The organism is Pseudomonas sp. S1(2024) (assembly GCF_046557535.1).
This window is the reverse complement of the sequence record NZ_JBKGFP010000047.1, coordinates 1-57,299: the sequence shown is the minus strand read 5'-3', so window position 1 is coordinate 57,299 and position 57,299 is coordinate 1. Positions and strand designations below refer to the sequence as shown.

Sequence of the window (57,299 nt, the reverse complement as noted above, 5' to 3'; positions counted from 1 at the left end):
GAAGATGGTCTCGATCAGCAGCAGGTCGGCGCCGCCCTCGATCAGGCCGCGGGTGGCCTCGATGTAGTTCGTTACCAGCTCATCGAAAGTGACGTTGCGGTAGCCTGGGTCGTTGACGTCCGGGGAAATCGAGCAGGTGCGGCTGGTAGGGCCGAGCACGCCAGCGACGAAGCGCGGCTTGTGCGGGGTTTCCAGGGTCTTGGCATCGGCCACTTGGCGGGCGATGCGCGCGCCCTCGACGTTCAGCTCGTAGACCAGCGATTCCATGCCGTAGTCGGCCTGGGAAATCTGCGTGGCGTTGAAGGTGTTGGTTTCGAGGATATCGGCGCCGGCATCCAGGTAGGCCTTTTCGATGGCGGCGATCACATCCGGGCGGCTGAGCAGCAACAGGTCGTTGTTACCTTTGACATCGCTTGGCCAATCGGCGAAACGCGTGCCACGATAGTCGTGTTCCTCGAGCCGGTAGCTTTGGATCATAGTACCCATGCCGCCGTCGAGGATCAGGATGCGCTCCTTGAGTGCGTTCTGGAGTGCTTGGAGACGAGCGCTGCGGTCGGACATAGGAACTACCTGGTCGGGCGAATTTCAGAAGGTGCAGAATCATAACAAAGCTGCGCGGTTTTTAGGCGCATCGCCCATTTGCATGAAAATGGCTCATGTTGGGCGGGCGTCGGCGAAGCAGAGCACCCAAGGACGACCAGGCAACAAATCGTGATGGCTTTCAATACCCAGGACTTTCCGCACATGGTGCATCGTATTCTTGCCGGCGTTTTCGCCCTGCTCATCAGCAGTGTGGCGTTCGGGCAAGCCCCCCAGTCGAGCCCGGCTATTTCCTACACCCGGGACATTCAACCGATCTTCACCGAGAAATGCGTGGCCTGCCACGCCTGCAACGACGCCGCCTGCCAGCTGAAGCTGGAAAGCCCCGAAGGCGCGGTGCGCGGCGCCACCAAGGTGCCGGTGTATCAGGGCGAGCGCAGCAAGGCAGTGCCCACCACGCGGCTGTTCTACGACGCCCACAGCGAGGGCGAGTGGCGCAAGAAGGGCTTTTACTCGGTGCTCGACAACCAGGGCAGCCAGGCCGCGCTGATGGCGCGCATGCTCGAGCTCGGGCACAAGACCCCGCTCACGCCCAATGCCAAGCTGCCCGAAGAAATCGTCCTGGGCCTGAACCGCAACAACATGTGCCCGTTGCCGCAGGAGTTCGATGCCTATGCCGGCGCCCACCCCAAGGAAGGGATGCCACTGGCGGTGACCGGCCTGACCGACAAGGAATACGACACCATGCGCCGCTGGCTGGCCGCCGGTGCGCCGGTCGAGTACCAGCCGATCAAGCCAAGCGCGGCCGAAGCCAAGCAGATTGCCGACTGGGAAGAGCTGCTCAACCGCCCGGGTTCCACCGAGGCGCTGGTCGGCCGCTGGCTGTACGAGCACCTGTTCCTGGCGCACATCTACTTCGTCGGTGGCGAGCAGGGCCACTTCTTCCAGTGGGTACGTTCGCGTACACCGAGCGGCCAGCCGGTCGACCTGATCGCCACGCGCCGCCCCAATGACCCGCCGGGCACCGATTTCTACTACCGGTTGATCCCGGTGCAGGGCGTGATCGTGCACAAGACGCACATCACCTACCCGATGGGGCCGCAGAAGCTCAAGCGGGTCAAGCAACTGTTCTATGCCGGCGACTGGCATGCCGCCGCACTGCCAGGCTACGGCCCGCGCCACCGGGCCAACCCGTTCGAAACCTTCGAAGCGATACCGGCAGTGGCGCGCTACCAGTTCATGCTGGATAACGCCGAATACTTCGTGCGCACCTTCATCCGCGGCCCGGTATGCCGTGGGCAGATTGCCACCGACGTGATCCGCGACAACTTCTGGGCGTTGTTCCAGGAGCCGGCCCACGACCGCTACATCACCGATGCCAAGTACCGTGGCGAGGCCACGCCGCTGCTGGCCATGCCTGGGCAGATCGATGACGTGGGCAGCGTGCTGAGCCTGTGGCACGCCTACCGTGACAAGCGCAACGAGTACGAAAAACTGCGCCGCGAAGCCTATGCCGACATGCCGGCCCCGGGCTGGGCGACGCTATGGGCCGGTAACGACAACGCGTTGCTGAGCATTTTCCGCCACTTCGACAGCGCCTCGGTGACCAAGGGCCTGATCGGTGATGTGCCGCTGACCGTGTGGCTGTTCGACTACCCATTGTTCGAGCGCACCTATTACCAGCTGGCGGTCAACTTCGATGTGTTCGGCAACGTCTCGCACCAGTTGCAGACGCGCCTGTACTTCGACCTGATCCGCAACGGCGCCGAGGTCAACTTCCTGCGCCTGATGCCGGCCGACCAGCGCAAGACGATCCTCGGCGACTGGTACCAGAACAGCGGCAAGGTAAAGATGTGGATGGATTATGAAGAAATCGACACCGACACTCCGAGCGGCATCCAGCTCGACCCGCGCAACCCCAAGCGCGACTTCGGCCAGAAGCTTCTGCAGCGTACCGGCAGCCTGAATGCCGCGCCTGACCCCATCAACCGCTGCCAGGGCGCGTTCTGTTCACGGCCGCAGGTCAGCGAAGAGTTCCGCAATGCCGAGCAGTCACTCAGCCGCCTGGTATCGCGCCCGGCTGCCGGGTTGAAGGTGATCAACCAGCTGCCCGAGGCAACCATGCTGCGCATCGAAGGGCAGGGCGGCCAGCGCCAGGTGTACAGCCTGCTGCGCAACCGCGCGCACAGCAACGTGGCGTTCCTGCTGGGCGAGGCGTACCGCTACCAGCCGGGGCTGGATACCCTGACCCTGTACCCGGGCGTGCTCAGCAGCTACCCCAACTTCATCTTCAACATCCCGACCAAGGATGTGCCCGAGTTCGTCGAGGACATGGAGTATGCGAAAGATGACCCGGCCAGGTTCGAGCGCATCGTCATGCGCTGGGGTGTGCGTCGCAGTCACCCAGAGTTCTGGCGCTACTTCCATGACCTGAACAGCTTCATCAAGGAGACCGAACCGGTCGAGGCGGGCGTGCTGGACATGAACCGCTACGAGAACCTCTGATCGGTTGGGCTGACCTTTCCGATTACCCTGCGGTCGGAATGGGTGGGTGGTCCGGGGGCTGCTGTGCAGCCCCATTCGCGGGCTTGCCCGCTCCCACAAGGGACGGTGTTGTTTCCGGTCTGGCCTTAACCCCGTTGGGACGGGGAAACCCTCGGCCATTTGGGGGTTTCCCCCCTCAAGAGGGGGGTGGGGTGTTTTAGGGACAGGCTGGGCCCCTGGGGGAGCGGGCAAGCCCGCGAACGAGCGCGGTGCGCTCGCCGGGCCTCAATGCACCGGCAATTGCAGGGTTCTCCATGCTGTATTCGCTTCAGGCACTGCGGGCGTTCGCCGCCTGGGTGGTGGTCTGCCACCATTTCATGCAGATCTTCTTCGACTTCCAAGCCTCCGGCCCCATCGGGCAACTGCTCACCGACCGCGGCGCCGCAGGCGTCGACATCTTCTTCGTCATAAGCGGGCTGGTCATCTACCTGTCGACCTGCGACAAGGCCATCGAGCCCCGCCAGTTCCTGCTCAACCGGGCGCTGCGTATCGTTCCGGCCTACTGGTTCTACACGGCGCTGATGGCAACCCTGCTGTTGGCCTTCAGCCAATGGATGCCGCACCAGGCATTCACCTGGCACCACCTGCTGCTGTCGCTGCTGTTCATCCCGGCGGAAAACCCCGGTGGCTACGGCTTGTACCCGACCCTGAACGTGGGCTGGACGCTGAACTTCGAGATGTTCTTCTACCTGCTGTTCGGCCTGGCCTTCCTGGTGCGCCAGCGTCATCACCAGTTGCTGGTCACCGCCGCGCTGCTGCTGGCCAGCGAGATACTGGGCGGGCTGGGCGTGCTCAGTCGCTTCTATAGCAACGACATCATCTACGAATTCCTGCTAGGCATCGGCCTGGGCGTGCTGCACCGTCGCGGGCTGATTCACCAGGGCCGCTGGCTGCCGTTGGCGTTGCTGGCGGTGGCAGGCCTTGCCATCTACCACCTGGACGCTTCCCGGCGCTTGCTGCACTGGGGCGTGCCGAGCGCAATGATCGTGCTGGCCTTCGTCGCCCTGGAGCCGGTGTTCCGCGGCAACCGGGTGCTCAAGGCGCTGGGCGACTGTTCGTATTCGGTGTACCTGGTCCATGTGCTGGTGCTGTACGCCGGCTGGTTCGCCAGCCAGCGCCTGCAGTTGAACCCGTACCTGGTGTTCGCCCTGTGCGTGCCGTCCATTGGACTAATGTCGTGGTTCAGCTACCAGTGGCTGGAGCGCGGCCTGTACCGGCGCATGCAGGCCTGGCTGGCGGCGCCACGGGGGCAGGCCCCTGAATATGCGCTTTCCCGAGTCAAATACTAGGACTTTGTTCGAAGGCCGGGTTGGCGTACACTTGGCCGCAAGTCTGTGAGGAACCTACATGAGCGCTATAACCATTACCGACGCCGCCCATGACTACCTGGCCGATCTGCTCTCCAAGCAGAACACGCCTGGCATCGGCATTCGCATTTTCATCACCCAGCCGGGCACCCAGTACGCCGAAACCTGCATCGCCTACTGCAAGCCGGGCGAAGAGAAGCCTGACGACACCGCCGTGGGTCTGAAGAGCTTCACCGCTTACCTGGATGCGGTCAGCGTGCCGTTCCTGGAAGACGCACTGGTCGACTATGCCACCGACCGCATGGGTGGCCAGCTGACCATCAAGGCGCCGAATGCCAAGGTGCCGATGGTCAACGAAGACAGCCCGATCAACGAGCGCATCAACTATTACCTGCAGACCGAGATCAACCCCGGCCTGGCCAGCCACGGCGGCCAGGTGAGCCTGGTGGATGTTGTCGACGACGGTATTGCCGTGCTGCAGTTCGGTGGTGGTTGCCAAGGTTGTGGCCAGGCCGATGTAACCCTGAAGGAAGGCATCGAGCGCACCCTGCTCGAGCGTATTCCCGAGCTCAAGGGCGTGCGTGACGTGACTGACCACAGTCAGAAAGAGAACGCCTACTACTGAGGTTGACGCGCTCCTACAGGGATCGCGTTGAACCCTCTTCCTTAGCAACAAAGTGTTACTGTTTCAACCCCTGCGACAACAGGCCGCAGCCCGTATTCAAAGGGCTGCAGCCGATCCTTGCCTTCGTCGGGTAGAACCCCTCGGGGTGTCGTGCCAGAATGCCCCGGTTTTTCGACCGGCCCGTCCCGAGGGCCGGCACCTTCCCTGTAAAGGATGGTTTCATGAATGATCTATATACCCGGCGCGCAGTTGTCGCCGGGATGGGCGTTCTCGGGCTTGGCCTGCTCGCAGGCTGCAGCCCGGCCCGGGGGCTCGAGTTCAAGTACGGCAAGAACATGAGCAACGAAATCCTTGGGCGCAAGTTCAGCCTCAAGGACACCCAAGGCAATGTGCGCACCCTGTCGAGTTTCTACGGCAGCATGCCGATGATCTTCTTCGGCTTCACCCAGTGCCCGGCCGTGTGCCCGACCACCCTGGCGCGCGCGGCGCAAATCCGCAAGCTGCTGCGCGGCCGCGATCGCGACCTGTTCCAGGTGGTGTTGATTACCCTGGACCCGGAACGTGACACCCCCGAAGTGCTTGATGCCTACGTGAAGGCGTTCGACCCGTCGTTCACCGCGCTGACCGGCACCCCCGAGGAAATCGCCGCGGTGGCCAAGGAATTCAAGGTGTTCTACGAGAAAGTCCCGGCCGGTGATACCTATACCGTCTCTCACTCGTCCACCAGCTACGTCTACGATACGCGTGGCACCCTGCGCCTGAGCCTGGGCCATTCCCTGACCGCCCAGGAATGCGCCGAAGACCTGGTCACCCTTATGGAGATCTGCTGAATGTCGATGCAACCGATCAAGCACGGCCTGGCTGCCCTGGTCATGATGGGCCTGGCGCTGCCGGCCCTGGCCCAGACCACCGTGAACGACGCCTGGGTGCGTGCGACTGTGCCGCACCAGCAGTCCACCGGTGCCTTCATGACCCTGACCGCCAGCAGCGACAGCAAGCTGGTGGGCGTGGCTTCGCCTGTGGCCAAGACCGTGCAGGTGCACGAGATGACCATGAACGGCGATGTGATGGGCATGCGTGAGGTCAAGGCGGTCGAGTTGCCGGCCGGCAAGGCGGTGACCCTCGACCCGAATAGCCTGCATGTGATGCTGATGGGCCTGAACAACCAGGTGAAGGAAGGCGAGAAAGTGCCGCTGACCCTGACCATCGAAGGTGCCAAGGGGGCCAAGGAAACCCTGGACGTGCAGGCCGAAGTGCGTGCGCTCAACGCCGAGGCGGGCGGCGGGCATGATCACATGCACATGAAGCACTGATCAGGCTGAACCTTTGGGGGCGCTTTGCGCCCCATCGCGACACAAGGCCGCTCCCACAGGAGAACGCGTATCCCCTGTGGGAGCGGCCTTGTGTCGCGATGGGCTGCCAGGCAGCCCCCGGTTCAATCAGCTGCGAAACTTGGGCAGCGGCCTGTCCAGGGTCAGCGAGGTCAGGGTCTTGCGGACCTGGGCCTCATCAGCCTCCAGAGCCTTGAGGCTTGCGCGGATCTTGCCGGCGGCGGGCACGTCGCCCTGCCGGTCGATCCAGTCGGCTATCTCCTTGCAGGCACTGCTCAGGCAGGCCTGGCGCTGGTTCATCAGCGACAGGAGGGTGGTGAGCTCTCTTTCGGACATGGCAGGATCCTCCATTCAGCCTTGTCAGTGTAGCAGAGGGTTAGCGCCGCACTGCTGCCTTTGCAGCAGGCGCAGATGCAGCGGCAAATGGCGGCTTCTGAGGCGCTGCAATAACTCGTTACTTATAAACAATGTGTTTAAAGCAGGTGTCGTTGCGATCTGTGCGGTATGCCAGTCGTAATTTTGAAGCGATGTACTGAAGTGCTCTGTTTCGCAGGGTTGCCCATTCGGCAATGTCCCGCCTCCATGAAGTGTATTTGTAGGAATGTTCCTGGGTCTTGGTTCGAGCCACTCACAGGCTGTGGCGCTGTTACAACTTGGATGTTGAGTGTGATACTGGATTAGCCTTAGGTTTTAGTTGCCCAAGCGATGCAAGGGTAATTCCAAAAACCTGAAAGGAGTTCACACATGAAATCTGCAATCGAGCTGTTCAAGACCGATGTAACCGGTGTCACCACCAAAGGTGTGTGCATGTGGTGAGCAAGGGGGCGGCTTTGTGCCGCCCCTTTATTTTCCTTGAGCAGGAGCACGCTTTATGGATGATCGTGGCTACCACACCATTTGGGATATCACGGGTGCTAGTGCAAAGTTGCTGAGCAATGATAGAAAATTGCATCGCTTTTTTCTGACTGCGTTGCAGGCGTCAGGGTTTAACATCATAAGCGATATGATTCACAAATTTTCCTCCGGGGGCGAGGGTGTCACCGGGATTTTTCTGTTATCGGAGTCTCACCTCTCTTACCATACTTATCCTGAGCGCGAATACATCAGTATCGATGTATACACGTGTGGAAAAAATAATGATTTGATCAATGATCGGATTTTGGGGTTTTTTGGTGCGGACGTACAGGTCAACAAAAGAACCTTGCTGCGCGGCAGTGCAGTAGCTGACCGGCTGGGAGGGGAACATGCAGTTGCTCGATAGAGGGGTGTTGAAGTTTGATTATCAGTTTCCGCTGTACAATTTTTTCTTTCCGACGCAAGCATGCAATGTCTACCAGCCGGCCCCGTATCAGTTCGCTGAGATGATGTCCGCAGCCAATCAGGCTTCGCGTTCACGCGCCTTGTACTTTCACATCCCTTTTTGTGAGGCCATTTGTTCGTTCTGCCCGTTTACCCGGGGTCTGTACAAGAGTGCCAGTGACATAGACCGCTATACACAGGCACTGATTAGCGAAATCGAGTACAAGGCGCAAGCAATGGACTTTAGGGCGGTCCCGGTCAGGGCCATATTTTTTGGCGGTGGGACACCGTCACTGCTGTCGCCGCGAAACATCCACGATATTGGCGAGGTGCTGCATCGTCATTTTGATATGTGCGATGTGCAGGAGTTTTCATTCGAGTTCAGTGTTACAAGTGTCACCGAGGAGCGCGCTCGTGCACTGGCTGCCATTGGTGTGACCCATGCGCGGTTTGGCTTGCAAACGACGGATCGCGAATGGCGACAGCTGTTCAACCTTGACCCGGACATAGGCAAAATCGAACGCACGGCCGAGCTGTTGAATAGCCAATTTGAGCATGTGCTCTGTGACATCCTTTATGGCATGAACGGCAGTAACGAGCAGCAGACGCTTGCCGACATTGACAAGGCAGTGGCGATAGGAGTCAGCAATATCGACATCTATCCCATCAACAACGCTGCAACATCCGTCAAATTGCACAGGCAGATCAAATCCCGCTTTGCAGACGTAATGCCAGCCATGCGCAAGCTCAATATGAAGTTCATGCTCGATGAGCACCTGCGCCAATATGGCTATATTCCCTACAACGGTCACGGCTATGTGCGCAGGCCCAGGGCTGGCAGTGCGCTGTTTGCCGAAGATTACTCCTTCATCTATCACGAGCATGTCTACGGCTATGCCGATCATGACCTGCTGGGCTTCGGTGTGGGGGCTATCTCGTCGGTGGCGGAGCATGTCATTACCAATATTTCATCTCGCGAAAAATACACCCGAGGCATGGCGCAAGGGGAGCACTTGTGCCAAGTGAGCAGGCATGACCCGATGCTGGATGTGGTTAAGCCGCTGGTAGTTCGCCTGGCGTATCACGGTTCAGTCGACAAACGCCTGGTTGAACTGGGCCGCATGCCCGAAGCGCTGATGCGGCGGCTTGATGAATTGATACAGGCAGGCCTGGTGCTTGAGGACTCACGGTTCTATCGGCTGACGCGGCTCGGTTGGCTCTGGTACAGCAACATCATGTTCTACCTGATGCCAGCAAGTGAGCAGGACATTCTCAGGAAGCTGGTTTTCGAGCGGCTTGATGTGCCTGGGCGAGACATCACCGAGCACGAGTTGATCTATACCGCTGGCTGAGGAAAACATAAGGTATGCACGCGCTGAATCTTAACTACGGAACGCGATCGCTGGCGTTTGGCTATGGATTTTCCAAATGTGGTGAGTTTGCTTTCGAAGCCGCGTTTGCCGTGGCCATTGTGTCCCTCACCGATGCTGATCTGCTGTTGATAGGCATCGTCTATTTTTTTCGTTACTTGCCAAGCGTCGTATTTTCCCCATTGGGTGGCTGGTTGGCAGATAACGCCGAAAAAAAGAAAACACTGTTGGCAGTCGAGGTTGCCAAAGGCCTTTTGGCGCTTGCCTTCTTTGCCTTGTTCGGCCTGTTCACCCCGGTATTACCTGTATTGGTTGGTCTTGCAATGGTCATGACGGCGCTCGAGTGCCTCTATGTGCCGACATTTCGCGCGTATTTTCCGGACATTGTCGCAACGGACCAGTTGGCCTCGGTCAACAGCGGTGTCCAGGTGATCGAGGATGCTGCCTCGATTATCGGCCCGCTGGTTTTTTCGGTCTGCGTAATAGTGCTTTCTCGCGAAGCAACGTTCTTGTTTTTTGCGACATGTCTGGTGCTGTCGGCTATCTCCATCGCCACATTGGGGCCAGGTAGGCAAAGTGCCAGGCAAGCCTTCGATGGGCGTGCCATCGTCCGCGATGCTGCACGCAGTGTATGTCAGCTAAGGGGCAGCAATGCACCGTTGTTTGCCGTTATTGGTTGCACCACGCTCTGCGCGATGTTTGCCACGTCGGTGATTCGCTTCATCCTTCCGGCTTCGGTGCTGGAGCATTTCGCTTCCGAGGCAGCGGTAGGTTACGTACTTTCATTGCTTGCAGCGGGTACTGTTCTGGGGGGCGTGCTCTACACACGTTTCAATCCGCGCACAACCGCACGAATGGTGTTGCGTTATTGGCTGCTATACGGCGCATTGTTTTTGGCTGCAGCAGTGGCGCTGCAGATCAACAGCTGGCTGTTTCTGTCGGTCTTGTTCCTGGTCGGCTTGATCGGTGCATTTGTCGATATCGCTATCGTGACCAACATCCAGTGCTTGTCGAATGAGCATGAGGTGGGCAGGAATTTTTCCCTTTATTACTTCACGGCCGTCATTGGTGATGCCGTTTCAGGCCTGGTTGCCAGTTTGGTGTTTGTGCTTGCGGGGCCGGCAACCTTCATCTGGATGACGCTGATGCTGTTCATCGCGCCTGTGCACTGGAACCTGAAAGGAAATGCCGATGACACCGACAATCGTATATAGCGTGGCGCTCGATGTTGACGCATGGGACGGTGTGCTGACTGCGCCCTTTCATACGTCAGCTAATCTCGCACTCGCTTCTGCCTTGTTCTTGACGCCGGAGTATGCGCTGCAAGCGATTGTACTTGAGGCGGTTACGCGCTGGCGTTTACCACTTTTCATTGCCTCGGAAGGTGTGAATGGCCTGGCAGACGGCGATGAGCGAAGGCTGAGCGTGCCGCTATCGGAGCCTGACAGGGCCCGGCTAATGGCGGCTGCACTCACCTTTGAACACCAGGTACTGCCTCCCTTCACACGTGCGGTTGCGTCTTTTGTCGACATGCGTCGGCCAACCTTTGCCTGCCCAGGTCACCAGGGAGGAGCCTGTTTGCAGCAGCATCCCGCTGGAGCCCGTTTCAGGCAGTTGCTGGGGCCTGAAGTGTTCCACGTGGATGTACCCCATGCAGCGCCTGAACTGGGTGATGTATTAGGCCACGAAGGCCCGGTCCAAGAGGCCGAGCAATTGGCTGCAAGGGTTTTTGGTGCTGACGATACCTGGTTCGTGCTCAATGGCACGTCCACTGCCAACAAGGTCGTTGCCAGTGCGCTGTTGGCAGCTGGCGACCTGGTGCTGATGGATCGCAACAACCACAAGTCGGTGTTTCTCGGTGCCTTGGTCCAGTGCGGCGCTTTGCCGGTGTACCTGGATAATGTGCGAGATGAGCGGGGGCTGCTGGGTGGCTACCGAGTAGGTGCCCTGGATGAGGGCCACTTGCGCAGCCGGGTGGGGCAGATCTGTGAGCGCCGGGCGGGAGAACCCAGGCCCTTTCGTCTGGCGGTAATCCAGCAGGCGACTTGTGATGGGGTGGTGGTCGATGCTGCGGCAATATTGGCGCGAATTGGGCATCTATGTGAATACGTACTGTTCGATGGCGCCTGGGCTGGGTATGAACCTTTCGTTCCCGCACTGGCCGATTTATCGCCGCTGGGCGTGCAATTGACTGACAGCTCTCCCGGCATTGTTGTGACGCAATCGGTGCACAAGCAGATGTCAGGGCTTTCCCAGACTTCACAGATTCACAAGAAAGACCAGCATATCAGCCACCTGCGCCGTTATTGCACACGGCCAATGTTCAACGCAGCATTCATGCAGCACGCTTCGACCAGCCCGTCGTATCCCTTGTTCATGTCGCTGGAAGTGAATGCAGCCATACTCGCCGACGGTGAGGGCGAGCGCCACTGGCGGCAAGCGCTGGCCACTGCGCAGGCGTTGCGCGATCAGGTCGTACACCGTTGTCGGTTGATCCGGCCACTGATGCCGCCTGTATTGCAGACTTCGCTTGAATACCAGGCGCAGGGTGTGTTGGCCATAGAGCCTGGCTTGCACTATGTCGACCCATGCAAAGCCATCTTCACCACCCGAGGGCAGTCAGAGATTCCGGCATGCATTGTTGCCCAGTATCTGCGAGATTGCGGTTTTACTCCGGAGAAAACAGACTTCTTCACGTTTACCCTGCTGATGACACCGTCCAGCGACAGTGCCACCTTGAACAGGTTGGTGGGCGCTTTGGAGGATTTCGAAGCGCATTGGCTCAATGGCACTGCGGTGCTGCAAATGCTGCCGTCGCTACGTGCGGCTTCGGCACCCTATCAGGGCCTGTCCATCGCTGAGCTAGGGGAGCGCATCAGAGCGCTCTATCGCATACATCAGGTTGAGCTGCGGCAGAGTGAGATTTTCAGTGCCATGGGCGCTGCGCAGGAAAATTGCTCCCCTTACCAGGCCAACCAACGGTTCGTGCGTGGAGAGGCCAGCTTGCAGAGGATCTCGGAGGTTGCAGGCAGGGTTGCGGCCGAAGGCGTTATTCCCTACCCACCCGGGATCATGTGCATCGCTCCCGGTGAGTGCTGGACAGCTACGTTGGTTGGCTATCTGCAAGCAGTGGAGGATTTGTCTGCGCAGTACCCCGAATTCGCGCCGCACATTCAGGGTGTGCACAGGATTGGCGATGCCGATGGTTCGGTCTTGTTCGGAGTGTTCGTGCTTGACTGAACGCTCTCAACCGCTGGGTGGCGCACTCACGCAACCGCAAGGTCAAGGACGTAAGTTCATTCACGTCGACATGGACTCCTACTTCGTCGCCGTCGAACTGCTGGATGCCCCATGGCTGCGTGGGCGGCCGGTCGCTGTCGGTGGCAAGGCGATAGACAGGGGAGTGATCAGTACATCCAACTATGTTGCCAGGCGGTTTGGTGTCAGAAGTGGAATGGCAACTGCCACTGCGCAACGTCTATGTCCTGATTTGGTGCTATTGCCTGTGCGCTTCGAGCGGTATGAGGCAGTGACTCGCAGGCTGGAGGACATTTTTCGGCGCTATACCCCAGGCGTCGAGTTTTTCTCGCTGGATGAGGCCACGCTGGATGTGACAGGGCAGATGCACTGCAACGGTTCGGCAACGCATATGGCAAGCCGCATCCGGGCTACGATCGAGCAGGAACTGCAGTTGACAGCCTCCGCGGGTGTCGCGCCTTTGAAGTATCTGGCGAAAATGGCTTCGGAAGTGAACAAACCCAATGGCCAGTTCGTCATTGCACCCGATCAGGTGCAGGCTTTTCTCGCCAATGTGGATATTCGCAAGATCCCTGGGGTGGGGCCCAGGACATGGGGCGTGTTGCAGGCTTTAGGATGTCTGAAATGTACTGATGTTACTGACGACATGATACCGGCTCTGTTGCGGCACCTTGGTGCGCACGGTTTCTATGTGTGGGAGCGTTGCCGAGGCTTGGAGGGCTATGAAGGGAAGCCCGGAGGTGTCCAGTCCTTGGGAGTCGAACATACGTTGCCCAGCGACTGTGATGACTTTGCCAGTTGTGCCAGAGAGCTGGATGGATTGCTGGCGGCCTTAACCATCCGCCTGGAAGCGCTTGGCCCTACGCCGCCCATTGTCAGGAATCTGGTCAAACTCAAGTTCTCCGATTTCTCCATTGCCAGTGCCGAGGCGCCCGCCCTGACTTTACAGCCGCAGGTCATACAGGGGCTATGTCGCATGCTTTGGGATACCAAACGGCAAGGGCGAGCGGTGCGTCTGGTAGGTGTTGCCGTCAGGATTCGAAGGAGTCTGCCGGACCCCTTGCAGCTCGAGCTGGCGTTTTGAGTCGCTCGGTTGGCACGATCGAATGAACACATGCTTGCCGATAGGCCCCCGGCGACACCCCGTAAGCCTGCTTGAACTGCCGGCTCAAATGGCTCTGGTCGGCAAAGCCCAGGTCGAACGCCACGTCCGATGCAGCCCAGCCACGCTTGAGCATTTCCCGCGCACGGGCCAGGCGCCGCTGTTTCAACCAGGCATGTGGCGGCAGGCCGGTGGCCTGGCGGAACACCCGGGCGAAGTGGAACGGTGACAGGTTGACAGCCGCCGCCAGAGCTTCGAGCGAGGGTGGGTCGGCCAGTTGGCTTTCCAGCAGCTCACGGGCGCGGGCCACTGCCAGCGGTTCGTGGCCAGGGGCGGCAGGTTCGGCGCATTGCCCGTGCCGTTGCACCAGGGCCAGCACCGCCTGGCGCCAGGCGGTCTGCTGCTGCAGGGCACTGGCGCCGGCTTCGGACAGCTGGTGCAACTGGCTGAAGGCAAGCGCCAGAGCCGAGTCGTGGATCACGCTGTCCTTGAAGCTGGGCATGCCGTGGCGGCCCAGTTCCAGTTCGTCGAGCACCCCGGTTACCCGTTCATGTTCAGGGTAGAACCCTCGGTAGCGCCAGCCCGCTTCGTGGGCGGTGGCACCGGTGTGCAGCTCGTCGGGGTTGATCAGCACCATGCTGCCGACCGGCGCCAGGTGCTCGCTGCCGCGATGCCAGAAGCGCTGGGCGCCCGACTCGATCACGGTGAACACATAGCCTTCATGCACATGCGGTGCGAAGCGCTGCTGGAAATAGCGCGCGTGCAGCATCTCGACGTCGCCCAGTGCCGGCGCCTGCCAGAGGTGTGTCTGTTCGCGCAGGGGCGTGCTCATGCCAGCCAGCTGCGCAAGAGGAAGAAGATCAACATGCTCACCAGCATGCTCAGCAACACGCTGCGGGTCAACAGCACCAAGGCGATGGCCACCAGCGAACCCAGCAGGTAAGGGTTGAGCAGGCTCAGGTCCAGCTGGTGCTCGGGCATGAAGATGATCGGGCCGCATATCGCGGTGAGCATGCCTGGCACGGCAAAGCCGAGGAACTGCCTGGCGTTGGAGCTCAGGCGCAAGGGCAGGCGCGGCTCCAGGAACGCATAGCGGTTGAGGAACACGATGGCGCCCATGGCAAGAATCAGGACCCAGGTCATGCGCGGGCTCCGGCGAATTTCTGGCAGACGAAACCGGCGCTCATGCCCAGCAGGCCTGCGGCCACCAGGGCGGTTTCCCAGTGCCAGTAGCTGAACAGCACCGAACAGAACAGCGACACTGCCACGCATACAAGTGTGGCCAGGTTGCGCACCAGCGGCGCGATCAGGGCGACGAAGGTGGCGACGATGGAAAAGTCCAGGCCGAGCTGGTCCAGGTGCGGAATGTTCTGCCCCAGCAGGATGCCGGCCAGGGTGAACAGGTTCCAGGCGACGTAGAAGGTCAGGCCCACGCCCAGGGCGTACCAGCGGTTGAACTGCTGCTGGTCGTACTGGCTGGTCAGGGCGAAGAACTCGTCGGTGAGCAGGAAGCCCAGGCCCAGGCGCCAGCGCAGCGGCTGGCTGGACAGCACCGGGCGCATCGTCAGGCCATACAGCAGGTGCTGCGAGGTCAGCAGCAGGGTAGTCAACAGGATCGACGCCAGGTTGGCGCCGCCCTTGAGCATGCCAATCGCCACCAGTTGCGCGGCACCGGCGAAGACGATGGCCGAAAGCCCTTGCCCCTCCCAGGCGCTGAGGTTGGCCTCGATGGCCATGGAGCCGGCCAGCAGGCCCCAGGGGGCGACGGCCAGGGACAACGGGAGAATGGCGATGGCGCCGTGGAGAAAGGCTTGGCGGGCGATGTGGGGCATGGTGGCTGCAGTGCGTGTACGTGGCAGGCCAGCATGCCAGACGGGGCGGGGGATGGCTTGAACGATCTTGCTATGCCTGGCACGGTCCCTTGTAGGAGCGCCCTTGTGTCGCGATGGGGCGCGCAGCGGCCCCAGGATTTCAGCTTCGCCGCAGATATTGCCGGGGCCGAGATCGGAAGCTGCGCGCCCCATCGCGACACAAGGCCGCTCCTACACAGAAACCGTGTCCGTGTTACGGACGGCTGGTCAGGTGCTGCTGCGCCGTCACGCAGCCGTTGGTGTCCACGGCCTTCTGCAGCAGGCTCTGGCGGTGCTGCGGGTCCAGGTCGCCGAGAAGGCGGTATACCTCGGCCTGGTAGTCACGCTGGCGTCCCCACTGCATTTCCAGGCCTTGTGGCCGGTTGCGGTTGCAGGCCAGGTGCGTGGCCGGTTGCGGGTAGTAGGGCGCATACACGGTGGCCATGTTGGGGATGGCCTCCAGCGCAGTACGGTACTCGCTGCTGGCGTTGTAGGGAGGGCACCAGGTGGCGATGGCCGGCGCCGGTGCGGCAAAGCCCTGCCTGAGGCTGGCTTCGAGCAACGGGCAGGCGGCATCCGGGATTTGCGCGGCGGGCAGGTAGGTCATGTAGTACAGCGCCAGGCGGTACTGTGCGACCGGGTGGCCCAGCTCCACGGACTTTTTCAGCAAGGCGACCGCGGTGGGCAGGGTATGGGCCATGGCCTGGCCCTGGCGGCTGAGCTCCGGGTCGCCGCCGACGGTCGTACGCAGCGTGCTGGCGCCGTCGTCCTGGTTGTCGGCCTGCTCCAGCAGGGGCAAGGCCTGGCGGTAGAGCAGGTCGGCATGAGGGTCGATGCGCACTTCCAGCGAGTGCGCAGCCAGTGGCATCAGGGCGATCAACAGTGGGGGCAAGCGAAGCATGCGGCTCACAGGCAAGCCCCAAGGGGTGCCAGGTACTGATGGATGGCTTCGATGTTCATGGCGGTCAAGCGTGCGCCTCGGGCAGATCGGAACGACGGCCTATTCTAGCCACCCAAAGGGCCTGGCCGGAAGACCACCCGGCAACTGTCAGACGAGCTTGATCGGTGTGACCTTGCGCTGGGCATGTTTTTCCTGGGCCAGGCCAAGCTTGGCGGTAATGACCTTGGCCAGGGCATTGTTGCCCAGATCGTTCAGATGCAGGCGATCAATGAACAGGTCGGCGCCGAACACCGGAGAGCTGCTGAGCATGCAATTCATGTCGTAGCAAGGCACCGGGTCGGCCTGGCTCTTGATGCGGCGGAAGAAGGCCGAGTGCAACTGGCTGTCGAATGCGCCGTCCAGCAGCCGGTCGAAATTCGCCGGTTGCCGCTGCAGCGCATTCAGCATTGCCTCCTCGCCAGCGGGCAGGCTATCCCGGCACCAAGGCAGCAACGGCTGCAGGATGAAGGTGAGGGTGGAATGGCTGTCTGCCAGCAGCCGGTCCCATTGGCGCAAGGTCCGGCCAATGTTGTCGGCGGCTCGGGTGAGGCGCTTTTCCGGAGGCGACAGCGACCAGGTGGCAGGTGTCACGGCCGGGGGCGTGGCCAACGCCTGACCGATGCGCCGCCACAGCGATTGCCGGCGTGGCGTTGTCGTGGGCTGCATGCCTTCGCTGAAACTGTTGAGAAAGTCCTGATAGGCCTTGGCTTGCCGCGGGTCGTTCAGGCTGGCGAGGACTTCGCAGAGGGCTTCGTGGGCCAGGGTGTTGAGGCCGCTTAGCACCACCACATGGCCAAGCTGGCCAAGGCGGTGCTGGTGGGTCAGGAACATCAGCAGCTCCTGGCTCGCATTGAGCCCGCAGCCGGCCAGGCTCAGCCAGACTTCGCCAGTAAGCATCGACAGGTGCGAGGCCACCGTGTGTTCGTCGGAGCTGGCTCCGATGCCCAGCGCGGCGGAACCGCCGACCAGCAGGTTGATGCGTGATGCACCACCGCGTTCGGCTACCGAAAAACGCTTGCCGGCGCAATGGCTGTAACGCAGGCCCAGGGCATCGGTATTGATGGTGCCGGAGCGGTAGCCCGTTTCGTGCACATGCACGGTGTGCGGTGCACGCCGGCTGCCCAGCAGCAGAAAGCGCTGGTAGTCCTGTTGCAACGGCGAAGGTGAACGGCTCGTGTCAATCGCAGTCATGGGTTCTCCTTCTCTCGCAGCGGGCACCGCGCATCACATTCAGGCCGCCAGCTCCCTGACGTTGTACAGCAGGCCGCCGGCGGCAATCAGCAGCAGGGCGACCCCCGAGGCCAGGCTGATCATGCGGTTGCTGCGTTGCGAGGCGATCTTGCCAATTGCGAAGATGTAAAGGCTGAGCACGGCAAAATCGATGGCCACCCACAGCAACGACAGCACCACCATGCTCTTGCCGAATGACTCGGTGATCTGGATGAACTGCGGGAAGAAGGCGATGAAGAAGATGATGTCCTTCGGGTTGGAGATGCCCACCATGAAACCTTGCAGCAGCCCGCCGCGGCCAGGCTTGGCGAGGTCGCTTGGCGCCTCGGCTGCAGGCGCCTGCAGGGCTTCCCGCAACGTGCCGACGGCGATGTAGCCGATGAACAGGCAACCCAGCAGGCTCATGGCGCTGAGCCAGGCCTTGTCGATGGCGGCGCTGGTGAGAATGATCCAGGCCGCTGCGCCGATCAGCACCAGTGATGCCCAGTTGGTGCCGACAGCGGTGAACATGGCCTTGCGTGAGCCGGAGGCGGCCGCGGTGTTGACGATCAGTGCCACCACCGGGCCGGGGGTGGCGATCAGTAGCAGGACAGTAAGGGCATAGGTAGCGGTGAGTGCGGTATTCACGGTCAGGTCTCGATCAGTATGTCGGGTGTTGCCGGCTGTACGGCATGGGCGTGGAACGGGCAGCGGGACGGGTTGAGCGACCCTGCCTCCTGCAGTTGGTACTGCTTCCACTCGTAGTTGTCGGCATCGCCGAAGAAGCCAAGGGTGTCGGGCATGACGCCGTCGTTGTAGTGGTGCACGCGCTCGCGGATGCGTTCGCGGATACGATGGCCGCTCTCGGTGTTGACGTTGGCCACTTCGTCGAAGTTCGCCCGCGGGTTGATGACGAAGGTGATGTGTGGCCCCAGGTTGCGGCTTTTCATCTGCTGGTGGCCGGGGAAGTTCATGTTGATGAACAGCGGCATGCCGGCAAAGCAGAACGACCAGGCATTGTCGTCGGGGTCGGTCGGGATGCCCAGCGGCCAGGGATGCGGGTCGCGCGCGTGCACACCACGCAACACCTTCCAGGCCAGCGCCTGTTGCTCGGCCAGGGTGTAGTCGGCGGCGGTTTCGAGAAACACCACCAGTGGGCTGCCGATACGCTGCTTGGGTGGGATAGGTGCGACGGTGCGCACGTAGTCGGCCAGGCCCATGGCGATGTCATCGGCCAGTTGCCCGGCCCGGGCGAAGAGGATGTGGCAGGTTGCGCCGTTTACCGCCTTGCGGCCGAACAGGCAGGGAAACTCGGGGTTGGCGAGGACACTGCGAAAATGTTCTACGGCTTTGCAGGTCCAATGTCGCGTGTTGCGCACATGGTCAGCGGCCAGCTCTAGCGCATCCAGGCGATAGCAAGTTCCATAACCCGTCGACATGATTTCCCCAGGCGTAAATTTGATGAACGTTCAAGTCACATGCAGGCAGGATCTTGGTTATGTTTATTATTTACCTGCATTTTCCGAGACGTCCTTGGCGTTGTAAAACGCGTGGAACTATGACCTACTATTAGTCTTACTCATGCTCGGGGCGTCGCCATGTCGGAACGGATTCAGGCTTTGCACGCGCTGCGTGCCTTCGAGGTAGCCTCTCGCTATGGCTCATTTACCCGTGCCGCGGAAGAGCTGGCCCTGACCCAGGGCGCCGTCAGCCACCACATCAAGACCCTCGAAGCCATGTTCGGCTGCGACCTGTTCGAACGCCGCGGGCCGAAGCTGGCCCTGACCGAGCACGGCCGCCTGCTGGCGCAGGAACTCAAGGTTGGCTTCAAGATCATCGAAAATGCCTGCGCCCTGCTGCGCCAGGACCGCTACGGCCTGCGTCTGAAGGCACCGTCCACGCTGACCGTGCGCTGGCTGCTGCGGGCGCTGGATGCGTTCAAGAAGACCGAGGACAACTGCAGCGTGCAGCTGTCCAGCGTGTGGATGGACATCGACAGCGTGGACTTCTATTCCGAGCCCTACGACTGTGCGATCCTCCTGGCCAACGGGCGTTTTCCCGCCGATATCGAGAGTTTCAAGCTGTTCGATGAATGGCTGATCCCGGTGTGCCACCCGGATTACATGGCCGAGGCGCAACCGGACCTTGCCGATCTGGCCCAGTGCGAATTCCTGCACCCGTCCCCTGACCGGCGAGACTGGCGGCGCTGGCTGGCTCGCATGGACGCGCTGGACATCAGCATCGACCACGGGCAAGTGTTCGATACCCTCGACCAGGGCATCTCGGCTGCCCAGCAAGGCCTGGGTATTTCGGTGGTCGACCTGGTGCTGGCCAGTGCCGACCTGCTGGCCGGGCGCCTGGTTACGCCGTTCAAGCACGCGGTGGCCACCGGCGACGGCTATTACATGACCTGGCTCAAGGCCAGCCCCAAGGCGCGGCAGATGCACAAGCTGCGCGAGTTCCTGCTTGGCCAGGTGCCACCGCTGCCCTGCAAGGACATCAATTACCTGTACGGTTGAACACGCGTTCGAGCAAACGCCCGGCGGTGGAGCGGTTTTTTGGCGGGGCGTTTGTCTTGAGAAATTCAGCGCCTTAGGGAATTGCAAGTAACTGATTGATTTAGCAGCGGCTCTGTGGGAGCGGGCGCGCCCGCGAACACCGGCGCAGCCGGTGCCATCCATCGAGTCGGATTCTTCGCGGGCATGCCCGCTCCCACAGTGGCCGCGTCGCGTTTGCCAATTGGTGTTACCTGCGCGACAGCGCACCCCCATGGGTTGGACGTTCTCCTACAAAAATGCGCTGCGACGGTGCGTCAGCGGTAGAATCGCCGCAATCAGCACAACAAACGATTCAGAGGTCGACGCGGTGGAGTTGCAGCAGGGCTTTGTCCTGACCCGACATTGGCATGACACGCCCGAAGGCACCTGCGTGGAATTCTGGCTGGCCACCGACCAGGGGCCACGGCAGTTGCGCCTGGCGCCACAGGTATCGGTGGCATTCATCCCCCAGGCGCAGGAAGCGCACGCGCGGGTGCTGCTGGCCAACGAAGCCGGTGTCGAGTTGCGGCCGCTGCAGCTGAAGGACTTTGACCAGCGCCCGGTGTTGGGCCTGTACTGCCGCCAGCACCGGCAACTGATGCAGCTGGAGCAACGCCTGCGCACCGCCGGTATCGATGTGTTCGAAGCCGATATTCGCCCGCCCGAGCGCTACCTGATGGAGCGCTTCATCACTGCCCCGGTGCAGTTCACTGGCCAACCGGATGCCCAGAGTGTGTTCTGCGATGCCCAGCTCAAGCCCCTGCCGGGTTATCGGCCGCCGCTGCGCCTGGTGTCGCTGGACATCGAGACCAGCGAGCGGGGCGAGCTGTACAGCATTGCCCTGGAAGGCTGTGGCCAGCGCCAGGTGTACATGCTCGGGCCGGCCAATGGCACGGCTGATGGCCTGGACTTCGACCTGCACTATTGCGCCGACCGCGCCGACATACTGGCCTGCCTCAACCTGTGGATGGCCGAGCACGACCCGGATGCAATCATCGGCTGGAACCTGATCCAGTTCGACCTGCGCCTGCTGCACGAGCACGCCAAGCTGCTGCAGGTACCACTGGCACTGGGACGCAATGGCGCGCCGATGACCTTGCGCAGCCATGCCAGTGGTGGCCACGTGTTCGCCGATGCCCCGGGGCGGCTGCTGATCGATGGCATCGAGGCGCTGCGCTCGGCGACCTGGAGCTTCCCGTCGTTCAGCCTTGAAAGTGTCGCCCAGACGTTGCTCGGTGAGGGCAAGGCCATCGATACGCCGTACCAGCGCATGGATGAAATCAACCGCCGCTTCGCCGAGGACAAGCCGGCGCTGGCGCGCTACAACCTCAAGGATTGCGAGCTGGTGACACGCATCTTCGCCCACACCCGCCTGCTCGAATTCCTGCTGGAGCGGGCCTCGGTCACCGGCCTTGCGGTGGACCGCAGCGGTGGCTCGGTGGCTGCGTTCTGCCACTTGTACATTCCGCAGATGCACCGCCTGGGCTTCGTCGCGCCCAACCTCGGCAGCCGCCCCGACGAAGCCAGCCCCGGTGGCTTCGTCATGGATTCGCGCCCGGGCCTTTACGACTCGGTGTTGGTGCTGGACTACAAGAGCCTGTACCCGTCGATCATTCGTACCTTCCTGATCGACCCGGTGGGGCTGGTCGAAGGCTTGCGCCTGCCCGACGATGAACACTCAGTGGAAGGCTTCCGCGGTGGGCGTTTTTCCCGTAGCGAGCATTGCCTGCCGGCCATCGTCGAGCGGGTATGGCAGGGCCGGGAAGCAGCCAAGCGCGAGGGCAACGCGCCGCTGTCGCAAGCGCTGAAGATCATCATGAATGCCTTCTACGGGGTGTTGGGTTCGAGCGGCTGCCGCTTCTTCGACCCGCGCCTGGCTTCGTCGATCACCATGCGCGGCCACCAGATCATGCGCCAGACCCGCGCGCTGATCGAGGCCAGGGGCTACGAGGTGATCTATGGCGATACCGACTCCACCTTCGTCTGGCTCAAGGGCGCCCACGGCGAGGAGGCTGCAGCGCGCATCGGCCGTGAGCTGGTGGCCGAGGTCAACCTGTGGTGGTGCGAACACCTGCGCGAGCAGATGAACCTGGAAAGTGCGCTGGAGCTGCAGTTCGAGGTGCATTACCGGCGCTTCCTGATGCCCACCATCCGCGGTACGGACGAAGGCAGCAAGAAGCGCTACGCCGGGCTGGTGCAGCGGGCCGATGGCAGCGAGCAGATGGTCTACAAGGGCCTGGAGTCGGTGCGTACCGACTGGTCGCCGCTGGCCCGGCAGTTCCAGCAAGAGCTGTACGGGCGGATATTCCGTGGCCAGCCATACCGCGATTACGTGCGCGATTATGTGCGGCAGACGCTTGCCGGTGAGCTGGACGAATTGCTGGTGTACCGCAAGCGCTTGCGTCGGCCGCTGGCCGACTATCAACGCAACGTGCCGCCGCACGTGCGCGCGGCACGCCTGGCCGATGACTACAACCGCCACCTTGGCCGCCCGATGCAATACCAGCGTGGCGGCTGGATCAGCTACCTGATGACCACCGCGGGCCCCGAGCCGCTGGAAAACCCGCAGGCGCCCATCGATTACGATCATTACCTGAGCCGCCAACTGCAGCCGGTTGCCGATGCCATTCTGCCGTTCGTTGGCGACAGTTTCGAAGGATTGGCAGGCCAGCAGCTGGCGCTGTTCTGAAGAGGTGGTACCTATCTAGCCTATCGCTTGGCAAGCCTGCGTCTAGTGTCGGGCCTTTGGATCAGCCAGAGGCGCAACAACGTGACTACACCCAGCCAGGAACTACCGCCAACCGCCGATACGCTGGCCATGGAGCAGGCCTATCAGGACAACCTCATCGTCAAACGACTGCCCAGATGGATTCGCCGACTGCGTATCGTATCGCCGACCGAGCAGAACATCCCGGCCAACGGTCTGTATGAATCGCAGCATGCTGCTTTACGTGACGCGTTGAAAGACAGCCTGGCCTGTCGACAGTGGCTGGAAAAGGAGCTTGCGCGAATCGAGGGCATCGACCGTTTCGTCAAGCCGCTGCTTCAACACGCCATGCAGGAAGAATTCGGTACCACGGAAAATGTCGATGGCCTGTATTTCAGGCGCTGGTACACCTACACCGCTCCCAGCCAGGGCACCGTGTGGGGGCGCTACCCGGTGGTGGAAAAGGACTATTTCGACGTACCGCTGATCGAGGCGGCACTGGACAACTTCACGCCGGGCGAGGGGCGGAACGAACAGCACAAGGACAACTGCATCGTCGACAGCCTGTCGCGACGGCTCGATTCACCAACCGCGCCAGCCTTCGCACGCTTGTGCCGCAAGCTGGATCTGGGCAAGCGTTATCAACGGCACCTGGACAGTGTGCTCAAAGCGCCGAGCAGCCAGGCAAGCGGCTGGCGCAGCATGGCTTCGACGCTTGCCCAGCTTTACAGCTCGGTCATGCTGATCGATGCGTGCAAGGCTAAAGGCGATGGAGTACTGAGTGCTGCCGAACTGGACCTGGTGCTAGAGCTATGCAAGCACGGGAGACCTGGCACGCTGTACGAGTCGAAAGTGGTGGCCCGGCAACTCAAGGCGTTCGGCTGCGATTTGCAACAGATCGTGATACTCGATGTATTTCATGACAAAGTCAGCCGCAAGATCATTGTCTATATTCCCGATGACCCCCACGGTCCCTGGACCGCAAGCCCCGACCTGGAAAGCTTCACCCGCGAGGTCCTGGGCCAGCGTCTGCGAGACAAGCGCTATCAGGAATTCTTCAAACGCTTCATACGCCGGCGCGACAGCCAGCAGTTCTTCTCCAGGGTTGCCAAGGAACTGGTGGGCGTCGCCGATTGGGCAACTCGGGAAATGGACCAGCACATGCGGGACTACCCGCTGCCGTTGTTCGCCCACCTTGCCGCCGCGCGCATTGCCCATATCAAGGACGATGCTGCGCTGATTGCAACGCCGGTGTCAGACCTTGACCGCAAGGCCCAGGAAGCTCATCAACAAAGGTTGGTTGCCGAGGGTTGGACCCTGGCCACGGTGGCGGGCGTGTTCATCCCCGCACTCAATGCACTGCTGCTGGCGGTAATGGTCTGGGACCTGCTGGGCGAGCTGTTCCAGGCCGTTGAAGACTGGCGCGAGGGCGATACCAGCGCCGCAATGGAGCATGTGCTCAACGTGACCAAAGACCTGGCCGTGATCGGTGTCACCGCCGTGGTATGGCGGGAAGCGAGCCGGGCCTGGGCCGCATTGGACCAATGGGTGCCAGCGCGCCTGGAAGACGGCCGCGAGAAACTCTGGAATGGAGACCTGGTGCCGTTTCGCAGCGCTGCACTTCCCGCTGGGGAAGTGGCCGATGCAATGGGCATCTACCGTGCCCAGGACAGAAGCTGGATGACCATGGACGGCCACAACTACGAAATCGTCCAGCGCGCAGATGAAGAGTGGCAACTGGCACCACGAGGTGGTCATGGACCTTTGTTGCGTCACAATGACGCCGGTGCCTGGCGGCTGTGGACCGAGCAGCCTGCCCGCTGGGCAGACAAGCACAGGATGTTCCGCCGCCTGGGTGAGCGTTTCGCTCGGCTGGATGATGAACAGATTGACCAGGCCATGGCCGTCCATGCCCTGGATGCAGACCATCTACGGGCGCTGCATGTGTACGGCCGGCCACCTGAGGCCGAGCTGGTCGATACCGTAGAGCGCCTGCTGATCGACCGCCGGCTGCAAACCCTGCTGGACGATTTGAAGCTCGGGCGGATGCCGGAGGACGCGCCGTTGCTGTCGAAGGCCCGGGCGTTGCCTGGCGTCACCGAGCACGACGGGCCGGCATTGGCGGCGCAGGTCTCGGCAAGGCGGCGCCAGCTGTTTCAACAGGTGTATGACGGGCAGCAGGAGCCAGACGATGCGGCGGTGGCAACCTTGCGCAAGGCATTCCCGAGCCTGCATGGCCGAGCGGCGCGCGAGCTTGTGGGTGGGCTGTCGGCAGAAGGAGCGGAGTTTCAGGCACTGGTCACCGGCACTGTGCCGTTTCGGCTGGTCGAGAGGGCCAGGCTCAGCGTACTGCGTATACGTGTTGCGCGTGCCTGCGAGGGGCTGTTCATCGAAACGCCTCAGACCCTGGACCAGGCCAAGGTCGCGCTGACGCTGCTGGAGACTCTGGATGTCAGGGAGGCCAGGCCGCGCTGGCGGCTGTACGATGGCGATAGCCCGCAGCCGGTAATGACTACCGCTGGCGACGGGCAGAACTACAGGCTTGTGCATGACAACGGGCAGTTCGAGCTTGAAGATGCGCTAGGCCTCGAACTGAGTGGCCCCGGCGAGCTGTTCGATACCTTGGCGGCTGCGTTTGCCCCGGCCGATCATGCGGCACTCGGTATCACTGAACCCTACGCCCCGGGTTTGAGAGCAGTGTTGGCCCGGCAAATGCCCGGGCACAGCAGGGTACTCGCCCAGGTGTTGGGCAAAAACCCTCGACAGCCATGGATGCTGGCGCCACTGCGCCTGGAGGATGGCAGGGTTGGCTACCCGCTGGGCGGTGGCCAGGGACGCTTTGCCCGGCCTGGGTCCCGACCCCTGGCGTTCGAAGCGCGTCTGCGCGACCTTTACCCGGCGTACAGTGATGAAGAGATCGAAGCCTGGCTGACCACATTGCATGCTTCGGGGCGTGATACCGACACTGAGCTCGGTGTGCTCGAAGAGCAGGCCCGTCGGTTGAGCGAGCACCTGAAAAGCTGGGAGCGGCGAGGGTTGCTGGTTGGAGAACAAGCCGAGCGCAAGCGGTTTCGCAAAGCAATCATGCAATGCTGGCGGGAACGGGTGCCCGGTCAAGTTACACCTGAGCATCAACGTCTGGCTTTAACTTGGCAGTACAGCGCGTATGACCTGTGCTCATTGCCTGAATTGGGCCCACTCTTCAGCTTCCCGCACGTTACCGAACTTTCCCTACGCAGCCTGTTGCTGAAAGAAGTGCCAGAGCAATTCCTGCTTTCATTCCCCAATCTGACCTCGCTGGAACTGAGCTACAACCAGTTGCAACGTCTGCCAGCGAGCCTGTCGTTGCTCAATGACTTGCGCATACTCGACTTGTCCGGCAATCGCATCTCGCTGGACTTGCCTCAGGCTCAAGTGCTGGCGGACTGCCGCCAGTTACGTTACCTGAACCTTTCGGACAACCGTTTGAACATTGCATTTTCTGTGGCGCAGATGAACCAGTTGGCCGAACTGCGTTTGCGCAATGCCGGGTTGGTATTGCTGCCCCAGGGCATTACGGAAAGTCAGACGTTGTACATGCTCGATGCTTCCAACAATTTCATCACTCTGTTGCCCCCTAACTTCATCCAGTCCCCGTTGTGGCGGGACGGCTACGTGGCGCTGTCAGGCAATCCTGTGCTGCTGCACCAGGCTGAAGATGTGCAGGAGGCCTGGAACATTCCGGAGGACAGTTCAGTCCCTCACAAGTTTCGCTGGGTGGACCGCCTGGACGGTGATAGACGCGAAGATCTGGGTAACCTGTGGGCCACTGTTGAGCAAATGGATGGGGTGACGAACTTCATGCAACTGCTGAAACAGCTTACGCGCTCGCAAGACTTCACCCATCCTCGATATGGGGAAATGCTGGCTGCACGCGTTTTGACCATGATGGAAAAGGTGGACAGCTCAGCAGCACTGGCCAATGAAATTTTCGCCAATGCACTGGTCGAGAACTGCGCCGACAATGCCACGGTGGTCTTCCAGCAGCTTGAAATCCGATGCCTTGTGTGGGAAACCGAGCAGGCCGCTCCTTCTGGCAGCCAGGAACAAGCCCTGGTGAAACTGGCGCGGCAGTTGTGGAGGCAGCAGGAGGTTGACTTCATCGCCTTGCGCGAGGCTGAGGCTGCAGGTGCGGGCAATGAGTCGATCGAATGGGCGCTGGCCTACTCGATCCGCTTGCGCGAGGACCTGGGCCTGCCTGGCAACGCGCGGAGCATGCTACACGCGGGCATCCCGGACCTGGATGACGCTTCGGTGATGCGCGCGGGTGATCAGGTCAGGCGTAACGAGACAGACCAATCGGTGGCAGTGTGGATGGTCCAGCAACCGTTCTGGAGAAATTATCTCGAGAAACGCTACGTGCGCGAACTGGAAGTGCCGGCCAGTTTTCAGAACCAGTTGGCAGAGGATGCAGATGCCGAAGACGCCGCCAGGTTGATGGCGGAAATCAGGCTTTGGACTGAGAAGACCGAGCTTCAACTGACCTTCGAGGCTCTGCAACGGCCGGTATGACCAGGGCGCATTGGACTATGCTCAAGCTACAAGTGATAGAGGTACTTTTTCGGGCTCGGGACGGGGAGCGACCGCACTTGGTAACCGCCGGTTACTGTTCATTCAAACATGGAGGCCTTTTGCTGGTTTACGCTCGCTTGTCGGATCTTTCGCCCTGATCTGTAGTCTTCTGGTTTATCGAGAGAATAAGGAGATACGCATGCTCGTCCGGTCACTGACCCTCGCCACCTTGCTCGCGCTCGTCGGCCCTGTGTTTGCTGCCGACAGTGACGCGCCGCTGGCCAAGGAACTGGGCAAGGCCAGGCCCTTGGTCGTCATTGCGCCCAGCAGCGCCGACCCGACGTTGCGTGGGTTGAACGAGGCTCTCAAGGATCCGGCCACCCAGGCCGCCTTCAAGGAGCGAAACCTGGTGCTCTACAGCGTTGCCAACATGATGGGCAAGCGTGAGGACAAGAACCTGGAGCAGCAGACTACCATGGCCTTGATCCGCGAGTTGAAGCTGGGTGCCAGCAAAGGCACCAAGGTGATCCTGGTGGGCAAGGACGGTGAACGGCACATGCTCAAGGACGATGAGGAGGGCGGGGCCATTGACCCGCAGGTTATTTTCAAGGCGGTCGATGAGCTGCCTGCCAGCGAAAAAGCCATGACGGCGCCCGAACCTGTGGCTGCAGCGGCACCGGAAGCCAAGGCCAAGGACAGCAAGCCCGCCAAACCCGCCAAACCGGCCGCGCCACCCAAGCCGCTGGAAGACTGACCCTGCACGACGGCCCCGAGGCACCTTGGGGCCGTTGTGTATCCCACTGTATCTGCCCACGCCGCAGACCCATTCCCATACAAAACCGCACCCCGCGCGATACATCCACGACATACCGCAACGGCCTAATGGCTCCACATTCCAACCACAGTGGAGCGACACCATGACTCAAGTACGAAACACCCTCGGCCTGCTCGGCGCTGCCCTGATCGGCAGCATGGCTTTGAGCAGCAGCGCTTTTGCCGTCGAGCCGTTGGCCCAGGGTTACCAGCTGGCTTCGGCCAAGGTGGCAGGCGAGGGCAAGTGTGGTGAAGGCAAATGTGGTGGCAGCGCAAAGGCCACCCAAGGCGAAGGCAAATGCGGTGAGGGCAAGTGCGGCGCCAGCGCCAAGGCCGGGGCCGAAGGCAAGTGTGGCGAGGGCAAGTGTGGTGATGCCTCGTTCGCCAAGACCGACAGCAACCACGACGGCAAGGTCTCGCGCGACGAGTTCCTGGCGGTGGCCAAGGACCGTGCCGGCGACTTCGACAAGATCGACAGCAACCATGATGGCTTCATCTCCGAACAGGAGGCGGCGGATCACCTCAAGGCGATCTACCAGGCTAACGGCAAGGCCATGCCCGAAGGCTTGTTCAGCCACCTGACCGGCAAGTCCTGACCTTCTGCCCCATGAACCGCGCAACGCCCCTCCTGCTGGTCAGGCGGGGCGTTGTGCCTGTTGCGGAGACCTGTTCATGCACCCCACATCTTTGCCCCCTGCACCGTTACAGACCGGGCTTGGCCTGCGCCGCGGCCTGTTGCCGGAACTGCTGGCCATGGAGGCTGGCGCCGTGGACTTCCTGGAATGCGCACCGGAAAACTGGATTGCCGTGGGTGGTGCCTATGGCAAGGGCCTGGCGCAGTTGGCCGAGCGTTTTGCCATTACCTGCCACGGGCTGTCGTTGTCGCTGGGTGGCAGCGAGCCGCTGGACCGCCATTTCCTTGGCCAGACCCGCCAGTTTCTCGATCGCCACCAGGTGCGCCTGTACAGCGAGCACCTGAGCTACTGCAGTGATGACGGGCACCTGTATGACCTGATGCCCATTCCGTTCACCGACGAAGCGGTGCACCATGTGGCCGCGCGGATTCGCCAGGCCCAGGAACACCTGGAGCGGCGTATTGCCGTGGAAAACATCAGCTACTACGCGGCGCCGTACCAGGCGATGAGCGAACTCGATTTCATCCGTGCGGTCCTCGAGGAGGCCGACTGCGACCTGCTGCTGGACGTCAACAACGTATTCGTCAACGCCTGCAACCACGGTTACGACGCCCGCGAATTCCTGGCGGGCTTGCCCCAGGCGCGGGTGACCGGCATGCACGTGGCTGGCCATTACGATGAAGCGCCGGACCTCAAGGTAGACACCCATGGGGCTGCGGTGAAGGAGGATGTGTGGGCGCTGTACGCGGTCGCCTGTGCGCGTTTCGGTGTGCAACCCACCGTGCTCGAGCGTGATTTCAACTACCCGCCGCTGGTCGAACTGCTCGCCGAAACGGCGCGCATCCGCACTGTGCAGCGTGCTGCGGGAGGGCATGCAAATGAATGAGACCTTGCGTGAGCAGCAGTACACCTTGGCCCGACACCTGCGTGACCCGCAGCGCCATGCGCCGCCGCCGGGCGTGGAGGCCCGGCGCCTGAAGGTTTACCGCGAGCTGTTCTATGGTGCTATCGAAGGTTTGCTGGCCGGCAGTTTTCCGGTGATGCGCCAGGCGTTGGGTGAACCGCGCTGGCATGCCCGAGTGCGAGATTTCTATGCCAACTATCGCAGCCAAACACCGTTGTTCACCGAGATTGCCGAAGCGTTCGTCGACTACCTGCAGGGTGTCGAGCTGGATGCGCCCTGGCAGCTGGAGCTGGCGCACTATGAGTGGGTCGAGGCGCAGTTGTATCTGAGCGATGCGCAGGACCCGGCCCATGACCCGGCAGGCGACCTGCTGGAAGGGGAGCCACTGTTGTCGTGTGTGGCGCGGGTGCTGGCCTATCGCTGGCCGGTGGAGCGGATCGGGGCGGATTACCAGCCAGCGGTCGCGCCAGAGGCGCCGACCTTGTTGCTGGTTTATCGCGATGCGGGGCTGAAGGTGCGCTTCGCGCGCCTGGCGCCGCTGGCGTACCGGTTGCTGGCGCTGGAACAGGGCAGTGGGCGGGCGCGGTTGCAGGCGTTGGGCGGTGCTGTGGAGGAGGGGCTGGCGTTGCTGGAGGGGCTGCGCGAGCAGGGGGTCATCATCGGTACATGTTGAATTGTGGTATTGGGGCGCTTTGCGCCCCATCGCCGCGGTTCGTCGCCACGACAAGCCAGCTCCCACAGGTACAGCGCATGCCCAGAATCTTGCGCAGTACCTGTGGGAGCTGGCTTGCCGGCGATGGGCTGCAACGCAGCCCCGGCGATATCACCTGCAGAACCGCCCTCTGAGCCAATGATCCAGGCTCAACCGCCCAGCCCCTTTCAGCAGCAGTGGCAGCAACGCCACCAGGTAGATCAGCGGCAGCTTGTAATTGCCAAAGCCCTGGTCGGTAATGGCATAACCTTGGGCCAGTTCGGCCAGGCTCGACCAGTGCGCCGGCCAATGCACCGCGGCAATCGCCACCACGGTCACCACCATCAGCCCCAACGAGGCCAGCCGGGTACCCAGCCCCAACAATAGCAGTAACGGCAGGATCAGCTCCGCCCACATCGACAGCTGCCAGTTCAGCTCTGCAGGCAGCAGGTTGAAGGGGAACGGGAAGTTCGCCTGCAGGTCGGCGAACCAGTTGCTGCCATTGAATTTCTCCCAGCCGGATTCAAAAAACTCCCAGGCCAGAAACAGCCGCAACGGCAGGTCGGCGCTCCAGGTACCGAAGCGGTCGAAGGTGGTCAGGGTGCGGGTCAAGGTGGTCATGCTGGTTTCTCTCTTCAGGAAAGGGCACGGGCGTTACGGCGTTGCTGACGGGCCAGCTTGGCGGTGAGCTTGACGGCGATGGCGCTGAACATCAGGGCGAACGCCAGCGGGTACCAGCCGCCCATGGGGATGCGTTTGTAGAACGACAGGCAGAACACCGCGGCCAGTACCCACATGCCGGTGCTGTGCAGGGCCTGCCAGGCACGGCCACCCAACAGGCGCATCGGGGCCTTGAACGAGGTGATGGTGAGCAGCAGCAGGAACAGGTAGCCGAGGGTGCCGGGCAGGCTGGAAGTGAGCGTGCGGCCGGCCCAGAACAGCTCGGGGAATTGCTGGGCATAGCGGTAGATCAGTACGCCGTGCACGGTGTGGGAAAAGGCGAATGCCAACCCCAGATAGCGCCGTTCCTGGAGGATGCGGCGACTGCTGGTGCCAGGCAGCAAGGTCACCAGCGACGAGGCCAGAAAGGCCAGCAGGAATAGCGCGAAGGAGCTGCGCGCGGTGGCACGGATCGCGCTGCGCAGGCCGTCCGGATCAGGTTGGCTGGCCAGGACCACGGCGGTCATCGCCAGGGTCAGGCCGGCGAGCGTGGCGAACAGCTTCCAGCCGGAGGGAAGGGTGAGGGGTTTCATCAGGGAGGCTCCCGGGGTGTGGTTGTGTGACCGGGAGTGTGTCGGGGTGGGGTATCTGCAGTGTGTCGGCGGTGGTGGGGTTGTGTATCGGATTGTAGAAGTCGCTCAAGCGCCGCAGTCCCTGTAGGAGCGGCCTTGTGTCGCGATGGGCTGCGAAGCAGCCCCAGGTTTTCAGCTTCGCCGCATGAATTGCCGGGGCCGCTTTGCGGCCCGATCGCGACACAAGGCCGCTCCTACCTGAGATTGCCTTACTTCAGCTCGATCTGCGCGCACAGCCCGCCGCCTGCGCGGTTGCTCAGGGTCAGTCGGCCACCCATGGCCTGGATCAGCTGATGGGCAATCGCCAACCCCAGCCCGGTGCCGCCGGTGCTGCGGTTGCGTGAACCTTCCACGCGATAGAACGGCTTGAGCACTTCATCCAGTTCGCCACCGGGTATGCCCGGCCCGTTGTCGAGCACGCGGATCACGGTCCTGTCGCCCTCGCGGCACACCTCCAGCTCGGCAGCACCGGCAAACTTGAGGGCGTTGTCCACCAGGTTCACCAGCACTCGGCGCAGGGCATGCGGGCGGGTTTCCAGCAGGCTGCCGCTACTGCCATGGCGCTGCACCTGGGCGCCACTGTCCTGGTAGTCGAACACCAGGCTGTCGAGAAAGGCATCGAGGTTGACCCGGCACGGTGCTTCGGTGCTGGTGTCCATACTACGGGCATAGGCCACGCCTTCGCGCACCAGGTGTTCCATTTCACCCAGGTCGCTCCACAGCTTGTCCTTTTCCACCCCTTCGTCCATCACTTCGACACGCAGTTTCATGCGCGTGATCGGTGTTTGCAGGTCGTGGGAAATGGCCGCCAGCAACTGCATGCGTTCTTTGAGGTAGGCAGCGATGCGCGCCTGCAGGGCGTTGAAGGCCACGGCGGCGTAGCGCACCTCGCGCGGGCCGCTTTCATCCAGCTGCACGCCAGGCTTGTCCGGGTCGAGATTGTCCACCGCGCGGGCCAGGCGGGTCAGCGGGCCGATCGCCAGGCGTACCGCCAGCCAGGTGCACAGCAACAGCACGGCCAACTGGATCAGCAGCACCACGGGCAGCCAACGTGCCACCGGGAGCGGCGACGGGGTTACGTCGATGGTCAGCGGAGCGCCATCGGCGAGGGTCAGGTGGGCCTGGAAGTGCGCATTCGGGCCGGGGATTTCCTGGAAGGAAAGGCGATAGTCGGCGCCAATGGCCTTGACGATCGAGTCCGCGGCCATGGGCGGGTCGCTGGTCGGCATGGCTTCGCCCGCCAGGCCCTGGTCCAGCCGGTAGCGGTAGGTACGCCGCTCCAGACGCGGCAGCCAGGCGGGGCGCTCGGCCGCGGGCAGGCGGTCGAGGATGGCCACCGAGGTGGCCACGTCCTGCTCCAGGGTGCTGAGCATCATCGAGCGGCTGCTGATGTAGCGCTCGTAGGCCTGCAGGCCGAACGACAGGCCGTAGGCCAGCACCAGGCCGGTGAAGAAGATCAGTGCCAGGCGCGAGGCCAGGGTACGTGGCCACTTCATGATGGCGACTCGAGCAGTTGCACCGGCAGCGAGAACACGTAGCCCTCGCTGCGCACGGTCTTGATGCAGCTGGGTTCGCGGGCGTCGTCACCCAGGCGCTGGCGCAGGCGGCTGACCAGCAGGTCGATGGAGCGGTCGAAGATGTCGGCTTCGCGGCCCTGGGTCAGGTTGAGCAACTGCTCACGGCTGAGCACCCGCTGCGGGTGGTCGAGAAACACCCGCAGCAGGCGGTATTCGGCACCGCTCAGGGCTACCAGGGTGCCTTCGCTGTCGAGCAGGTGGCGCGCGGTGGTGTCCAGCCGCCACTGGCCGAAGCCGAGCAGGCGGCTGCTTTCGCTGATGGTCAGGTTGGGCGGCAGCATGCGCGTGCGGCGCAGCACGGCGTTGATGCGGGCCAGCAGTTCGCGGGCCGAGAACGGCTTGGTCAGGTAATCGTCGGCGCCCATTTCCAGGCCGATGATGCGGTCGGTTTCGTCGTTGCGGGCGGTCAGCATCAGCACCGGGGTGTTGCGGTGCTTGCCGGCGCGCAGCTCGCGGCACAACAGCAGGCCGTCGTCGCCGGGCATCATGATGTCCAGGACGATCAGGTCGACGCTGTTGGCTTCGAGAAAGGCGCGCATCTGCCGGCCGTCGGCGACGATGCTGGTGCGCAGGCCGTTCTTCTTCAGGTAGTTGCCGACCAGTTCGCGGATTTCGCGGTCGTCGTCGACGATCAGGATGTGATCGACGTGTTCCATGCGCTGCGTTCCTGTGCAAGAGGGGATGGGCGCAGTGTACCGAGCGCGTTGGCGCTTGCCTGCGGGGGTTTGTATTGCAGTGTATCTGCCATGCGTACAGACACAGGAGGAAGCACATCACAGCTTCGGGCGACACATACGGGATACCTGGCCGGCGTGAAATGGCTCTCGACCGGGGAGCGCAACTCCCCACCCTCAAGCGTTACACAGGAGAGATGCCATGAACTTCAATACCTTCGCCCGTGCCAGCCTGCTTGCCGTGCTCAGCTTCGGCGCCATTGCCGCCCACGCCTCCACCATGCCGATGGACGACACCGGGGTCATGCAGTACCGCTACGGTGACCACCTGGATGTGAAGAAAGTGCTGTCGATACAGGATGACCAGAGCGACGCCTGCGGCCTGGTGAACACCCGCATGGACTACCTCGACTCCAAGGGCCAGCGGCAGAGCGTGCAGTACCGCACCTATGCCACCGGCGGTTGCCATGAGAATTGATCGCCGCTTGTTGTTGAAGGTTGGCGGCATTGCCCTGGCGCTGGCCGGCCTGGGTCTGGGCGGGCACCTGATGGCCCGCGACAGCTACGGTGCCATGCCGTCGCTGTCCGGCGCCAGCCAGTGGCTTAACTCGGCGCCGCTGGATGGCCCCGGGCTCAAGGGCAAGGTGGTGCTGGTGGACTTCTGGACCTGGGACTGCATCAACTGCCGGCGCAGCCTGCCGCATGTGAACGAATGGGCGCGGCGCTATGCCGACCAGGGCCTGGTGGTGGTCGGCGTGCACACCCCGGAGTATGACTACGAGCACGATGTAGGCACCTTGCGTGACAAGGTAGCCAGGCTGGGGATCGCTTACCCGGTGGCGGTGGATAACGACTACAAGGTGTGGAATGCCTGGGGCAACCAGTTCTGGCCGGCACACTACTTTGTCGACCGCAAGGGGCAGGTGCGCCATGTGCACTTTGGCGAGGGGGATTATGGTGGGCAGGAGCAGGTGATACAGGCGTTGCTGGATGAGAAAGGGTGAGTTGTCTGTGCCGGCCTCTTCGCGGGCTTGCCCGCTCCCACAGGGATTTGCGTAATCAGTGAAATTTGCGCAGTACCTGTGGGAGCGGGAAAGCCCGCGAAGAAGCCGACACCTGTCTGTCAGGTGAAACTGGCAAAGTGCGCCTGCATCCGCGCCGCGTCCGCCTGGCGCCCGCTGAACAGCTCGAACGCCTTCACCGCCTGGAACACGGCCATGTTGCTGCCATCCAGGGTGCGGCAGCCCAGTGCCCGGGCGGCGCGCAGCAGTTCGGTCTCCAGCGGGAAGTAGATGATCTCCGCCACCCACAGGCGAGCATGCAGCAGCTCCACCGGCAGCGGCGTGCCCGGCAGCTTGGCCATGCCCACCGGCGTGGTGTTGACCAGCCCGTCCGCCTCGGCCAGGGCCGTGGCCAGGTCGGTGCCGACAACGGCGCGCCCGGCACCGAAATGGGCATTCAGGTTGTCCACCAGGGCCTGTGCACGGGCCACGTCCACTTCGAACAGTACCAGCCGCTCGACCCCTTCACCCAGCAGGGCATGGGCCACGGCCGAACCTGCGCCACCGGCACCCATCTGCACCACCTGGCGCCGTGCCACATCCGGCAGGCCACGGCGCAAGCCTTCGGCAAAGCCCAGGCAGTCGGTGTTGTGGCCGACCCGCTTGCCGTCCTTGAGCACCACGGTGTTCACCGCACCGATGCCGCGGGCTTCGTCCGACAGTTCGTCGAGCAGCGGCAGGATCGCCTGCTTGAACGGGTAGGTGATGTTTAGCCCGGTGAAACCGGTGTGCTGGGCAGCGTCGAGCAAGCCGGGCAGGGCGCTGTCGTCCAGTTGCAACTGGTCGGCATCGATCAGCCGGTACAGGTAGCGCAGCGCCTGGGCATCACCTTCGTGTTCGTGCAGGGCAGGGGTGCGCGACAGCTGGATGCCACGGCCGATCAGGCCGGCGAGGATGGCTTGCTGGCTCATGCGCTGCGCTCCTGCAACATTTCGGCAAAGTGGCTGATGGCCATGCGATAGCCATGGCTGCCCAGGCCGCAGATGACCCCGACGGCGATGGACGATATGAACGACAGGTGACGGAACGGTTCGCGCTTGTGCACGTTGGACAGGTGCACTTCGATAACCGGCACTTCGCCGGCCACCAGGGCATCGCGGATGGCCACCGAGGTGTGGGTCCAGGCGCCGGGGTTGATCACGATGCCGGCGCAGCGGCCACGGGCGGCATGGATCCAGTCGATCAGTTCGCCTTCGTGGTTGGTTTGGCGGAATTCGATTTCCAGGCCGAGGGAATGGGCGGTGTCGGCACAACCCTGGGCCAGGTCGGCGAGGGTTTCGTGGCCATATTGGGCAGGCTCGCGGGTGCCCAGCATGTTCAGGTTGGGGCCGTTGAGCACGAGAATGAGGGGCTTCATGACGGGCATCGCTTTGTTGTTGTTGGATGCTTCCTAGTTTTGTACCGCCTGGTTAGTTTAGTCAATTGGACTAAACCGCTGTTCCGGGAAAGTGGGCGATTATCGAACTTGATATCGCCTGTACCGGCCCTATCGCCGGCAAGCCAGCTCCCACAGGAACTCCATAGGGCTCCAGCTTTGTCGCCTGCAGCTTGATTACAAAATTGTAATTTTCCCGCCACCGCCCCGATAAGCGCGGCTTTCTACAGTCCCTCGGCAAATCTCGCCGACGAGGACTGTTTCGTGCCCATCCCCCGCAAGACCGCCTTGCTCTGCCTGTTGCTGGCTGGCGCCGGCACTGCCCAGGCCAGCCAGAGCCTGAGCCTGCCCCAGGCGCTAGACGCCGCCTTTGCTCAGAACCCGGAGCTGGCCGCAGCCGGACGGGAAATCGGCATTGCCGATGGCGAACGGCGCCAGGCCGGGCTGATCCCCAACCCGGAGCTGTCCTGGGAGGTCGAGGACACCCGCCGTGACACCAGCACCACCACTGTCACCCTCAGCCAACCGCTGGAGTTGGGCGGCAAGCGCGGCGCACGCATCGCCGTCGCCGGTGCTGGCCAGGCCATTGCCCAGCTGGACCTGGAACGCCAGCGCAACGGCCTGCGCGCCGATGTGATACAGGCCTTCCACGCGGCCCTGCGCGCACAGACCGCGCTGGATTTGGCGCAGCAATCGCAGGCGTTGACCGAGCGTGGGCTGCGAGTGGTGCAGGGGCGGGTGACCGCTGGCCAGTCATCGCCCGTTGAGGCCACCCGGGCCCAGGTGCAGTTGGCCCAGGCCCAGGCTGAAGTGCGCCGTGCGCAAACCCAGCGCAGTGTGGCCTACCAGGCCCTGGCACGGTTGACCGGCAGCCCGCTGGCAAGCTTCGACCAGTTGCAGGCAACCAACCTGTCCCCCGGTGATGCACCCAGCGCCGATGCCCTGCTCGACCAGGTCGAGCAAACGGCCGAATGGCGCCTGGCCGCCGCCCAGGTCGAGCGCGGCGAAGCGTCCCTGGGATCGGAAAAGGCCCTGCGTATTCCCAACCTCACCGTCAGCCTTGGCAGCCAGTACAGCCGCGAAGACCGCGAGCGGGTCAATGTGGTGGGCCTGTCGATGCCCTTGCCGCTGTTCGACCGCAACCAGGGCAACGTGCTGGCCGCGGCCCGCCGTGCCGACCAGGCGCGTGACCTGCGCAACGCCGTGGAGCTGCGCCTGCGCAGTGAAACCCGCAGCGCTGTCAGCCAGTGGACCACGGCCATGCAGGAAGTGCAGGCCTATGACCGCACCATCCTGCCTTCTGCCCAGCAGGCCGTGGACACCGCCACACGCGGTTTCGAAATGGGCAAGTTCGCCTTTCTCGATGTACTCGACGCCCAGCGCACGCTGATCGAGGCACGCGGGCTGTACCTCGAGGCGCTGGCCTCGGCGACCGACGCGCGGGCGCAGGTCGAGCGGATCTATGGCGACCTCGGTTCACTGTAGGAGCGGCCTTGTGTCGCGATCGGGCCGCAAAGCGGCCCCAGGTTCTCGACGGCATGCATACATTGCCGGGGCCGCTCTGCGGCCCTCCCTCCCCCCCCCCCCCCCCCCCCCCCCCCCCCCCCCCCCCCCCCCCCCCCCCCCCCCCCCCCCCCCCCCCCCCCCCCCCCCCCCCCCCCCCCCCCCCCCCCCCCCCCCGCTCCTACAGGCGATGGCATCAGCGCAAGACCTTTGCATTCAACAGCAGGAGCAACAATGAACAACCCACGCAAGATCGCCCTCCTGGCCGTGGCCATTGCCGCGCTTGGCCTCGGTGGCCTAGCCTGGACCGGCAACCTCGGCAACGCATCGAGCACTGAAGCCCGGCACGACGACCACGGCGAAGACACCCACGGCCACGGCGAGGAACAGGCCGGCGAAGGTCACGAAGAAGAGGCGGGCAAGCTGCACCTGTCCATCGCCCAGATCGAAGCTGCCGGTGTGCAACTGGCCGATGCCGGCCCTCGTGAACTGGGCACCGCCATCAGCTTCCCGGGTGAAATCCGCTTCGACGAGGATCGCACTGCCCACGTCGTGCCACGCGTGCCCGGTGTGGTCGAGTCGGTGCAAGCCGAACTGGGCCAGGCGGTCAAGCGTGGTCAGGTGCTGGCGGTAATCGCCAGCCAGCAGATTTCCGAGCTGCGCAGCGAACAACAGGCTGCCCAGCGCCGCCTGGAACTGGCGCGCCTGACCTTCCAGCGCGAACAGCAGCTGTGGCAGGAGCGGATCAGCGCCGAGCAGGATTACCTGCAGGCCCGTCAGGCGTTGCAGGAAGCAGAGATTGCCTTGGCCAACGCCCGGCAGAAGGTCGCCGCCGTGGGCCCGGCCGGTGCCGGCAACCGCTATGAACTGCGCGCGCCGTTCGATGCAGTGGTGGTGGAAAAGCACCTGACCGTGGGTGAGGTGGTCGATGAGACCAGCAATGCCTTCACCCTGTCTGACCTGAGCCGGGTCTGGGCCACCTTCGCCGTCGCCCCGCGCGACCTGGACAAGGTGACCACCGGCCGCAATGTCACGGTCAGCGCGCCGGACCTGGGTGCCCGGGTCGAGGGCAAGGTCAACTACGTCGGCAGCCTGCTCGGCGAGCAGAACCGTGCCGCCACTGTCCGCGCCACGCTGGCCAACCCCAACGGCGCCTGGCGCCCCGGGTTATTCGTCAACGTCGCGGTCAGCGTCGAACGCTTCAACGCCGCCGTGGTGGTACCAGAAAGCGCATTGCAATCCTGGGAAGAGCAGACCGTGGTGTTTGCCCGTACCGAGGAAGGCTTCGAGGCCCGCCCGGTGAAGGCCGGTCGCCGCGACGCCGGCCTGGTGGAAATCACCACCGGCCTTGCCGCCGGAACCCAGGTGGCCGCTGCCGGCAGCTTTGTCCTCAAGTCCGAGCTGGGCAAGGGCTCGGCCGAGCACAGCCATTGATCACGGGGACACCTGCATGTTCGAACGCCTGATCCAATTCGCCATCGAGCAGCGCCTGGTGGTGATGCTGGCCGTGGTCCTGATGGCCGCGGTGGGTATCCACAGCTACCAGAAACTGCCGATCGACGCTGTACCGGACATTACCAACGTCCAGGTGCAGATCAATACCGCCGCGCCCGGCTATTCGCCGCTGGAGACCGAGCAGCGCATCACCTTCGCCATCGAGACCGCCATGGCCGGCCTGCCCGGGCTCAAGCAGACCCGCTCGCTGTCGCGCTCGGGCCTGTCGCAGGTCACGGTCATTTTCGACGACGGCACCGACCTGTTCTTCGCCCGCCAACTGGTCAACGAGCGCCTGCAAGTGGCGCGTGAGCAGTTGCCCGCCGGCATCGAAGCGGGCATGGGGCCGATTTCCACCGGGCTGGGTGAAATCTTCCTGTGGACGGTGGAAGCCGAGCAGGGCGCGCTGAAGGAGGACGGCACACCCTACACCCCGACCGACTTGCGGGTAATCCAGGACTGGATCATCAAGCCGCAGTTACGCAACGTGCCCGGGGTGGCCGAGGTCAACAGCATCGGTGGCCATGCCAAGCAGTACCTGATTGCGCCGGAGCCCAAGCGCCTGGCAGCCTACAAACTCACCCTCAACGACCTGATCGCGGCGTTGGAGCGCAACAACGCCAACGTCGGCGCCGGCTACATCGAGCGCAATGGCGAGCAGTTGCTGATTCGCGCGCCAGGCCAGGTGGCGTCGGCCGAGGACATCGCCAATATCGTCATCTCCAGTGTCGATGGCACGCCAATCCGCGTCAGCCATGTTGCCCAGGTCGGCCTGGGCGAAGAGCTGCGCTCGGGCGCGGCCACCGAAAACGGCCGGGAAGTGGTGCTGGGCACGGTGTTCATGCTGATTGGCGAGAACAGCCGCACAGTGGCCCAGGCGGTCGCCGCCAAGCTGGTCGAGATCAACCGCAACCTGCCCAAGGGCGTGGTCGCGGTGACGGTGTACGACCGCACCAACCTGGTGGAAAAGGCCATCGCCACGGTGAAGAAGAACCTGGTCGAGGGCGCCATCCTGGTCATCGCCGTGTTGTTCCTGTTCCTGGGCAACATCCGCGCTGCATTGATCACCGCCATGGTCATTCCGTTGTCGATGCTGTTTACCTTCACCGGCATGTTCAGCAACAAGGTCAGCGCCAACCTGATGAGCCTGGGCGCACTGGACTTCGGCATCATCGTCGACGGCGCGGTGGTGATCGTGGAAAACGCCATCCGCCGCCTGGCCCACGCCCAGCAACGCCATGGCCGCATGCTGACCCGCACCGAGCGCTTTCATGAAGTGTTCGCTGCCGCCCGTGAGGCGCGCCGGCCGCTGATCTACGGCCAGCTGATCATCATGGTGGTGTACCTGCCGATCTTTGCCCTGACCGGGGTGGAGGGCAAGATGTTCCACCCTATGGCCTTTACCGTGGTCATCGCCCTGCTTGGTGCCATGATCCTCTCGGTCACCTTCGTGCCGGCGGCCATTGCCCTGTTCGTCACCGGCAAGGTCAAGGAAGAGGAGGGCCTGGTAATGCGCACGGCGCGTCGGCGTTATGCCCCGGTGCTGGCCTGGGTGCTGGGCCGGCGCAAGCTGGCATTCGCTGCCGCCGCTACCTTGGTGTTGTTGTCCGGGGTGATGGCCAGCCGCATGGGCAGCGAGTTCATCCCCAGCCTCAGCGAAGGCGACTTTGCCCTGCAGGCCCTGCGCGTGCCGGGCACCAGCCTGTCGCAGTCGGTCGACATGCAGCAGCGCCTGGAACAGGCGATCATCGCCCAGGTGCCGGAAGTGGAACGGGTGTTCGCCCGCACCGGCACCGCCGAGATCGCCTCCGACCCGATGCCGCCGAACATTTCCGACGCCTATGTGATGCTGCGTCCGCGTGAGCAATGGGGCGACCCGGGCAAGCCGCGTGATGAGCTGATCGCCGAGGTACAACGTGCCGCCGCCAGCGTGCCGGGCAGCAACCACGAGCTGTCGCAGCCGATCCAGCTGCGCTTCAACGAGCTGATTTCCGGGGTGCGCAGCGATGTGGCGGTGAAGCTGTTTGGTGATGACATGGACGTGCTCAACCGCACCGCAGCGCAGATCGCCAGCAGCCTGCAAGGCGTGCCGGGCGCGTCCGAGGTAAAGGTCGAGCAGACTACCGGCCTGCCGGTGCTGACCATCGATATCGACCGCGACAAGGCGGCCCGCCATGGCCTGAACGTGGGCGATGTGCAGGACGCCATTGCCATTGCCGTGGGTGGCCGCACGGCCGGCACGCTGTACGAAGGTGACCGCCGTTTCGACATGGTGGTGCGCCTTTCGGAAACCCTGCGCACCGATGTCGACGGGCTGGCCAGCCTGCTGATTCCGGTGCCGGCCAGTGCTGCTGCGGGTGCCGGGCAAATCGGCTTCATTCCGCTGTCGCAGGTAGCCACGCTGAACCTGCAGCTGGGGCCGAACCAGGTCAGCCGCGAGGATGGCAAGCGGGTGGTGGTGGTCAGTGCCAACGTGCGCGGGCGTGACCTAGGCTCGTTCGTCGAGGAGGCAGAACAGACGCTGATCCAGCAGGTGCAGATACCGCCGGGTTACTGGACCCGCTGGGGTGGCCAGTTCGAGCAGCTGCAGTCGGCGGCCGAGCGCCTGCAGGTGGTGGTGCCGGTGGCCTTGCTGTTGGTCATGGCGCTGTTGCTAATGATGTTCAACAACCTCAGGGATGGCCTGCTGGTGTTCACCGGCATCCCGTTCGCCCTTACCGGCGGGGTGCTGGCGCTGTGGTTGCGCGACATTCCGTTGTCCATATCCGCTGGCGTGGGGTTCATTGCCTTGTCGGGGGTGGCGGTGCTCAACGGGCTGGTGATGATCGCCTTTATCCGTGGCCTGCGGGAAGAAGGGCGCACGCTGCGGGCGGCAGTCGAGGAGGGTGCGCTGACGCGCTTGCGGCCGGTGCTGATGACGGCACTGGTGGCGTCGCTGGGGTTTATCCCGATGGCCTTGGCTACCGGGACCGGGGCCGAGGTGCAAAGGCCGCTGGCGACCGTTGTGATTGGCGGGATTCTGTCGTCCACCGCACTGACCTTGCTGGTGTTGCCTGCGTTGTATCAGTGGGCGTATCGGCGGGAAGAGGTGCAGGAGGGTTGAGCGTTTTGGGGCCGCTTTGCAGCCCTTCGCGGGCTTGCCCGCTCCCACAGGTGTGTCGCTGAACCCATGGTTTGCGCGATCCCTGTGGGAGCGGGCAAGTCCTCTTTTTTCTGTGGGTGTTTTTGTTTGTTTTTTTTTTTTGCTGTCCGGCCCCCCCCCCCCCCCCCCCGCGAAGGGCTGCAAAGCAGCCCCCAAAATATCAAACGGTACTACGGGCTCCGGGCCGCGCGCTCTCCGTTCCCGCCTCATCATGCAACGAAATCCGCGAAGTCTCCGGCAAGGCCAACCCACCCACCAACGCCACCAGCGCAATCACCACCAGGTAGAACGCCGGTGCCAGGCTGCTGCCGGTCTGCCCGATCAGCCAGGTCGCCACCAGCGGCGCAGTGCCGCCAAACAGCGTATAGGCCACGTTGTAGGTAATTGCCGAAGCGGTATAGCGGGTGCGGGTGGGGAAGCTTTCCGACAGCAATGCCGCCGTGACCACGCCACTGCACAGCGCTCCCACCGCCAGCAGGATCACTCCCAGCAGTGCACCGGGCATCGAGCCGGAACTGGCCAGCCAGTACGCGGGGAACACGCACAGCATCACCCACAGGCAGGTAAAGCCGATGGTCTTGCGTCGCCCCACGCGGTCCGAGAACGCTCCGGCCAGCGGGCAGCCGACTGCGGCGAACAGCAGGGCCACGGTGGTTACCAGCAGCGATTGCGCGCGGGTCAGGTTGCCGACCAGTTGCAGGTAGGTGGCGAAGTAGGTGGTGAACATGTAGAACGACAGCGCGGTCAGCGAAATGAAAGCCCCCAGGTTGCGGATAGCCCGGCCATGGTTGCGCAGGGTTTCCTTGAGCGGCGAATGTTCATGCTCCTTGCCTTGGGCGATGGCTTCGCGGAACGCCGGTGTTTCTTCCATGCGCCAGCGCAGGTACAGGCCGACCAGCCCCAACGGCGCAGCGATCAGGAACGGGATGCGCCAACCCCATGCATTCATCGCCTCGGCCGACAGGCTGGCTTCCAGGCCATAAGCGATCACCGCCGCGCCGGCAAAGGCGGAAAAGGTCGACACCGGCACGAAGCTGCCATAGAAGGCGCGCTTGTCGTTGGGCGCGTGCTCCATCAGGTAGGCGCAGGCCCCGGCATACTCGCCACCGGCAGAAAAGCCCTGCAGGCAGCGCGCCAGGGTCAGCAGCGCGGGGGCTGCCAGGCCGATGCTGGCGTAGGTCGGCAGCAGGCCGATGAGGGTAGTGGAGCCGGCCATCAGCAGGATGGTCAGCGACAGGATGCGCTTGCGCCCCAGGCGGTCACCCAGCGCGCCGAACACGATGCCGCCCAGCGGGCGCAGGGCGAAGGCCACGGCGAACACCGCAAAGGTCTTCAGCAAGGCCACGCTGGCGTCTTCGCTGGCGAAGAACTGGCTGGCGATCAGGGTTGCGAGAAAGCCGTAGACGGCGAAGTCGAACCATTCGACGAAATTGCCGATGGCCGAGGCGGCGATCACCCGGCGCAGGGTGGCGGGGGATACCTCGTGAGGTGTGGGCATGCGAGTGCTCTCCGGTTCCATTGGCAGGCATGATGAAAGTGGCGCTGTCGTGCAGCGCCATCATTGTTGTGCTTGCCAGTAGATCGCCGGGTGCTGGAGGACGCTTTGTCGAGGGCGACCTCAAGATACCTGATTCAACCGCGAGCTGTTCGCTTGGCACGGTCCACTGTGGGAGCGGCCTTGTGTCGCGAAAGGGCTGCGCAGCAGCCCCTCGATTGCAGCTTCGCCACTGACATCGCCGGGGCCGCTTTGCGGCCCTTTCGCGACGCAAGGCCGCTCCCACAAGAGCCAATGCAGGCCGGGATGTTCATGCAAGACAGGTCATGCGCTTAGAAACGCATGTCCAGCGCCAGTTCGAAGGTGCGCGGCGGCCCCATGTAGTACTGGCTGTTGTAGGCCTGCTTGGCATACACCTCGTCGGTCAGGTTGCGTACCCGACCGGTGAGCGTGGTGTGTTCATCCAGCCGGTAGCGGGCGAACGCGCCGAACAGGGTGTACGCCGGGGCCTTGAGGCTGTTGGCGTTGTCGGCATACACCGAGCCCACGTAGCGCCCGTCTGCCCCCACCGACCACGCCGGGGTCAGGCTGTAGGTCAGCCACAGGTTGGCGACGTTGGCCGGTACGTTCACCGGTGCGTTGCCCTTGCGCGATACCGACACGCCGTTGACCGCCTCGTTGAACTCGTCGTACTGCGCATCGACATAGGCATAGTTGGCCTCGGCCAGCAGCTTCGGCGTCACCTGCAGGCGCCCGGACAGCTCGACGCCGCGGGAGGTCTGCTGCCCTGCCTGGACCGTGAGGTTGGCGTCGTTGGAGTCGCGCACGGCAAAGTCCTTGCGCACGATCTGGTACAGCGCCAGCGTGGCCGCACCGCGCCCGTCGAGAAAGTCGAACTTGCTGCCCACTTCCCACTGCTCGCCCTTGGACAGGTCGAACATCCCGACGTTGGAATAGGTCGCCGCCGCCAGCGAGCCTGCCGGCAGGTCGGCAGAGGTACTGTACTGCGCATAGACGCTGGCGGACGGGGTCAGCGCATACGTCAGGCCGATACGCCCGGAAAGCGGTTCCCAGCGGCGTTCGAAGAACGCCGGCGAGGTTGGCGTCACTGCGCCGTAGTTGGTCACCTGCATGTCCAGGTAGTCGTAGCGCAGGGCGGTCAGCAGGGCCAGGCGTTCGGTGAGTTGCAGGCGGTTTTCGGCAAACACCGCGCGGTTGGTCACCTCGTGACGGCGTTGCTTGGTCAGGCCGGCATTCACCCCGGGGATGTCGTCGAAGCTGCCGGGGGCGAAGTGCTCGGCATCGACCACGTCGCTCCAGCTGCTCGAGGTGGGGTAGAGGGTCTGGCGCATGAGCGAGTACTCCAGCCCCAGCGACCACTGGCTGGCCAGGCCGAACAGCTGGTTGTCGTGGCGCAGCTCGATGCGGTCGCCCAGCAGGTTCTGGTCGTGGCGCTGCAGGTAAGGGCTGCTGCGTCGTACCTTGCCATCGCTGGTGTAGCTGTAGCGTTCGAGGTTGCGGTAGTCGCGCTGGGCGTTGTAGTGGTACAGCGTGTTCTGCACGCTGGTGCTGTCGCTGAGCTGGTAGTCGAGGATCGAGCGTAGCCAGCGTACCCGCTGCTCATAGCGCCCGTCGCCGACGTTGTAGTTTTCGAAGCGACGGCTGTTGTCGATCTTCATCGTGCTGCGCCCGGGCAGGATCGGCGAGCCCCAGTAAGGGCTGTCTTCGCGGTCTTCCTGGTATTCCAGGGCCAGGGTGTGGGTGAGGTTGGGCGTGAGGTCGCTCAGCAACGAAAAAGCCAGGCTGTCTGTGTGCCGTTCGTTGCGGTCGATGTAGCCGTTGCCATGCCCGCGGCTGAAGTCCAGGCGCATGAAGTGGTGGGCATCGGCGGGGTTGCTGGCCAGAGCCTGGTTGATGCCGAACGCCACTTCGCTGTCGTCGAAGCTGCCATGGCGGATACGGCCGTCGATGGTCTGCTGATCGCGGCTGGCCAACTTGGTGATGTAGTTGATCGAGCCGCCGACAGCACCGGCACCATGCAGGAACGACGACGGGCCGCCAATCAATTCGACGCGGTCGAGTACCCAGGCATCCACTGGCCGGGTGGCGCTGCTGTAGCCCAGGTTGATGCCGTTGTACAACTGGGTGACCTGGTTCTGGGTGAAGCCGCGGTAGGCGACGAAGCCGCCAAAGCCCGGGTTGGCCGAGGCGTTGACGCCGGTCATGGCGTTGATCACGTCCTGGCTGTCCTTGGCGCCGCGCTCTTCGATCAGGCGGCGGTCCGAGACACTGACCGAGGCTGGCGTTTCCCGCGCGGTGAGGCCCAGGCGCGAGCCAGTGCGGATCGGCTCGTCCAGTTGCACGCCGCTGGCGGCGTCGCGTTCACCGTCGATGGTGGTGGCGCTCAGTTCTACCGGGGCAGCATCCGCCCAGGCAAGGTTGCAGGTGCCCATGAGGAGCACCAGGGAGGTTTTGCGAAGCATGTTGGTGTGTCTTCCACGCAAAGGTCATGGCTGACCGCGAACGCGCACAGTCAGGCGCGCCCGGCTGAGGTCAGGCGAAATGAGGTACGGCTGCGGGGAAGGTGGCAGGGGAGGCGCGGGGGTTGAGGGCGGGGCGTTGATAACGCGGCGGCGGTTGCGCCCAGCTGCGCACCACGATGGGCGAGGTGGCCACGGCTTGCGCCGGGGTGAACGACCAGCCGCTGCTGCTGAGCGGCACGGCCAGGCCGAACGAGGAGCACACCGGGCAATCGAGCTGGGCCATGTGCTGGTCGCCGCCAGCGCCTTCCAGGTCGATGGCTACGCCGTGTTCGCTGTTGATCGAGCAGAAACCGCCTTCCAGGCCGGCCAGGCGCAGGCCACCCATCTTGCCATGGTGCAGGCCACACAGAACCAGGCTGAACAGGACGCTGGCGTAGAGCGTCCAGGCGGTCAGCGTGCGGGTGTGCCGGGTGGTTTTCATGGCGGCGAATCTACCACCCGGACGAACGGTCGGGTAGTGCTTCGGCCTTGATATTTTTGCGGCGCTTTGCGCCCCAGGGTTCTGTCAGGCCGCACGCTCCAGTACATCCAGCAAATCGACGAACTCCAGCGCCAATTTGTGCCGCGGCGCCAGGTGCACTAGCGGCACCGAGGCATGGTGCGACTCACGCATCTTGATCGAATGGCTAAGGTATACCGGCAGCACCGGCATGCCCTCGCTGCGCAATTGCTCGACCAGGGTCTGGTGCAGTGCGGTGCGCTCGGCGAACTGGTTGACCACAACACCTTCCACCAGCAGCGCCGGGTTGTGGTCCTGGCGCAGTTCTTCGACCTCGGCCATGACGTTGTGCAGGGCCTGGCGCGAGAAACTGTCGCAGTCGAACGGAATCAACAGCCGCTCGGCTGCTACCAGCGCGCTGAAGGTATAGAAGTTGAGCGCCGGTGGTGTGTCGATGTAGATCCGCTCGTAGTCCTCGCCCAGCTCCACCAGCAGCTTGCGCAGCTTGTTGATCTTGAACTTGCGATCCAGCTTGCCTTGCAGGTCGCTGAGGTCGGGGCTGGCGGTGACCAGGTGCAGGTTGCGGTAGCGGGTCTCGGTGATCGCCACCCGGTGCTTCTTGCCGGCAGCGGTGACCGGCGACAAGGTCTGGCGGAAGAAATCGGCGATGCCGGAAGGAATGGCGTCATTGACCAGCCCGGTCAGGTAGTAGGTGGCATTGGCCTGCGGGTCGAGGTCAACCAGCAAGGTCCGATAGCCTTCGGCGGCACTGGCTGCGGCCAGGTTGCAGGCGATGCTGGACTTGCCGACGCCACCTTTCTGATTGAAAACCACACGACGCATCAGACGTTCATCCATGAAGTGAAAATGTCAGGTTGGGGTCAATCCTATGACTGAAACAAGACAGTTTCATGACAATGAATGTTACAACCTGCCCATTCATTATTGTTTGTTCCGGCCCTTTCGCGGGCATGCCCGCTCCCACAGGAACTCTGTTGCCCCCAAGGGTGGCGCATCATCTGTGGGAGCGGGCGTGCCCGCGAAAGGGCCGGAACAGGCAAGCAAGGGCGTTCAGGCAACAGCCACCCGATTGCGCCCCTCCTGCTTGGCCCGGTAAAGCGCCCGGTCAGCCTCGCTGAACGCATCCCCCGGTTCGCTCTCGGCCTCGCCATCCCAATGCGCCACCCCCAGCGACACCGTCACCGCGCCCACCGGCTCCACCGGCGTATCCTGCACCGTTAGCCGCAGCCGCTCGGCCACCGCTGCCGCAACGTCCAGGCTAGCCCCTGGCAGCAGCATCAGGAACTCCTCGCCGCCGGTGCGGCACAGCAGGTCACCCTCGCGGCAGCAGCGGCGCATCAGCTCCGCCAACCGGCGCAACACCTGATCACCCACCTCGTGCCCGTGGCAGTCGTTTACCCGCTTGAAATGGTCGACATCCAGCACGATGGCCGCAAACGCCCGGCCCTCGGCTTCCAGCAGCGAAAGGCTGAACTCCAGGCTGCGGCGGTTGCCCAGGCCGGTCAGCGGGTCGGTCTGGGCGTCGCGATTGAGCCGACCGATGCGCTCATGCAGCAGGTTCAGCCCGAACAGCAGCGCACGCTTCAACTCGGCCGCCTCGAAATACCAGGCCGGTACCCGATGCAGGCGTTCGGCAGTGCCGGCCCGATCCATCGAGCGGGCGCCGGCGGCCAGCTGCCACAGCGGCCGAGCGATGGTCATGGCCAGCCACCACAGCAGCATGCTGCCCACGAGTGCCAACGGCGCCGAGGTGCCGACCACGTTGAGGATCAGATGGCTCAGTGGCATCACCGTCTGGGTCAGCGGCTGCTGTGCCACCACGCCCCAACCGGCGCTGGGCACGGTGGCGTATCCGGCGAGCATTTCCACGCCGAGGCTGTTGGTCAATTGCCGGGTACCATTGCCCAGGCCCGCCAGCTGGTCGATCAGTGCATTGCCCTCAACCACCGTACCCACCCGCTGACTGTCGGGGTGGTAAAGCAGACGGCGGTTGCGGTCGACCACGTACAGGTAGGAACCGTCCTTGTAGAAATGCTCGCCCAGCAGGCTGTTGAGAATGTTGTGTTCACGCAGGTACAGGCTGCCGCCGACATACCCCAGGTAGCGGCCGTTGCTGTCGTAAATGGGTTGCGACAGCGCCACCACCAGGTTGTTGGCCGCCGAAATGTAGGGCGTCGACACCAGTGGGCGGCGCGCCTGTAGCGCCTCCTGGACACCGGGAGAATGCATGTGCCTGCCGACCAGGTGCCGCAAGGGGGCGGGAGAAACCGCCAGCAGCACCCCGTTGGCATCGATCACGAACGTGGAATTGAAGGCCATGCTCTGGCTCAGGACACGCTCGGCCTCCGCCTGCAGGGCGACGGCGTCACCCAGCTGGCGGCCTTGCACGCCCGCGCTGAACGACAGCTGTTGCAAGGCGTTGCCGATAAAAGTCTCGGTAATGCTGGCCAGCTTCATCGCATACACCCGGTTGGCTTCCAGGGCGTGGTCGATCAGCAATTGGCGTTGCACCCGGTAGCTGGCGAAATAGCTGGCGCACAGCATCACCACGGCGGTAAGGGCGCAAAGCACCAGAATGAGTGTGCGTAGATCCAGGCGCAGTCCGTGCTTGGTGTGTGGCAATCCTGACCTCGAGTGATCAAAAACCGGCTACGAAATGTTGGCAACATTACGCGTTATGGGCGCAGTGGGGAACTGCGTTCAGGAGCCTGCGTTTTCCAGCGCGTCCAGCTCGTCTTCAACCTGTTGCATGCGCTGCTGCGCCAAGGCCTGCACCTTTGCGTCGCGGGCCGATTCGCGCATCAGGGCAGTGAGCTTCTCGCTCAGGCGTTTGCCGGCCTCGGTGTCTTCCAGGGCGCGGGCCTTCGCCGGGTCCTGGGTGGCCTCGATGATGGTGGCGAACTCGGCATCGCTGAAGTTCTTTTCGCTGTACAGGCGGAACAGGTCCTGGCGCTGGTCCTCGACCGTCAGGTGCTTGCGCAGCACGCCCTGGATGGTCGCCTGCGACAGCTGCGGGTGCGTGCGGCCGAGCAGCGCGGCCATGCGCTCGATGTTGTGCGTGTAGGCATCCTGCAGCGGCAGCTGGGCCAGGATCTGTTCTTCGCGGGAGGGTTTCTGGTCGCAGGCGGTGAGGGCTGCAGTCAGCAGCAGGGGCAACAGCAACTTCTGGAGGCGAGGCATGGTGTGGCCTGGTTGGGCAGTGAGTGCTGCCGATTATACGGCAGTTGTGGTCGCCTGATGGATTTTGCGGGCCGCTGTGCGGCCCATCGCGACACAAGGCCGCTCCCACAAGGCCGTCACAGGTTTCTGAAGGTGCATTGCACCTGTGGGAGCGGCCTTGTTTGCACCTGTGGGAGCGGCCTTGTGTCGCGAAAGGGGCGCGCAGCGGCCCCAGGATTTTTCAGGTCACGCGAAACATCAGAACCCACCCCCCAACGGCCATTCCACCGCCAAGCGTATCTGGTCCCCATCCAGCTCCGCCTGTGCCGTATTGCCCCGATGCACGTTATGCCGCAGCGAAAACGCGGTGCCTTTGGCCTTGCCGCTCTGCACCACATACCGTGCCTCCAGGTCGCGCTCCCAATGCTTGCCCCCCTTGCCATACCCCAGGTAGGCATACCCTCCCGCAGGGTCGACATGGGTACCGTCGATATCGAACCCGCGCACGTACAACGCCGTCAGGTTCAACCCCGGCACGCCGTAGGCGCCCATGTTCAGGTCATAGCGCGCCTGCCACGACTTTTCGTTCGGCGCGTTGAAGTCCGACATCTGCACCGCGTTGGCAATGAAGATCGCCCCTCGCGTCACGTAGTCGAATGGCGTGTTGCCGTCCACCTGCTGCCAGCCCAGGCTGAAACCGTGCGGCCCATGGTCGTAACGCGTGACCAGGCTCCAGGTGGTGTTGTCGATGCGCCCGGACAGCGCCTTGCCGGTGTCGGTGGTGCGGTAAAGGTTGAGGTCGAGGGTGAGGCTGCGGCGCTCATCCAGGGCATGGCTTAGGGTGCTGCCCAGGTAATGCTGGTTCCAGCTGTCCTGGTAACGTGAGGTGTACAGGCTGCCGCTGAAGGCGGCGCCGGGGTTCCACACCACGCCGGCCAGGTCGAAGCTGTTGCCTTGGCGGCCATTGGAGTAGTTCACCACGAAGCCTTGGTCGTGGCTGGAAGCATTGCGGTCGGCGTTTTCGTTGAAGTGCCCGGCCACCAGCCTGAGGTGGTCGAACTCGGTGCTGTCAAGGAAGAACCCGGTCGCTGTCTCGGGTAGCAGGCGGCTGTCGGATGAACTGAACACCGGGGTCTTGACCCGTTGTTCACCGTAGGACAGCACGGTATCGGCCATGCGCAGTTTCAATGCTGCGCCGGCACGGCTGTATTCGTTCTTCGGGTGCCCCTCGTTATCCACCCCGAGCAAGCGTGCCTTGCCCACGCGCCCGCCACCGCTGTCGAGTTGCACGCCCAGGTAAGCGTGGGCGTCGACCCCGACACCGATCAGCCCCTGGGTGAAACCGGACCGGAAGGTGCCCATCAGGCCATAGGCCCATTCCTCGGCCTTGCCGCTACGTTCATCGCGCGGCTTGTAGGCGTTGCGCCCGGCACTGTTGCGCCCGCCATGCTTGTAGTCGCGCTGGTCGAATACGCTGCGGTTGAGCAGGCTCCAGCGGCCATCCTCGACAAAACCGTTGCTTTGCGATTGGGCGGAGTCGGCCAGCGCAGGGGGCGCGAGCAGGGCGCTGGCGAGCAGCAGGGCGACAGGGCGCGGCATAGGCAGAACTTCCTGTTCAGGGGGCGCGCAAACGCAGGATGTGCGCGCCGTCGAAGGGGTCGATGAGGTAGTGGGCATGCACGCCGAAAGTGTTCAGCAGGCGCTCGGGGGTGAGCACCTCCAGCGGTTTGCCGAGGGCGACCAGGCGGCCCTTGTCGAGCACCGCGACGCGGTCGCAGGTGAGCGCCTGATTGAGGTCGTGCAGGGCCACCAGGGTGGTTACCGGCAGGGCCTGCACCTGTTGCAACAGGCTCAGCTGGTGCTGGATATCCAGGTGGTTGGTCGGCTCGTCCAGCAGCAGCACCTGCGGCCGCTGTGCCAGGGCACGGGCGATGTGCACGCGCTGGCGCTCGCCACCGGACAGCGACCCCCACAGGCGTGCGCGCAGGTGCAGGGCGTCGAGGTCGGCCAGAGCCTGCTCGACGATCGCGCGGTCTTCTCCGGAGAACGGCGCCAGCGCTGACAGCCAGGGGGTACGGCCCAGGGCAACGGCATCGAACACGCTGATCGCATCGAGGGTGTCGGCCTGCTGTTCGACCAGCGCCAAGGCCTGGGCGACACGGCGGCGGGGCAACCGTGCCAGCGGTTCGCCCAGCAACTGCACGCTGCCGTTGCCTGGCTTGCGCAGCCCGGCCAGCACCTTCAGCAGCGAGGACTTGCCGGAACCGTTGGGGCCGACGATGCCCAGGGTTTCACCGGCGACAACACCTAGTTCGATATCACTGAGCACGGTGTTGCCGGCCAGTTGCAGCCCCAGGTTCTGGCAACTCAAGGGGGCCAGCTGTAGCGCCGTCATGACCGTCATGGGCGCCCCCGGCGGCTGACCAGGATCAGCGCGAAGACCGGTGCGCCGAGCAGCGCCGTGACTACGCCCACGGGGATCACCTGGCCAGGGATCAAGATGCGCGACAGGATGTCGGCGGCAATCAGGAACAGTGCCCCGCCCAGTGCGCTGGCGGGCAGCAGGCGGCTGTGCCCGGGGCCGAGCAGCAGGCGCAGGGCATGGGGGATCACCAGCCCGACAAAACCGATGGCGCCGACGATGGACACCATCACGGCGGTCACCAGCGCCGCGCAGCTGATCAGCAGCAACTGGGTACGCCGCACCGGGATGCCCAGCGACGCCGCCGAGTCGGCACCGAAGGTGAAGGCATCCAAGGCACGGCGATGCCACAGGCACACCAACAGCCCGAACAGTACAACTGGCACGGCCAGCCACACCGAAGGCCAACGTACGCCACTGAGGTTGCCCAGCAGCCAGAACAGGATGCCGCGCGCCTGCTCGGCGGTGGCCGACATGGTGATGAGGAAGGCGGTAAGGGCGTTGAACAGTTGCGAGCCGGCGATCCCGGCAAGGATCACCTGGGCATTGTTGCTGCTGGGGCCGGCTGCCCGGGCCAGCAACAGTACCAAAGCGAACGCTGCCAGGGCACCGATGAACGCACCGCCGGACATGCTCAGCGCCAGGCTGCCGAAGCCCAGCAGGCCCACCAGCACCGCACCGGTCGAGGCGCCGGCAGACAGCCCCAGCAGGTAAGGCTCGGCCAACGGGTTGCGCAACAGTGCCTGGAGGATCACGCCGCAGGTGGCCAGGCCGGCGCCGCAGGCCGCGGCAACCAGGGTGCGGGGCAGGCGGTAGTTCCAGACGATGCCGACGTCGATCGGGTCGGCCGGGTAGCCGGCCTGCCACAGGTGGTTGGCCAGTACCTGGCCGACCACGCCGGGCGACAGGTTGGTTTCGCCGATGGCGGTGCCGGCCAGCAGGGCCGCCAACAGGGCGGCCAGGGCAACGGCGATGCAGGGTAGCAGGCGCATCATCACGGGGCTGCTTTGCCGCTGGCGAAGGCGGCGGCCAGCGTCTGCAGGCCGCTGAACAAGCGAATGCCGGCCTGCATGGCGTCGGCGTCGAGGATTATGATGCGGTCGTGCTTCACCGCGTCCATGTTGCGCGTCACCGGGTCGCTACGCAGGAATGCCAGCTTCTTCTGGTAGTCGTCGGCGGGGTAGCGGCGGCGGTCCATGCGGGCAATGATCAGCCAGGTGGGGTTGGCCTTGGCCAGGGTTTCCCAGCCTACGGTCGGCCATTCTTCGCTGGACTCGACCACGTTGCGCACGCCAAGGGTGCGCAGCATGAAATCGGCGACCCCCTGGCGGCCCGCCACATAGGGGTCGATGTGCAGATCGGCGCTGGAGAACCAGAACAGCGCCGAGGTGGCGGACAGGTCCTTGTCGGCCAGTTGCGCCTTGGCACTGTCCAGGCGGCCTCTGAGCTCGGCATTCAGGGCCGTGCCACGGTCCTGCACGTCGAAGATTGCCGCCAGCTGGCTGACGCTCTTGTAGAGGGTGTCGACCTGAAACGCCTGCAGGCGAGTACCGTCGGCACCCACCAGGTTGTCCTTGCCTTCGCAGTCCGATGGCAGCAGGTAGGTGGGGATGCCCAGTTCATCGAACTGTTCGCGGGTGGCGACCGCCCCCTGGGCACCGACCATCCATTCGAACTGCACCGTCACCAGTTGCGGGCGTTTGCCCACTACCGCCTCGAAGCTGGGCTCGTTGTCGGCCAGGCGCGGCACCTTGGCGTTCTGCACCTGATACTCGGGCAGCACATTGTTGAACCACAGCGAGGTGGCCGCCAGTTTGTCGCCCAGCCCCAGCGCGTAGAGCATCTCGGTACTGGCCTGGCCAATGGTGACCGCGCGTTGCGGTGCCTGGGCGAAGGTTTGCGGCTTGCCGCAGTTGTCGACCGTCAGCGGGTAGTGGGTGGCAGCAGCCTGGGCCAGGCCGGTAAGGCCGAGGCCGGCGAGCAGGGTGGCAAAACGGGGCAGCATGCTGGGCGATCTCCTATCGGACAGTTCGGGTGAGGAACGCACGGACAGGCATCGCCGAGCCCCAGCTGGCGGCAGGGGCAACACTGATGGCCAATCCCGGACACCCCGCCGGTTGGTGAATGTGGGCCGGCAGGTCTCCTGACTGGTGCGTCATGGCCTGGCTCCGGCCTTCCCGGGTTCGTGGCCCAGTGGCATTGATGGAGCAGGCTCGGCACCTACAGTTGCGGGGGCAGTTCCGTTTGGCCCGAACTGGCGGGCCTGGGATTCCCTATTGATTCCGTGGTGGAAACCGGCGGCCGGCATGGTAGACCATCGTGCCGCCGGGTGAAAACGCTTTTCAGAAGTACTTCAGCCAGGTGATGTCGCGCCGCCGCGCCTTCAGGCGGGCGAACCAGCGCACCGGCAGGTACAGCGAAACTGCCAGCAGCACTGCCCCCAGCCACACCGCGGCGATGCCATCGAAGCCGAAGTAGTCGCCATGGTTGCGGCCGAACAGCGCCACGCTGGCCAGGTACAGCAGCTTCAGTACATACAGGTGCAGCAGGTAGAAGAACATCGGTGCCGCGCCGAACACTGCCAGGGCACTGATCCAGCGGGCCTGGCCGGCGCGTTCGAAGGCGCGCAGCAACAGCAGGCCACAGCCCAGGGTCAGGGCCAGGAACAGCAGCGATGGCGGGTACTTGGTGATGTTGAAGAAGCTCATCAGGGTTTGCGAGACGGTTGGGTAAACGCTCCACGGCGCCTCGCCGTAGCCGTTGACCAGGCGCAGCACGACAAAGCCCAGCAGCGCGATCAGCCCGGCCAGCAGCAGGCGATGCTGGCGTTGGCCGGCCTCGCTCGCGCGGGCGAACCAAGGGCCCAGGCCGTAGCCCAGGGCGATGACACCGATCCACGGCAGCACCGGGTAAGAGGTGCGCAGGCGCAGGTTTTCGGAGAACTCCAGCCAACCCCGGTCATGCAAAATCGCCCATGGCACATGCAGGGCGGATTCGACCCCGAAGTGCAGGCCATCGAGCAGGTTGTGGCCGGCGATGATGATTGCGCCCACGGCGATCAGGGCGGCACGTGGCAACCACACCAGCAGCGACAGGGCGATCATGCTCACGCCGATGGCCCAGATCACTTGCAGGTAGATGACGCTGGGCGGCAGCTGGAAGGTCCAGGCGAAGTTGACCAGGGTGAATTCCAGCACCACCAGGAACAGCCCGCGCTTGAACAGGAACGCCGAGACATCGCCGCGGCCCTGGTGTTTCTCGCCGTACAGCCAGGCTGAAAGGCCGGTCAGCAAGACGAACACCGGCGCGCACAGGTGGGCCAGGGTGCGGCTGAAGAACAGCGTGGGCTCGGTGGTATCAATGGCCATCGGGTCACTGACCTGGCGGTGCAGAAAGAAGGTTTCACGAACGTGGTCCAGGAGCATGAACAGGATTACCAGGCCGCGCAGGGCGTCGATGCTCTGCAGGCGCTGGGTGAGCAGGGTGGGGGTGGCACTGGCGCTTGTCATGGGAGGTCGCTGATAGGAATGGATGTCAACTGAAACGTTATCTTATAACTAAATGGTGGTGAGTTGGTAACTGTTTTTGTGGGGCCTGTACCGGCCCTTTCGCGGGCTTGCCCGCTCCCACAGGAAGTTCACCCATTCTGAAATCTGTGCAGTACCTGTGGGAGATTCTATGGTTTTCAGCAAGCCAGTTTCCCGCCTTTGGTGACGTATTCGTCCTGATTTTTCATCAGGGCGAATGCCACCCGCGCGAGCTTTCTTGCCAGGATTACCAAGGCTTGTTGCCAGGATTACCAAGGCTTGGGTTGTTGCTTTACCGCTGCTCCGATGCTGTTCGTAAAGCCCTTTCCAGGCTGCCGATCTGCTGGCCGCCATCGCAGCGTTGTGCAATAAGCGACGAATTTCTGAACAACCTCGCTTGGTGAGGCGACGTCGCCCATTTTTCTGTCCGGAATCACTGACTCGTAAATCCATTCCTAGGAATGCAATGTACGAGTCACTGCTTTTGAACTCGCCCCTTATAAAAACCATCACCAATGCTGCGGCGGTGAGAAAACCAATGCCCTCTACTGCCTGGCAGCGAGCGACTTGTTCCTGCAGCCCAGCTTCTCGCAGTACTTCTTTAATCTTCTTTTGAATCAACTGATCCAGCCGATCTATCGACTTCACAAAAGTTTCGAAGGCGGCTTTCAAAAGGCTTTCGTTAGCCCAGCTCTGAGTCATTGCAGTACGAGTAGTCACCAAGAGGGCTCTGCGTCGCAAGAGGCTCTGAAGCTTGCCGTAGACAGCGGGAGGCGGGCTCCAAGGGCGAAGGTCCTCGCCCTCATTTTTTAAAAAACGGGACAGCAACCGCGCATCTGAGGGGTCGGTTTTAACCCGTCCTCCAACACTTTTCCGGTAGTTGCTCAATTGAAAACCATCGATGACATAGACCTCGAAGCCTAGGCTGTGGGCCAATTCAACCAGGTCCAAGTGATAGACATTGGTCGCCTCAACAGCGATAGCGGTGTTGAGGGATTGTTGCTTGAGCCACCTTCTGATCTCGAGTTTGGAGTTTTTCAGCCTGATGATCTCGTCACGATCATCGTGGTGGATAACCAGCTCAGCTTTCGCGACATCCGCACCCACGATCAACTTACCTACCTGCATTGCCATGGGCGGCTCCTCACGTTATGGTTTTTCGGCTTGAAGGGGTTTCACCAAGAGGCGCTGGCTTGCTTCTATCGTCGCTTGCAAACGATGCATTCTTTATCGGCGCTTTGGTGGAAGGGGTGGGGCGATGTCTCCCACGGTCTGTACTGCTGTGAACAGTCAGATTCGGGCATTTAGTCCCACCACCCCTTCAAGTCTAACCATACAAGCGGGCAAGCCCGCGAAGAGGCC

Annotated in this window: 48 protein-coding genes, 1 pseudogene and 1 riboswitch (1 of these 50 running past the window's edge); of the genes and pseudogenes, 22 read left to right on the top strand and 27 right to left on the bottom strand. The window is 63.1% G+C overall.

Features of this window, described 5'->3' with window-relative positions:
* Positions 1 to 561 carry the beginning of a methionine synthase gene (gene metH, locus ACLCGK_RS13135; protein WP_013971946.1) on the bottom strand. It extends 3,147 nt beyond the left edge of the window, so 561 of the gene's 3,708 nt are visible here — the first part of the coding sequence; its start codon is at positions 559 to 561; the stop codon falls past the left edge of the window.
* Between the two features lie 183 nt (positions 562 to 744).
* Between metH and ACLCGK_RS13130 the strand changes: the two genes are divergently transcribed.
* The 5 genes from ACLCGK_RS13130 to ACLCGK_RS13110 all read left to right on the top strand — a co-directional run bounded on the left by ACLCGK_RS13130 (position 745) and on the right by ACLCGK_RS13110 (position 6,329).
* Positions 745 to 3,045 carry a fatty acid cis/trans isomerase gene (locus ACLCGK_RS13130; RefSeq protein WP_410952158.1) on the top strand — a complete coding sequence of 767 codons (2,301 nt, stop codon included), beginning with the start codon at positions 745 to 747 and terminating at the stop codon, positions 3,043 to 3,045.
* 293 nt (positions 3,046 to 3,338) lie between these two features.
* Positions 3,339 to 4,373, top strand: a complete 1,035-nt coding sequence (locus tag ACLCGK_RS13125) for an acyltransferase family protein (RefSeq protein WP_410952157.1) — start codon at positions 3,339 to 3,341, stop codon at positions 4,371 to 4,373.
* A 58-nt stretch (positions 4,374 to 4,431) separates the two neighbouring features.
* Positions 4,432 to 5,016, top strand: a complete 585-nt coding sequence (gene nfuA / locus ACLCGK_RS13120) for a Fe-S biogenesis protein NfuA (RefSeq protein WP_003250416.1) — start codon at positions 4,432 to 4,434, stop codon at positions 5,014 to 5,016.
* 221 nt (positions 5,017 to 5,237) lie between these two features.
* The gene (locus tag ACLCGK_RS13115) at positions 5,238 to 5,846 is read left to right on the top strand and encodes an SCO family protein (protein ID WP_024086651.1); all 609 of its coding nucleotides are present in this window, start codon (positions 5,238 to 5,240) and stop codon (positions 5,844 to 5,846) included.
* Positions 5,847 to 6,329: a copper chaperone PCu(A)C gene (locus tag ACLCGK_RS13110; RefSeq protein WP_410952156.1), complete on the top strand. Its 483-nt coding sequence runs from the start codon at positions 5,847 to 5,849 to the stop codon at positions 6,327 to 6,329.
* A gap of 126 nt (positions 6,330 to 6,455) precedes the next feature.
* Here the strand turns inward: ACLCGK_RS13110 and ACLCGK_RS13105 are convergent, their stop codons facing one another.
* Positions 6,456 to 6,683: a hypothetical protein gene (locus ACLCGK_RS13105; RefSeq protein WP_003260451.1), complete on the bottom strand. Its 228-nt coding sequence runs from the start codon at positions 6,681 to 6,683 to the stop codon at positions 6,456 to 6,458.
* Positions 6,684 to 7,218: 535 nt separating this feature from the next.
* On the opposite strand from ACLCGK_RS13105, the gene speD reads away from it, so the two are divergent.
* Genes speD through dinB form a run of 5 tightly spaced genes read left to right on the top strand, consistent with a single transcriptional unit; the run spans position 7,219 to position 13,358 of the window.
* The gene (speD, locus tag ACLCGK_RS13100; protein ID WP_013971951.1) at positions 7,219 to 7,608 is read left to right on the top strand and encodes an adenosylmethionine decarboxylase; all 390 of its coding nucleotides are present in this window, start codon (positions 7,219 to 7,221) and stop codon (positions 7,606 to 7,608) included.
* A complete protein-coding gene (locus ACLCGK_RS13095; RefSeq protein ID WP_013971952.1) occupies positions 7,592 to 8,998 on the top strand; it encodes a coproporphyrinogen-III oxidase family protein in 1,407 nt (468 codons plus the stop codon). Before speD ends, ACLCGK_RS13095 begins: the two co-directional genes overlap by 17 nt.
* 14 nt (positions 8,999 to 9,012) lie before the next feature.
* Positions 9,013 to 10,230 carry an MFS transporter gene (locus ACLCGK_RS13090; protein ID WP_410952155.1) on the top strand — a complete coding sequence of 406 codons (1,218 nt, stop codon included), beginning with the start codon at positions 9,013 to 9,015 and terminating at the stop codon, positions 10,228 to 10,230.
* Positions 10,208 to 12,256 (top strand): ornithine decarboxylase, encoded by a 2,049-nt coding sequence (locus tag ACLCGK_RS13085; RefSeq protein ID WP_410952154.1) that lies wholly within the window; start codon positions 10,208 to 10,210, stop codon positions 12,254 to 12,256. Before ACLCGK_RS13090 ends, ACLCGK_RS13085 begins: the two co-directional genes overlap by 23 nt.
* The gene (gene dinB / locus ACLCGK_RS13080; RefSeq protein ID WP_024086653.1) at positions 12,249 to 13,358 is read left to right on the top strand and encodes a DNA polymerase IV; all 1,110 of its coding nucleotides are present in this window, start codon (positions 12,249 to 12,251) and stop codon (positions 13,356 to 13,358) included. The genes ACLCGK_RS13085 and dinB overlap by 8 nt, the downstream gene beginning before the upstream one ends.
* Here the strand turns inward: dinB and ACLCGK_RS13075 are convergent.
* From ACLCGK_RS13075 to ACLCGK_RS13045, 7 genes are all read right to left on the bottom strand, one after another.
* Positions 13,306 to 14,208: an AraC family ligand binding domain-containing protein gene (locus tag ACLCGK_RS13075; RefSeq protein WP_410952153.1), complete on the bottom strand. Its 903-nt coding sequence runs from the start codon at positions 14,206 to 14,208 to the stop codon at positions 13,306 to 13,308. The genes dinB and ACLCGK_RS13075 overlap by 53 nt on opposite strands.
* Positions 14,205 to 14,519, bottom strand: coding sequence for an AzlD domain-containing protein (locus ACLCGK_RS13070; RefSeq protein ID WP_003260448.1), 315 nt, complete (start codon positions 14,517 to 14,519; stop codon positions 14,205 to 14,207). The genes ACLCGK_RS13075 and ACLCGK_RS13070 overlap by 4 nt, the downstream gene beginning before the upstream one ends.
* Positions 14,516 to 15,208, bottom strand: coding sequence for an AzlC family ABC transporter permease (locus ACLCGK_RS13065; protein WP_013971958.1), 693 nt, complete (start codon positions 15,206 to 15,208; stop codon positions 14,516 to 14,518). Before ACLCGK_RS13065 ends, ACLCGK_RS13070 begins: the two co-directional genes overlap by 4 nt.
* A gap of 232 nt (positions 15,209 to 15,440) precedes the next feature.
* Positions 15,441 to 16,136 (bottom strand): sel1 repeat family protein, encoded by a 696-nt coding sequence (locus ACLCGK_RS13060; RefSeq protein ID WP_409280029.1) that lies wholly within the window; start codon positions 16,134 to 16,136, stop codon positions 15,441 to 15,443.
* Between the two features lie 138 nt (positions 16,137 to 16,274).
* The gene (locus ACLCGK_RS13055; RefSeq protein ID WP_410952152.1) at positions 16,275 to 17,357 is read right to left on the bottom strand and encodes a hypothetical protein; all 1,083 of its coding nucleotides are present in this window, start codon (positions 17,355 to 17,357) and stop codon (positions 16,275 to 16,277) included.
* Positions 17,358 to 17,396: 39 nt separating this feature from the next.
* Complete coding sequence (locus ACLCGK_RS13050) at positions 17,397 to 18,023, bottom strand: LysE family translocator (RefSeq protein WP_367069924.1); 627 nt, start codon at positions 18,021 to 18,023, stop codon at positions 17,397 to 17,399.
* A gap of 2 nt (positions 18,024 to 18,025) precedes the next feature.
* Positions 18,026 to 18,814: a YqcI/YcgG family protein gene (locus ACLCGK_RS13045; protein ID WP_410952151.1), complete on the bottom strand. Its 789-nt coding sequence runs from the start codon at positions 18,812 to 18,814 to the stop codon at positions 18,026 to 18,028.
* Between the two features lie 159 nt (positions 18,815 to 18,973).
* Between ACLCGK_RS13045 and ACLCGK_RS13040 the strand changes: the two genes are divergently transcribed.
* The 7 genes from ACLCGK_RS13040 (at position 18,974) to ACLCGK_RS13010 (ending at position 30,195) form a co-directional block, all read left to right on the top strand.
* The gene (locus tag ACLCGK_RS13040; protein ID WP_039614091.1) at positions 18,974 to 19,894 is read left to right on the top strand and encodes a LysR substrate-binding domain-containing protein; all 921 of its coding nucleotides are present in this window, start codon (positions 18,974 to 18,976) and stop codon (positions 19,892 to 19,894) included.
* Positions 19,895 to 20,240: 346 nt separating this feature from the next.
* Entirely contained in the window at positions 20,241 to 22,601 is a 2,361-nt protein-coding gene (locus ACLCGK_RS13035) for a DNA polymerase II (protein WP_410952150.1), read from the top strand.
* An 81-nt stretch (positions 22,602 to 22,682) separates the two neighbouring features.
* The gene (locus ACLCGK_RS13030) at positions 22,683 to 27,170 is read left to right on the top strand and encodes an NEL-type E3 ubiquitin ligase domain-containing protein (protein ID WP_410952149.1); all 4,488 of its coding nucleotides are present in this window, start codon (positions 22,683 to 22,685) and stop codon (positions 27,168 to 27,170) included.
* 199 nt (positions 27,171 to 27,369) lie between these two features.
* Entirely contained in the window at positions 27,370 to 27,924 is a 555-nt protein-coding gene (locus ACLCGK_RS13025) for a DUF4174 domain-containing protein (protein ID WP_015269758.1), read from the top strand.
* A gap of 163 nt (positions 27,925 to 28,087) precedes the next feature.
* Complete coding sequence (locus ACLCGK_RS13020) at positions 28,088 to 28,579, top strand: hypothetical protein (RefSeq protein WP_013971966.1); 492 nt, start codon at positions 28,088 to 28,090, stop codon at positions 28,577 to 28,579.
* A 76-nt stretch (positions 28,580 to 28,655) separates the two neighbouring features.
* A complete protein-coding gene (locus ACLCGK_RS13015) occupies positions 28,656 to 29,504 on the top strand; it encodes a DUF692 domain-containing protein (protein WP_410952148.1) in 849 nt (282 codons plus the stop codon).
* Entirely contained in the window at positions 29,497 to 30,195 is a 699-nt protein-coding gene (locus ACLCGK_RS13010; RefSeq protein ID WP_367069919.1) for a DUF2063 domain-containing protein, read from the top strand. The genes ACLCGK_RS13015 and ACLCGK_RS13010 overlap by 8 nt, the downstream gene beginning before the upstream one ends.
* A 150-nt stretch (positions 30,196 to 30,345) precedes the next feature.
* Here the strand turns inward: ACLCGK_RS13010 and ACLCGK_RS13005 are convergent, their stop codons facing one another.
* The 4 genes from ACLCGK_RS13005 to ACLCGK_RS12990 form a co-directional block, all read right to left on the bottom strand.
* Positions 30,346 to 30,834: a DoxX family protein gene (locus tag ACLCGK_RS13005; protein ID WP_061550506.1), complete on the bottom strand. Its 489-nt coding sequence runs from the start codon at positions 30,832 to 30,834 to the stop codon at positions 30,346 to 30,348.
* Positions 30,835 to 30,848: 14 nt separating this feature from the next.
* Complete coding sequence (locus ACLCGK_RS13000; protein ID WP_025338500.1) at positions 30,849 to 31,466, bottom strand: ferric reductase-like transmembrane domain-containing protein; 618 nt, start codon at positions 31,464 to 31,466, stop codon at positions 30,849 to 30,851.
* A 248-nt stretch (positions 31,467 to 31,714) separates the two neighbouring features.
* Positions 31,715 to 33,001, bottom strand: coding sequence for a sensor histidine kinase (locus ACLCGK_RS12995; protein ID WP_410952147.1), 1,287 nt, complete (start codon positions 32,999 to 33,001; stop codon positions 31,715 to 31,717).
* On the bottom strand, positions 32,998 to 33,738 hold the full coding sequence (locus ACLCGK_RS12990; protein ID WP_003250463.1) for a response regulator: 741 nt from the start codon (positions 33,736 to 33,738) through the stop codon (positions 32,998 to 33,000). Before ACLCGK_RS12990 ends, ACLCGK_RS12995 begins: the two co-directional genes overlap by 4 nt.
* A 220-nt stretch (positions 33,739 to 33,958) precedes the next feature.
* Here ACLCGK_RS12990 and ACLCGK_RS12985 point away from each other — a divergent pair, with 220 nt between their 5' ends.
* Together ACLCGK_RS12985 and ACLCGK_RS12980 are read left to right on the top strand one after the other, a co-directional pair.
* A complete protein-coding gene (locus ACLCGK_RS12985) occupies positions 33,959 to 34,234 on the top strand; it encodes a DUF2790 domain-containing protein (protein WP_410952146.1) in 276 nt (91 codons plus the stop codon).
* Positions 34,224 to 34,760 carry a thioredoxin family protein gene (locus ACLCGK_RS12980; protein ID WP_223998088.1) on the top strand — a complete coding sequence of 179 codons (537 nt, stop codon included), beginning with the start codon at positions 34,224 to 34,226 and terminating at the stop codon, positions 34,758 to 34,760. The genes ACLCGK_RS12985 and ACLCGK_RS12980 overlap by 11 nt, the downstream gene beginning before the upstream one ends.
* Before the next feature lie 119 nt (positions 34,761 to 34,879).
* Here the strand turns inward: ACLCGK_RS12980 and ACLCGK_RS12975 are convergent, their stop codons facing one another.
* Positions 34,880 to 35,728 (bottom strand): shikimate dehydrogenase, encoded by an 849-nt coding sequence (locus ACLCGK_RS12975; protein ID WP_015269766.1) that lies wholly within the window; start codon positions 35,726 to 35,728, stop codon positions 34,880 to 34,882.
* A complete protein-coding gene (gene aroQ / locus ACLCGK_RS12970; protein WP_013971975.1) occupies positions 35,725 to 36,174 on the bottom strand; it encodes a type II 3-dehydroquinate dehydratase in 450 nt (149 codons plus the stop codon). The genes ACLCGK_RS12975 and aroQ overlap by 4 nt, the downstream gene beginning before the upstream one ends.
* Before the next feature lie 282 nt (positions 36,175 to 36,456).
* Between aroQ and ACLCGK_RS12965 the strand changes: the two genes are divergently transcribed.
* The 3 genes from ACLCGK_RS12965 (at position 36,457) to ACLCGK_RS12955 (ending at position 42,292) form a co-directional block, all read left to right on the top strand.
* Positions 36,457 to 37,677: a TolC family protein gene (locus ACLCGK_RS12965; protein WP_410952145.1), complete on the top strand. Its 1,221-nt coding sequence runs from the start codon at positions 36,457 to 36,459 to the stop codon at positions 37,675 to 37,677.
* 252 nt (positions 37,678 to 37,929) lie between these two features.
* A complete protein-coding gene (locus ACLCGK_RS12960) occupies positions 37,930 to 39,129 on the top strand; it encodes an efflux RND transporter periplasmic adaptor subunit (protein WP_410952144.1) in 1,200 nt (399 codons plus the stop codon).
* Between the two features lie 16 nt (positions 39,130 to 39,145).
* Complete coding sequence (locus ACLCGK_RS12955) at positions 39,146 to 42,292, top strand: efflux RND transporter permease subunit (RefSeq protein ID WP_410952143.1); 3,147 nt, start codon at positions 39,146 to 39,148, stop codon at positions 42,290 to 42,292.
* Positions 42,293 to 42,491: 199 nt separating this feature from the next.
* On the opposite strand, the gene ACLCGK_RS12950 is transcribed toward ACLCGK_RS12955, so the two are convergent.
* From ACLCGK_RS12950 to ACLCGK_RS12895, 12 genes and pseudogenes are all read right to left on the bottom strand, one after another.
* Positions 42,492 to 43,829 (bottom strand): MFS transporter, encoded by a 1,338-nt coding sequence (locus ACLCGK_RS12950; RefSeq protein WP_410952142.1) that lies wholly within the window; start codon positions 43,827 to 43,829, stop codon positions 42,492 to 42,494.
* A gap of 329 nt (positions 43,830 to 44,158) precedes the next feature.
* Positions 44,159 to 46,309: a TonB-dependent receptor gene (locus ACLCGK_RS12945; protein ID WP_410952141.1), complete on the bottom strand. Its 2,151-nt coding sequence runs from the start codon at positions 46,307 to 46,309 to the stop codon at positions 44,159 to 44,161.
* 70 nt (positions 46,310 to 46,379) lie between these two features.
* Entirely contained in the window at positions 46,380 to 46,790 is a 411-nt protein-coding gene (locus ACLCGK_RS12940) for a DUF2946 family protein (protein WP_410952140.1), read from the bottom strand.
* Between the two features lie 84 nt (positions 46,791 to 46,874).
* The gene (locus ACLCGK_RS12935) at positions 46,875 to 47,651 is read right to left on the bottom strand and encodes a ParA family protein (protein WP_410952139.1); all 777 of its coding nucleotides are present in this window, start codon (positions 47,649 to 47,651) and stop codon (positions 46,875 to 46,877) included.
* Positions 47,652 to 47,879: 228 nt separating this feature from the next.
* On the bottom strand, positions 47,880 to 49,451 hold the full coding sequence (locus ACLCGK_RS12930) for a diguanylate cyclase (protein ID WP_410952138.1): 1,572 nt from the start codon (positions 49,449 to 49,451) through the stop codon (positions 47,880 to 47,882).
* A 78-nt stretch (positions 49,452 to 49,529) separates the two neighbouring features.
* The gene (locus tag ACLCGK_RS12925) at positions 49,530 to 50,009 is read right to left on the bottom strand and encodes a hypothetical protein (protein WP_410952137.1); all 480 of its coding nucleotides are present in this window, start codon (positions 50,007 to 50,009) and stop codon (positions 49,530 to 49,532) included.
* Between the two features lie 237 nt (positions 50,010 to 50,246).
* Positions 50,247 to 51,587, bottom strand: coding sequence for an OprD family porin (locus ACLCGK_RS12920; RefSeq protein WP_410952136.1), 1,341 nt, complete (start codon positions 51,585 to 51,587; stop codon positions 50,247 to 50,249).
* Between the two features lie 16 nt (positions 51,588 to 51,603).
* A complete protein-coding gene (locus tag ACLCGK_RS12915; protein ID WP_410952135.1) occupies positions 51,604 to 52,392 on the bottom strand; it encodes an ABC transporter ATP-binding protein in 789 nt (262 codons plus the stop codon).
* Positions 52,389 to 53,405, bottom strand: coding sequence for a FecCD family ABC transporter permease (locus tag ACLCGK_RS12910; protein WP_410952134.1), 1,017 nt, complete (start codon positions 53,403 to 53,405; stop codon positions 52,389 to 52,391). The genes ACLCGK_RS12915 and ACLCGK_RS12910 overlap by 4 nt, the downstream gene beginning before the upstream one ends.
* Positions 53,405 to 54,415 (bottom strand): ABC transporter substrate-binding protein, encoded by a 1,011-nt coding sequence (locus ACLCGK_RS12905; protein WP_410952133.1) that lies wholly within the window; start codon positions 54,413 to 54,415, stop codon positions 53,405 to 53,407. Before ACLCGK_RS12905 ends, ACLCGK_RS12910 begins: the two co-directional genes overlap by 1 nt.
* Positions 54,416 to 54,525: 110 nt before the next feature.
* A riboswitch (cobalamin riboswitch) is annotated at positions 54,526 to 54,724 on the bottom strand.
* 28 nt (positions 54,725 to 54,752) lie between these two features.
* Positions 54,753 to 55,919, bottom strand: a complete 1,167-nt coding sequence (locus tag ACLCGK_RS12900) for a DUF1624 domain-containing protein (protein WP_410952132.1) — start codon at positions 55,917 to 55,919, stop codon at positions 54,753 to 54,755.
* A 176-nt stretch (positions 55,920 to 56,095) separates the two neighbouring features.
* Positions 56,096 to 57,071 (bottom strand): annotated as a pseudogene (locus ACLCGK_RS12895) (IS110 family transposase).
* Positions 57,072 to 57,299 lie beyond the last annotated feature (228 nt).

Excerpts from the sequence above, each read along its gene's own strand:
- ACLCGK_RS13130 (WP_410952158.1), top strand. The coding sequence starts at position 745 with ATGGTGCATCGTATTCTTGCCGGCGTTTTCGCCCTGCTCATCAGCAGT.
- ACLCGK_RS13125 (WP_410952157.1), top strand. The coding sequence starts at position 3,339 with ATGCTGTATTCGCTTCAGGCACTGCGGGCGTTCGCCGCCTGGGTGGTG.
- nfuA (WP_003250416.1), top strand. The coding sequence starts at position 4,432 with ATGAGCGCTATAACCATTACCGACGCCGCCCATGACTACCTGGCCGAT.
- ACLCGK_RS13115 (WP_024086651.1), top strand. The coding sequence starts at position 5,238 with ATGAATGATCTATATACCCGGCGCGCAGTTGTCGCCGGGATGGGCGTT.
- ACLCGK_RS13110 (WP_410952156.1), top strand. The coding sequence starts at position 5,847 with ATGTCGATGCAACCGATCAAGCACGGCCTGGCTGCCCTGGTCATGATG.
- ACLCGK_RS13105 (WP_003260451.1), bottom strand. The coding sequence starts at position 6,683 with ATGTCCGAAAGAGAGCTCACCACCCTCCTGTCGCTGATGAACCAGCGC.
- speD (WP_013971951.1), top strand. The coding sequence starts at position 7,219 with ATGGATGATCGTGGCTACCACACCATTTGGGATATCACGGGTGCTAGT.
- ACLCGK_RS13095 (WP_013971952.1), top strand. The coding sequence starts at position 7,592 with ATGCAGTTGCTCGATAGAGGGGTGTTGAAGTTTGATTATCAGTTTCCG.
- ACLCGK_RS13090 (WP_410952155.1), top strand. The coding sequence starts at position 9,013 with ATGCACGCGCTGAATCTTAACTACGGAACGCGATCGCTGGCGTTTGGC.
- ACLCGK_RS13085 (WP_410952154.1), top strand. The coding sequence starts at position 10,208 with ATGACACCGACAATCGTATATAGCGTGGCGCTCGATGTTGACGCATGG.
- ACLCGK_RS13075 (WP_410952153.1), bottom strand. The coding sequence starts at position 14,208 with ATGAGCACGCCCCTGCGCGAACAGACACACCTCTGGCAGGCGCCGGCA.
- ACLCGK_RS13070 (WP_003260448.1), bottom strand. The coding sequence starts at position 14,519 with ATGACCTGGGTCCTGATTCTTGCCATGGGCGCCATCGTGTTCCTCAAC.
- ACLCGK_RS13065 (WP_013971958.1), bottom strand. The coding sequence starts at position 15,208 with ATGCCCCACATCGCCCGCCAAGCCTTTCTCCACGGCGCCATCGCCATT.
- ACLCGK_RS13055 (WP_410952152.1), bottom strand. The coding sequence starts at position 17,357 with ATGACTGCGATTGACACGAGCCGTTCACCTTCGCCGTTGCAACAGGAC.
- ACLCGK_RS13045 (WP_410952151.1), bottom strand. The coding sequence starts at position 18,814 with ATGTCGACGGGTTATGGAACTTGCTATCGCCTGGATGCGCTAGAGCTG.
- ACLCGK_RS13040 (WP_039614091.1), top strand. The coding sequence starts at position 18,974 with ATGTCGGAACGGATTCAGGCTTTGCACGCGCTGCGTGCCTTCGAGGTA.
- ACLCGK_RS13025 (WP_015269758.1), top strand. The coding sequence starts at position 27,370 with ATGCTCGTCCGGTCACTGACCCTCGCCACCTTGCTCGCGCTCGTCGGC.
- ACLCGK_RS13020 (WP_013971966.1), top strand. The coding sequence starts at position 28,088 with ATGACTCAAGTACGAAACACCCTCGGCCTGCTCGGCGCTGCCCTGATC.
- ACLCGK_RS13015 (WP_410952148.1), top strand. The coding sequence starts at position 28,656 with ATGCACCCCACATCTTTGCCCCCTGCACCGTTACAGACCGGGCTTGGC.
- ACLCGK_RS13010 (WP_367069919.1), top strand. The coding sequence starts at position 29,497 with ATGAATGAGACCTTGCGTGAGCAGCAGTACACCTTGGCCCGACACCTG.
- ACLCGK_RS13005 (WP_061550506.1), bottom strand. The coding sequence starts at position 30,834 with ATGACCACCTTGACCCGCACCCTGACCACCTTCGACCGCTTCGGTACC.
- ACLCGK_RS13000 (WP_025338500.1), bottom strand. The coding sequence starts at position 31,466 with ATGAAACCCCTCACCCTTCCCTCCGGCTGGAAGCTGTTCGCCACGCTC.
- ACLCGK_RS12995 (WP_410952147.1), bottom strand. The coding sequence starts at position 33,001 with ATGAAGTGGCCACGTACCCTGGCCTCGCGCCTGGCACTGATCTTCTTC.
- ACLCGK_RS12990 (WP_003250463.1), bottom strand. The coding sequence starts at position 33,738 with ATGGAACACGTCGATCACATCCTGATCGTCGACGACGACCGCGAAATC.
- ACLCGK_RS12985 (WP_410952146.1), top strand. The coding sequence starts at position 33,959 with ATGAACTTCAATACCTTCGCCCGTGCCAGCCTGCTTGCCGTGCTCAGC.
- ACLCGK_RS12980 (WP_223998088.1), top strand. The coding sequence starts at position 34,224 with ATGAGAATTGATCGCCGCTTGTTGTTGAAGGTTGGCGGCATTGCCCTG.
- ACLCGK_RS12975 (WP_015269766.1), bottom strand. The coding sequence starts at position 35,728 with ATGAGCCAGCAAGCCATCCTCGCCGGCCTGATCGGCCGTGGCATCCAG.
- aroQ (WP_013971975.1), bottom strand. The coding sequence starts at position 36,174 with ATGAAGCCCCTCATTCTCGTGCTCAACGGCCCCAACCTGAACATGCTG.
- ACLCGK_RS12960 (WP_410952144.1), top strand. The coding sequence starts at position 37,930 with ATGAACAACCCACGCAAGATCGCCCTCCTGGCCGTGGCCATTGCCGCG.
- ACLCGK_RS12955 (WP_410952143.1), top strand. The coding sequence starts at position 39,146 with ATGTTCGAACGCCTGATCCAATTCGCCATCGAGCAGCGCCTGGTGGTG.
- ACLCGK_RS12950 (WP_410952142.1), bottom strand. The coding sequence starts at position 43,829 with ATGCCCACACCTCACGAGGTATCCCCCGCCACCCTGCGCCGGGTGATC.
- ACLCGK_RS12945 (WP_410952141.1), bottom strand. The coding sequence starts at position 46,309 with ATGCTTCGCAAAACCTCCCTGGTGCTCCTCATGGGCACCTGCAACCTT.
- ACLCGK_RS12940 (WP_410952140.1), bottom strand. The coding sequence starts at position 46,790 with ATGAAAACCACCCGGCACACCCGCACGCTGACCGCCTGGACGCTCTAC.
- ACLCGK_RS12935 (WP_410952139.1), bottom strand. The coding sequence starts at position 47,651 with ATGCGTCGTGTGGTTTTCAATCAGAAAGGTGGCGTCGGCAAGTCCAGC.
- ACLCGK_RS12925 (WP_410952137.1), bottom strand. The coding sequence starts at position 50,009 with ATGCCTCGCCTCCAGAAGTTGCTGTTGCCCCTGCTGCTGACTGCAGCC.
- ACLCGK_RS12920 (WP_410952136.1), bottom strand. The coding sequence starts at position 51,587 with ATGCCGCGCCCTGTCGCCCTGCTGCTCGCCAGCGCCCTGCTCGCGCCC.
- ACLCGK_RS12915 (WP_410952135.1), bottom strand. The coding sequence starts at position 52,392 with ATGACGGTCATGACGGCGCTACAGCTGGCCCCCTTGAGTTGCCAGAAC.
- ACLCGK_RS12910 (WP_410952134.1), bottom strand. The coding sequence starts at position 53,405 with ATGATGCGCCTGCTACCCTGCATCGCCGTTGCCCTGGCCGCCCTGTTG.
- ACLCGK_RS12905 (WP_410952133.1), bottom strand. The coding sequence starts at position 54,415 with ATGCTGCCCCGTTTTGCCACCCTGCTCGCCGGCCTCGGCCTTACCGGC.
- ACLCGK_RS12900 (WP_410952132.1), bottom strand. The coding sequence starts at position 55,919 with ATGACAAGCGCCAGTGCCACCCCCACCCTGCTCACCCAGCGCCTGCAG.